Consider the following 55,641-nt stretch of genomic DNA (forward strand, 5'->3'; position numbering starts at 1 on the left):
CTCCAAGGATGTGGACCACATGACCCGCTTTGCCCGGGTCATTGAGACCACCATCTACGTAAAGAACAGCGCCACCAAGGCCGGTGTTGGCATTGGCGGCGAGGGCCACTGCACCATGACCATTGCCGGCCCCACCGGCGAGGGCATTACCTGCGCAAAGAGCTTCTGCCGCCGCCGCCGCTGCATGCTGGCCGAGGGCGGGCTGCGCATCATCTGAGTTTTTGAAGGACGAAACCATCACATACAATTTTTTCAGTGTTCTGACAGGAGGAACAACTTATGAAAGCTCTGGGTTTTATCGAGACGAAGGGTCTGGTTGGCAACATCGACGCTACCGATGCAATGCTGAAGGCTGCTGACGTTGAGTTCATTGGTTCCGACACCATCGGTGCCGGTCTGACCACCGTGATCGTTACCGGCGAGGTGGGCGCTGTCAAGGCTGCTACCGAGGCTGGCGAAGAGGCTGCTTCCCGCGTGGGTGAGCTGTTCTGCGTCAACGTCATTGCACGCCCCCACGCAGATCTGGCCCGCATCATGCCCGCCAAGGGCCCCGCTACCGGCAAGTCCGGCCTGCCCGCAGGCGAGCAGGTGCCGCTGGATGCCGCTCTGGGCATGATCGAGACCAACGGCCTGACCGCTTCCATCGAGGCAGCCGATGCCATGCTGAAGAGCGCAGATGTCTCTCTGGTGGGTCAGGAGAAGATCGGCGCAGGCCTTGTTACCGTGTTCGTGCAGGGCGACGTTGGCGCTGTGAAGGCTGCTGTTGAGGCAGGCCAGACCGCTGCTTCCCGCATTGGCGAAGTGGTCAGCGCACTGGTCATTCCCCGCCCGCACGCAAGCGTGTCCGAGTGCATGCCTGAGCTGCGCTGAGAACTGCGCTGACGCTGCATAAGAAAGGAGCGCTGTGCCTTGGTTTACCATGACATCAGTCAGGAACAGCTGCTGCTCCTGATCACGCAGGCCGTGCAGGCAGAGCTGCAAAAGCGCAGCCGTCAGGTGCCGGTAGGCATCTCGGTGCGGCACATCCACCTTACCCGCGATGATGTGGACACGCTGTTCGGCTATGGCTACCAGCTCACCCCCAAAAAGGCGCTGAGCCAGCCCGGCCAGTTTGCCTGCGAGGAATGTCTGGACATCATCGGCCCCAAGGGTGAACTGAAGCATGTCCGCATCCTTGGCCCGGAGCGCAGTGCCACTCAGATCGAGCTGGCGCAGACCGACTGCCGCAACATCGGCATCAAAGCGCCGGTGCGCTCCAGCGGGGATACAAAGGGTACGCCGGGCGTGACCCTGCGCGGCCCCAATGGCACCCTGACCGTGCCGGAGGGTGTGATGATCGCCGACCGCCACATCCATATGACCCCTGCACAGGCAGCTGCCTTCGGCCTTGCCGACGGCGACCGCGTGCAGGTAAAGATCGACGGCCCCAAGCCGGGCGTGATGGGCGGGGTGCTGATCCGCGCAAACGACAAATGTGCACTGGATTTTCACATCGACACGGACGATGGCAATGCCTTCCTGCTCAAGCAGGGACAGCTGGTCACCGTACTGGGCAAAGAGGAGTAAGCTATGATTTTAGGGATCGTCAAGGGGACCGTTGTCGCCACCCGCAAAATGCCGGAGCTTGTAGGCTATAAGTTCCTGCTGGTGGAGCCGGTGTTCGGCTCCAAAAAGGATACCATCGTGGCGGGCGACAACATCGGCGCGGGTGTAGGCGAGATGGTTCTGGTCACCACCGACGAGACCACCCAGCATGGTCTGGACCATCCGTCGCCCATTGATGCTTTCATCGTGGGCATCGTGGACAATCCTCCCACCCTGAGTAAGTAACACCCTGCAAGTTTTGCCGCAGAGAGGGGCTTCCTCCCGGCGGGATCGTGAGGCTTAAACAATGAAAATTATTATCATCGGCAGCATTGCCGCCGGGGTTTCGGCCGCCGCCAGACTTGCCGCCGCCCAGCGCGGAGCGCAGATCACCGTCTACGAAAAAGGCGGCTTCTACTCCTGCGGCACCGGCGGCCTGCCCCATTACCTGTGCGAGGATCTGGACAGCCTGAACAAGGCCATTCAGGCCAAGGAGACTGAGCTGAACGCGCAGGGCATTACCGCACATCTGCGCCATGAGGTGCGCGGCATCGACGCAGCCGCCCGCAAGGTGACGGTATGTGATCTTGCCACCGGACGCGTGTTTGAAGACCACTACGACAAGCTGGTGCTGGCCACCGGTTCTTCCAACCGTGTGCCGCAGGTGCCCGGCAGTGACCGCGTGGGCGTGCAGACCCTCAAGACCGTGGAAGATCTGATCTTCCTCAAGGAGTTCGTCCGCACCCCCTATGTGCGGGACATCGTGATCCTGGGCGGCAGCTGGGCCGGTTTGGAGATCGCAAAGTCCTTCCTCAAGCTGGGCCGCAATGTGCGTATCATTGAAAAAGAGCAGCAGCTTTTGCCCCAGTTTGACCCTGAGGTGAGCAAGCTGATCCAGAAGGAGCTGGAAGCGCAGGGCGTGCAGTTCAATCTGGGCGAGCAGGTGCGCTCCTTCCCGGGCCGCACCTTCGTGGAGCAGGTGCAGACCAACCGCGGCACCTACCCCTGTGACCTTTGCGTGGTAGCCATCGGCGTTACCCCCAACACCGGCCTGCTGGCCGGTACCGGGGCGCAGCTGGCACCCAATGGCGCTGTGCTGATTGGTGCCGACCTTGCCACCAGTGTGCCCAATATCTATGCCGTGGGCGACTGCGCGGCCTGCCGCGACGGCTCTCTGCGCACCAGCAGCCTGAAGGTGGCGGATCTGGAGATCGCCCGCACCGGCCTGACCGAGACCGAGGCCCGCAAGGCCGGTCTGCGGGTCAAGAGTGCAATGGCCACCGGCACCGACCGTCCGGGCATCTGCCCGAATCCCCACCGCATCACCATCAAGCTGGTGTATGAGGCCAATACCCGTCAGGTGCTGGGTGCGCAGGCATGGGGAGAAAAGAATGTTTCGGCCCGCATCAACGCCATTGCCGTTGCCATCCGCGCCGGCATGACCGTGGAAGCACTGGGTCAGGTGGATTTCGTCTATTCCTCCTCGTCCTGTTCCATTTGGGACCCGGTGCAGATCGTCTGCGGTCAGGCACAGTAAGCGGAGGGTGAACACATGGCAGAACGCATCAACGCCGTCAAGACCAGCTTTTTTGGCAAGGGTGCCATCCGTCTTCTGGGACCGGAGCTTCAGAAGATGGGCATCCGCCGTGCTTTGCTGGTGACAGACCGCTTTCTCTATGATTCCGGTGCCGCTGCCCGGGTCGGTCAGGTACTGTCCGATGCCGGTGTGGAGTACGCCGTGTACTACAATGTGCAGCCCAACCCCACCGTACAGGTGGTGAACGACTGCATTGCCGCAGCCCGCACCCTGCAGGTGCAGCTGCTGGTGGCTCTGGGCGGCGGCAGCGCCATCGATACCGCTAAGGCAGCCAGCATCGTGGTGGCCTGCGGCGGTACCGTGGAGCAGTACGAGGGCGAGAACAAGTCCTCCAAGCCCGGCCTGCCCATCGTGGCGGTGAACACCACCGCCGGTACCGGCAGCGAGTGCACCTCCTTCTACATCGTCACCGACCCTGTCCGCCACAGTAAAATGGCCATGGTGGACCCCAACTGCATGGTCGGCATCGCGGTGAACGACACCGACTTCATGTCCTCCATGCCGCCCAAGCTCACCGCAGCCACCGGCATGGACGCGCTGACCCACGCCATCGAGGCGGCGCTTTCCAAAAACGCCAACCCGCTCACGGACAAGGATGCCTACTGGGCCATGCAGGCAATCGTGCAGAACCTGCCCCGGGCCGTTGCCAACGGTCAGGATGAAGCCGCCCGCACCATGATGGCCTACGCCGAAAATGTGGCAGGCATGGCTTTCTCCAACGCGGGCCTTGGCATGGTGCATGCGATGGCACACGCGCTGGGAGGACACTACAACCTGCCCCACGGTGTGTGCAATGCGGTGCTGCTGCCCTACGTGCTGGCCTTCAACAGCCGCAGCCCGGTGTGTCGGGAGCGGTTCATGACCATTGCCGCTGCCATGGGCCTGCAGGGCACTTTTACCCCGGACACCGCCGCACCGGCAGTGATCCAGTTCGTCCGTCAGCTCAGTGCAGGGGTGGGCATCCCCGCAAACCTTGCGCAGCTGAACAAGGTGGACCCCACCGATTTTGCCGCGCTGGCAGAGCTTGCGCTGCACGACACCTGCATGTCTACCAACCAGATCACCCCCACCCGCGACGAGGTGGTGGCGGTGTATACCGCCGCATTCCGCGGATGAACTTTGAGACCTCCTCCATTTTCTCCATACCCAAACAAAGCCGCCGCTCTCCCTCTGCAAGGGAATGCGGCGGCTTTGTGCTGTAAAAAAGGGGTGGTAGGATTGTTTTCAAAGAGGATTCTGTTATAATAAAATGAAAATGCGGTGCAGAAGTAAGAGGAGAAAACGATGGAAACAAGTGAAAAACAGGCGTACATGCTTATGGCACATCAGTGCAATGAGATGTTTTGGACTTTGCTTCGGATGCTGGATGCACCGTGGAATGATATTTTCATCCATATGGACAGCAAGAATGAAAACTACCAGCCAGAAACCGTTGAACGATATGTAAAATATGCCAAGGTTTTTCACGCACAAAGAACGAGCGCTGTTTGGGGTAGTATTACTTTAGTAAAGGCAGAGTTTGTATTGCTCAAGGCAGCGGTAGATCACGGCCCATACCAACATTACCACCTGATCTCCGGTGCGGATCTGCCGATTCAGCCACCGGAAGATATCCGCGCATTCTTTGAGGCAAACCCGGACAGGGAATTTGTTCATTTCGACCCGCACCCATTCAGCCCGTTCAATGATGAGCGCGTTTATTACCGGCACTTTTTCCAGAATATCGATCTGCGCCGCCATCCGGTGCTCGGCGTGATCAATGGAATCCTGCTGTCGGGCCAGAAGCTGCTGAGAATAAAGCGCAATCAGGACGTTCACTTCACAAAGGGCAGTCAATGGTTCAGCTGCACGGATGGCTTTGCACGGTATCTGCTGACAAAAGAAGAGTGGATCCTGCAGGTGCTGGACAAGACCTTTTGCTCGGACGAGTTCTTTGTGCAGACACTGATCGTGCAGTCGCCGTATCAGGATAAGATCTATCAGGGGCCGGGTGATACCAGTGCCCGTGCCATCGATTGGGACAGAGGCAATCCGTGGGTCTGGAAATACGCTGATCTGGAACAGCTGAAAGCATCGCCCTGCATGTTTGCCAGAAAATTTGATATCGAAAAAGAACCGGAGCTTGTGCATGAAATAGAACGCCTGTATGCACCTCATATATAAAAACAGTGCCGGACAGTTTTCAGGCTGTCCGGCACTGTTTTTTACGGTTCATTCTTTTTCGCCAGATCCTTGGTGTACAGGGCACGGGTGGCGTTGAGCACAGCCAGCACCATCACGCCCACATCGGCAAAGATGGCGGTCCACATGCTGGCCATGCCGATCGCGCCCAGCACAAGGCAGGCAAACTTGATGGCCAGTGCAAACACGATGTTCTGGTACACGATGCGTAATGTGCGGCGGGCAATGCGCATGGCCAGTGCGATCTTGGCGGGGTCGTCGTCCATCAGCACCACGTCAGCGGCCTCAATGGCAGCGTCAGAGCCAAGAGCGCCCATTGCAATGCCCACATCGGCACGGGACAGCACCGGGGCATCGTTGATGCCGTCGCCCACAAAGGCAAGGTTCTCTTTGGGCCGCTTTGCGGCGAGCAGCGTTTCGATCTGGTCTACCTTGTCGCCCGGCAGCAGGCCCGCATGGTATTCATCCAGCCCAAGCTCTGCGGAAACGGCCTTTGCAACCGGCTCGGCATCGCCGGTCAGCATCACGGTCTTGCGCACACCGGCATCCTTCAGGCCCCGGATGGCCTGTGCACTGTGGGGCTTTACCACATCGGCGATCAGCAGATAACCGGCGTACATGCCCTCGATGGCCACATGCACGATGGTGCCGGTCTCGCTGACGGCGGGAGCCTTCAGGCCCAGCTTTTCCATCAGGCGGGCGTTGCCGGCAGCAACGGTCCTGCCGTCCACCTTGGCGGTCACGCCGTGGCCGCCAAGCTCCTGCACATCGGTGACACGGTTCGGATCGATCTCCCTGCCGTAAGCGGCCTTGATGCTGAGGGAGATGGGGTGCTTGGACCAGCTCTCGGCCAGCGCGGCAGCTTCCACCAGCTGCTCCTCGCTGGTGCCCTCTGCGGGGTGGATGCCGGTCACTTTAAAGGTGCCCTGGGTCAGGGTGCCGGTCTTGTCGAACACAACGATGCCGGTGCGGGCCAGCTCTTCCAGATAGGTGGAACCCTTGACCAGAATGCCGCAGGCAGATGCACCGCCGATGCCGCCGAAGAAGCTCAGGGGAATGCTGATGACCAGTGCGCAGGGGCAGCTGATAACAAGGAAGGTCAGGGCACGGTAGACCCAGTCGCCAAAGCGGGCGGGCTGGCCCATGAACAGCAGCACGATGGGCGGGATAAAGGCCAGAGCCAGTGCGCCATAGCACACGGCGGGGGTGTACACGCGGGCAAAACGGGTGATGAAGTTCTCGGCGCGGGCTTTCTTCATGCTGGAATTTTCCACCAGATCGAGAATTTTGGAAACGGTGGATTCGCCGAATTCCTTGGTGGTCTTTACCTTCAGCAGGCCGGTCATGTTCACGCAGCCGCTGATGACCTCGTCGCCGGTCTGCACATCGCGGGGCAGGCTCTCGCCGGTCAGGGCGGCGGTGTTCAGGGCAGAAGCGCCCTCCACGATCACGCCGTCGATGGGCACGCGCTCACCGGGCTGGACCACGATCACGGTGCCGATCTCCACATCGTCCGGGTCCACCTGCTCCAGCCTGCCGTCCTCACCCTCAATGTTGGCGTAGTCCGGGCGGATGTCCATCAGGCTGGAAATGCTCTGCCGGCTCTTGCCCACGGCCACGCTCTGGAACAGCTCGCCGATCTGGTAGAAGATGATAACGGCACAGCCCTCCACGTAGTCGCCCAGTGCAAATGCACCCACAGTGGCAACGGCCATCAGAAAGCACTCGTCAAAGGGCTGACGGTTCTTGATGCCAAGCAGTGCCTTGCGCAGCACGTCCCAGCCGACCACCAGATACGGGATGCAGTACAGTACCAGCTCCACCGGCGTGGGGAACTGGGGCAAAAGCTTGAGGATGAGCACCAAAATCAGCGCAATGATGATGCGCTGCAGGTTCTTTTTCTGCTTTTTGTTCATACAAAACTCTCCTTTTGTGGGATCCATGGGCCGCATCACGCTGCGGCGGGCGGGGATTTCAACAATTTTTCCCCATAAAAATGGATATTCCACGGTTTTACCCGTGTTTTCCACACAGTTTTTCAGGCGTAAAAGCGCTTTTCCACGTTTATTTTACGCCTTTTCCGCAAATGGTGTTGAAAACTGAGTGGAAACTGTTGAAAACTGTCTGATTTTTCAACAGAAAAAGTTATTGCACAACACAATCGCACACAAAGAAAAAAGCATCTGCACATTCGTTTGAGCTCTCAGAAAATCTACGAATTCTTGCTGCAGATGCTTTTTTCTTTAGCGGGCTCGCCCTCTCAGTCAAATCCTTTGGATTTGCCAGCTCTCCCAAAGGGAGAGCCCTTGGCAGTCCACGCAAACTTCATCTCTTTGCCAAGGCCTCTCCCTTTGAGGAAAGACTTCCCCCGGCCGGGGGAAGATGTCGCGTAGCGACAAAAGGGGGAGTGTGTCACCGTAGGTGACGGAGAGGGCGAGGCTGTTGATCGTGTGCAGCAACCTGACGCGCATCAGATGTCAAAGATCTCGCAGTCGTCCTCCACCTTCTTGCAGGCGGCCAGAACGTTCACCATAGTGTCGTGGGGGTCTGCACCTTCAGAGAACTCCACCTTCATCTTCTGGGTCATAAAGCTGACGGTAGCACTTGCCACGCCTGCAACGGTGTTGGCAGCGTCTTCCATCTTCTGAGCGCAGTTTGCGCAGTCCACTTCGATCTTGTAGCTCTTCTTCATAAGTAATACCAGCCTTTCGTTATTCTTCGATATGATCCATCCCCATGGAGAGGATGCTGCGCACATGGTCATCGTCCAGTGCGTAGTAAACGGTTTTGCCCTCGCGCCGGAACCGCACGAGCTTGGAATCCTTGAGCACCCGCAGCTGATGGCTCACCGCCGACTGGCTCAGCTGCACGGCGTTTGCAATGTCCTGCACGCACAGCTCGTTGTCGTGCAGTGCATACAGGATCTTGATGCGGGTGGAGTCGCCGAACACCCGGAACAGGTCGGCCAGCTCGTACAGCACCTCGTCGTCCGGCATATCCAAGGCTTCCGGCTGCGGCGCGGGCATTGCTTCCTTTATTTCCGCCATGTTGACATCTCCCTTCGTTGTGGATTCACATGAACGCTTGTTCATGTGTTCATAGTAGCACGCGGAATGCTCCTTGTCAAGGCTTTTTTAAAGATTTTCAGCGTCTGCTCTAAATTGATGAAATTTGCCTTAAAACGCAGAAAATTTGCGTTTTTGAATCGCAATAAGGATGCGGATTGGAGGGAAGGCGAAAACAAAAAAGAGGTCGCCGCATGGTCAGTGTCCTCGCCTTTTCCGTCACCTTCGGTGCCACCTCTCCCAAAGAGAGAGGACTTGGCAGCCCGTTTGCGCAAAAAGAAAAAGAGAAATTCACAAAAAAGTGCAAAATAGGGTGCGTTCTGGTGCAAAATGTGGTATCTTATAAAGGTGTTCAAAAATAAAATGCGCCATACGGCGCGCAAAAGGAGAGGAAAGTATATGACATTGGAAACCGGTATCCGCGGGGAACAGAGCGTGCTCGTCACCGCAGCCAATACCGCAAAGACCATGGGCAGCGGCACGCTGGAGGTGTTTGCCACCCCGGCACTGGTGGCGCTGGCGGAAAAGACCTGCTGGATGAGCGTGGCCGATGCGCTGGACGAGGGCAGCGGCTCGGTGGGCACAAAGCTTGAGCTGGAGCACACTGCCCCCACCCCTGTGGGCATGACCGTTATCTGCGAGAGCGAGCTGGTGGCTGTGGAAGGCCGCAAGCTCACCTTCAAGGTGGCCCTGCACGACGAAAAAGGCCCTGTAGGCGGCGGCACCCACGAGCGCTTTGTGGTGAACGACGCAAAGTTCGCCGCCAAGGCGGAGGCAAAGAAGGGCTAAAAGGCAAACGGGCTCGCCCTCTCAGTCACCTTCGGTGCCAGCTCTCCCAAGGGGAGAGCCCTTGGCAAAACTGGGAACTTTACCGTACTGCCAAAGGCTCCCACTTTGAGGAAAGACTTCCCCCGGCCGGGACAGATTCTCCCCGGCCGGGGAGAAATGTCACCGTAGGTGACAAAGAGAGGAACGGATGCCGCATAAGCGGCAAAAGGGGGAATCTGTCGAGCGTATGCGAGACTGAGAGGGCGAGGACGCTGACCGAAGAAAACTATTCTTCATCCGCTTGCTCTGTTTGCTCCAATCGTATCGGCGGCGGGTCAGCTTCCAGCAGGTGCTGCTCGGCACGCTTCTGCGCGTCCTGCAAGAGCTGGGTGGCCTGCACGCTGGCCCGGAACAGCTCAAAATACATCGCTTTATAGTCCGGCGCGGCGCACACCTCCCTTTGCATTCGATGGGGATAGTTTTTCCTGCGCAAAGAGGGGTATGCATCCCCGGAAATTTGAAAAAAGAGGAATCCGTTATGAAAAATAAGAACCTTTCATGGTTCGCAGCTCTGCTGGTGTTTGCCCTGCTGCTGTGGTGCACAGCGGCAACGCCCGGCAAGATCGCGGACCCGTCCACCTATACCTGTGCGGTGTACAGCACCATCTTTTCGCTGCTGCCGCCGGTGATCGCCATTGTGCTGGCGCTGAACACCAAGGAGGTGTACACCTCCCTGCTGGTGGGCATCGCATCCGGTGCACTGCTGTATGCCAACGGCAATCTGGAGCTGGCCATCAACACCCTGTTCTTCAACGAAGACGGCGGCATGGTCGCCAAGCTCTCGGACAGCAGCAACGTGGGCATTTTGGTGTTCCTTGTCATGCTGGGCATCCTTGTGGCCCTGATGAACAAGGCCGGCGGCTCTGCCGCCTTTGGCCGCTGGGCCTCCACCCACATCCACTCCCGGGCCGGTGCGCAGTTTGCCACCCTGCTGCTGGGCGTGATGATCTTTGTGGACGACTACTTCAACTGCCTGACCGTGGGCTCTGTCATGCGCCCGGTCACCGACCGGCAGAAGGTGTCCCGCGCAAAGCTGGCCTACCTGATCGATGCCACCGCAGCACCCGTGTGCATCATTGCACCCGTGTCCAGCTGGGCAGCTGCGGTCACTTCCAGCGTGCCCGAAGGCTCCGGCATCAATGGCTTTACCATGTTCCTGCGCACCATTCCTTATAACTACTATGCCCTGCTCACCATCGTGATGAGCCTGTTCCTCATCTTCACCGGCACGGACTTTGGCTCCATGAAGCTCAACGAGGACAACGCCAGAAACGGCGACCTGTTTACCACCGCCGACCGTCCCTACGGCAACGATGTGGACGATGGCACCGATACCTGCGGCCATGTTGCAGACCTGATCGCCCCGGTGCTGGTGCTGATCGCGGCCTGCATCTTCGGCATGATCTACACCGGCGGCTTCTTTGAGGGCGTGGACTTCGTTACCGCCTTTGCGGACTGCAACGCTTCTGCAGGTCTGGTGCTGGGCAGCAGCATTGCCCTGCTGTTCACCTTTGTGTTCTACCGCGTGCGCAATGTGATGACCTTTCAAGACTTTGCCGCCTGCATTCCCGAGGGCTTCAAGGCCATGGTCAGCCCCATGCTGATCCTCTCCCTCGCATGGACCCTGTCCGGCATGACCGGCCTGCTGGGCGCAAAATATTACGTTGCCAACCTGCTGAGTGGCTCTGCTGCAGCGCTGCAGTACATGCTGCCGGTCATCATCTTCCTTGTGGCGGTGTTCCTTGCCTTTGCCACCGGCACGAGCTGGGGCACCTTCTCCATCCTCATCCCCATCGTGTGCCATGCCTTCCCGGAGGGCGAGATGCTGGTCATTTCCATTGCAGCCTGCCTGTCCGGTGCCGTCTGCGGCGACCACTGCTCCCCCATCTCGGACACCACCATCATGGCATCCGCCGGTGCCCACTGCAGCCATGTGAACCATGTGTCCACCCAGCTGCCCTACGCCATTACGGCGGCTTCCTGCGCGGCAGTGTGCTATGTCATCACAGGCATTGCACAGGCTTTTCTGGGTGCCAACGGCAGCCTGTTCACCTCGCTGATCCTGCTGGCCGTTGCCATTGCCGTAGAGCTGGTGGTGCTCAGCGTGATCCGTGTGCGCACGAACAAAAAGGCAGCAAAATAAATTCCTGCCAAAATTTCAGCTGTTTCGCTTTGCGCCGCGGCCAAAACGTGGTATTTTTAAATAAAATGAACTATCGGAGGCACACGACCTATGCTGGAACAGGCATTTCAGGACGTATACACCAAATTCAAGCTGCATTTCTACCAGAATGTTTTTCAGCGTTTTGCCACCCGCGAAGCCACGCTGACCACGGTGGAGTCCTTCTGCATGGAGGGCATCATGGCTATGGGCGAACCCACCATTGCGGAGTTTTCCCGCATGATGCAGATCTCCACCCCCAACGCGGCGTATAAGATCGGCAGTCTGGTGAAGAAGGGCTATGTGGAAAAGATCCAGTCCACCACCGACCGGCGTGAGTACCACCTGCGCCCCACCCAGAAGTATATCGACTACTACAACATCAGCTATTCCTATCTGAGCACCGTGATCGAGCGGGTGCGCAAGCGCTTCCCGGAAGAGGACGTGGACAAGCTGGAGCAGATGCTCACCATCATCAGCGATGAGCTGATGCCGGAGCTGGACCTGATGAACAAGACCCGGCAGCGGCTGTCGGAATAAAAAATGCGCCCGGGAGTATCCCGGGCGCATTTTTGGTAGGGCGGCTTTACAGCACCATAAACAGGGTGCCGGCGGTGATCAGGGCACAGCCCACCAGATTTTTGGCGGTAAAGGGTTCCTTCAGGATCACAAAGGCCAAAGCCAGGGTGATCACCACGCTGAGCTTGTCCACCGGAACCACCTTGGAGGCGGCCCCGATCTGCAAAGCGTGGTAATAGCACAGCCAGCTGGCCCCGGTGGCCAGGCCGGAAAGGATCAAAAACAGCCAGCTGTGGCGAGAGATATCCCCCACGCCGCCCTGGGTCCCGGTGAGGAACACCATGCCCCAGCTCATGACCAGCACCACCACCGTGCGGATGGCGGTGGCCAGGGTGGAGTTGACCCCCTGGATGCCGATCTTGGCCAGGATGGAGGTAAGGGCCGCAAACACGGCACTGCCCAGTGCAAACACGAACCACACAGTAAGATGCGCCTCCCTTTTTGTCTAGTGTAACACCGCAGCCCTCCCGGCGCAAGGGTGCACAGGCAAAACCGCCGGGCAAGCACTGGCCTGCCCGGCGGCTTTATCCTCAGTGATAGAAGGTGTCAAAGTTCACCTGACGGTAGAACCGCTGCTGCAGCTGGTCAAAGCTTTCGCAGTTCTGCGCCAGCAGCCACATGCTTTTGGTCACTACGGCCTCGATGGTCATATCGTGGGCTTCCAGAAAACGGAAGCGGTTCTTCACCCGCTTGCCCACCTCGTAAACGCCCACGTCGCTGCCCTCGTAGGTGACCTGCGTGGTCATGATGAGCACCTTATGGGTGGTCTCGTAGTCGCCCAGGCCTTCGGCAAAGGCATCCATCAGCTGCTGCGGAATGCCGCCCACGCCGAAGCTTTCCACGATGACGCAGTCGTACAGGCGGAAGATCTCCGGGATGAGCGCCGGGGACATGCCCGGGGTCAGCTTGAGCAGGAACACCTTCGGGTCCAGCACACGGCTGAACTCCACCGGGCCGGTGGGCCACGGCGAGGAAATGTACCGCACCAGCCGGTCACCCTGCACCAGCGCCAGCTCCGGGAAGTTGACTGAGGCAAAGGCATCGTAGCTGATGGTCTTGTTCTTCTTGGCACGAGTGCCCGCAATGACGTGCCCGCCAAACACCACCATTACGCCCCGGCTGCCCGGGTCGATGGCGCAGACCACGCTGTCCCGCAGATTTTTCTTGGCATCCGTGATCTCGTTGGAGATGGGCTGCTGTGCGCCGGTGAGGATGATGGGCTTATCCGCGTTCTGAATCAGGTAGGAGAGCGCCGCCGCAGAGTAGGCCAGCGTATCCGTGCCGTGGCAGATGATAAAACCATCGTATAAAGCGTAGTTTTCCTGGATAGCGCGTGCCATCATGAGCCAGTGCTCCTGCCCGAGGTCGGTGCTGTCAATGCTGCACAGCGCCAGCGTTTCCGGGCAGCACAGTTCTTTCAATTCCGGCAGATGGGCAAGCAGCTCCTCGCTGGTAAGCACGGGCTTTAACCCCTGCTGAGTGCGTACGCTGGCAATGGTGCCGCCGGTGGTGATGAAAAGGAGACGTTGCTTGGTCATAAAATAAGCCTCCGTGGCAGAAAATTCAGATAACTGAAACAGTATAACATACTCTTTTCCGCTTGAAAAGCGGCCAGCCGCCGCAAAGCGCAATTTTTGCGACCCGGTCATAGAAGTTTGGGGGAATTTGGTGTATACTAAAGAAAATGATAAAAGGAGAATGTTATGCCCAATATTGTCATCATCGGTTCCGGCCCGGCGGGCGTATCCGCCGCGCTGTACGCTGTCCGCGCCGGTGTGGATACCACGGTGCTCACCAAAGGCCCCGGTGCGCTGGACCGCGCCGAAAAAATTGAAAACTACTACGGCTTTGCCCAGCCCGTTTCCGGGGCGGAGCTGGAACGCCGCAGCATCGAGAATGCAAAGCGCCTTGGTGTGAGATTCGTCACAGCCGAAGCCGTGGGCCTGACCTATACGGATAAACTCACCGTAGAAACAGTGGATAAAAATTACCCGGCGGACGCTGTGATCCTTGCCACGGGCGCATCCCGGGCGGTGCCGCGCATTCCGGGCCTTGCCGGGCTGGAGGGGCACGGCGTGAGCTATTGTGCCGCCTGCGATGCCTTTTTCTACCGTGGAAAGGATGTGGCGGTGCTGGGCAGCGGCGAGTACGCCCTGCACGAGGTGCAGGCTCTGCTGCCGGTGGTGCACAGCGTCACCCTGCTGACCAACGGCGCACCGCTGACGGCGGACTTCCCGCCGGAGGTCACAGTCTATCCGCAGGCCGTGGAGACTGTTCTGGGCGAAACCGTTGTCACCGGCGTGCAGCTGTCTGGCGGTGTGCAGCTGCCTGTCAGCGGTGTATTTGTGGCACTGGGCGTAGCGGGCAGCACCGCACTGGCCAGGAAAATCGGCGCAGAGGTGGACGGGAACCGCATCGTGGTGGACGAAAAAATGCAGACCACCGTGCCCGGCCTGTATGCGGCGGGCGACTGCACCGGGGGCCTTCTGCAGATGGCAAAGGCCGTGTATGAGGGCGCGCAGGCGGGCACTGAAGCCGCTAAGGCCCTGCGGAAAGGATGAAAAGCAATGTCGGAAACAACAAAGGAACACCGCGATTGTCTGGCCAAAGGTTTTCCCTTCTGGAACGACCTGACACCCGACGAACAGGACATGCTCTGCCGCTATACCCGTCCGGTGCACTACGCAAAGGGCGCTCGGGTGCACAGCCCGCTGGAAAGCTGCGTGGGCATCCTGCTGCTGCGCTCGGGCCAGCTGCGGGCCTACCTGCTCTCGGAGGACGGGCGGGACGTGACGCTCTACCGCCTGTTCGGCGGGGAGGTGTGCATCCTGTCGGCATCCTGCGTGATGGACTCGGTGAACATCGACCTGTATATTGATGCCGAAGAGGACACCGAGGCCTACTGCATCAGCGCGGGCGTTTTCCGCAGGCTGATGCAGCAGAACGTGCATGTGCGCTGCTACGCCTACCAGATGACGGCGGAGCGCTTTTCCGACAGCATGTGGACCATGCAGCAGGTGCTGTTCATGAGCGCAGACCGCAGGCTTGCCATTTTTCTTACCGATGAGCTGGCCAAGACCGGCGGTGATGAGGTACGCATGACCCACGACCAGATGGCAAAATACATGGGGTCTGCCCGCGAGGTGGTGAGCCGGATGCTGAAATACTTTGCGCAGGAGGGCTGGGTGCGGCTGTTCCGGGGCGGCGTGCAAGTGCTGGACAGGAAAAAGCTGCAGCAGCTGGCAAGAGGAGAATAACAAAAAAGGGGCGATGTGAACATCACATCGTCCCTTTTTGGGTCATAGGTTATCCTTTGCAGCCCTGTTCTTCCCAGTCGCCAAAGTCGCTGGCTTCGGCGATCTTGGTGGGATCGAATTTTCCGCTCTCGTCTTTGGGAGCAACGGCGGGGCCTGCTTCCACAGGGTTCGGGTTGGGAGCTTCCGGGGCGAACACCGGCTTCTCGCCGCCCTCTGCGGGTGCCGCCGGGGCAGAGGCTTCTTCGGCGGGCTGGGCAGCAGCTGCCGCTTCTTCGGCAGGAGCTTCCGGCGCAGCTTCTTCTGCAGCCTTTTCGTTGGCAGCATCGGAGGCTTTGGTTTCCGCTTCGGCGTAGGCTTCGGCAGTCTTGGCGGCTTCCTCAGCGTTCTGCTCGGCGTCCTCCGGGAACTCTACTTCCTCCACATGGAGCGGGTCTTTCTGGTTCAGGATCTTGTCCAGTGCCACAATGGCAGCACCGGTAACGGCCACAGCAGCGGCCGTGCCAAGGATACGAAACAGTGTTTTCATGCCGGGACCTCCTTGAAAGATCAGATCAAGAGAATGTTACCACATCGTTCAGCGGCTTTTCGGCAGGCTCCACCGAAATGGCGGTGAGCACCGGGCCTTTGCCGCGGTAGATGTTGTGGAACTTGTAGCCTACCTTTGCGGTCACCCGCACCCATGCGCGCTGCTCCAGCGCCTTGTAGCCATCGTAGCTGCAGGGAAAGCCAACGAACTGGATGTCCTGCACACAGCAGGTCATGGCGAAACGGCCCGGCACGAAGCTGTTCTTGCCGGCACGGTTGGTCTGACACACCTGTGCAAGGAATTTGACCGTTTTTCCGGTATACTTCTGGGGCTCGTCCTGACAGTCCATGTACCAGATGCCGAAATCGTCATCCGGAATGTCGATGATATCCGCGTTGATATCAAAGGGCAGCGGGTCGGGGATGTCGTCATAGGCCACGCTGCCGTCGGCAAACTCGTAAGCGATATCGCACTTGCGGGAAGCCTGACGCACCAGCTTGTGCAGCTCCTGACGGGCGGCATCGTTGTTCACGGCCTCAGCGCGGTTGAACACGATCAGCTCACTGCGGGCGATCTTGTCCAGCAGCAGGCTGCGCATGGAGTTGTCGCGGGCGTAGGTCAGGGCGGTGGTGCCGTCGGCGGTGGCGATGCACTGGTACACGATCCAGCTTTCGGGCAGAGCCTCGGCCAGATCCTGCAGCAGCCACATGCCGTTGTACTCAATGACCACACGGCCTGCGCCGGATTCCTTTTCCAGCTTGAGCAGATTCTGCGGGTTCAGCTCGGCCTTGTCCTCCAGCACCTTGACGGTCACACCGGGAAAGGCGAACTTCTTCTCGTTGTACTCTTCTTCGCCCTCTTCGCAGATCAACAGCAGGGTCTTGTCGCCGGAGTCAAAGTTGGGGTCTTCAAAGGTCTCCTGAATGAATTTGGTCTTGCCGCTTTCCAGAAAGCCCACAAACAGGTAGACCGGGATTTCTTTTGCCATAGGAATGGTTTCTCCTTAAAAAATCATTATCCAATCAGGCTCCCTCTCTGAGGGAGCTGGCAAACCCGTTAGGGTTTGACTGAAGGAGCTCAGCAGCCGAACAGCTCTGCAATGGCCTTTTCGTTCAGCTTGGAGCCGATCACGACCAGCTTGCCGCCCACATCTGCACCGCGGGCACGCACTTCCCATTCGCCGGGCACATAGTCGAACTCCAGCCAGCCGTCTGCGCCGCCGTTCACGATGCCCTTGCTGCGCAGGATCATGCCGTAATTGCCGGTATCCAGCTCGGTGAGGGCGTGCTCCACTTCTGCCTTGGTGAACTTGCGGGCCGTCTCAACGCCCCAGCTGGTGAACACCTCGTCGGCATCGTGGTCATGATGATGGTGATGGCCGCAGCAGCAGTGGCCGTCATGGTCGTGATGATGCTCGTGCTCGTCCTCATCATCGTCATCATCGTGGTCGTGATGATGGCCGCAGCAGCAGTGGTCGTCATGATCGTGGTGATGATGGTGCTCATGCTCATGCTCATCGTGGTCATCATCTTCATCGTGATCGTGGTGATGTTCGTCCTCGTCGTCATCATCATCGTGGTCGTGATGATGGCCGCAGCTGCACACACCGTTCTCGTCATCGTGGTGATGATGGTGGTGGTGCTCTTCTTCCTCGTCCTCGTGGGCGTGCTTCTCATTGGCCTTTGCAGCCATGGCGATCAGCTCTGCCTTGAAGTCGTCCTTGGTGGACATGGCCTTCAGGATCTGCTCACCGGTCAGCTCGTCCCATGCGGTGGTCACGATGGTAGCGGTGGGGTTCTTCTCGCGCAGCATGGCGACCGCAGCGGCGATCTTCTCTTCGCTGGCGGTCTGGGTGCGGCTGAGCAGGATGCAGCTTGCGTGGCTGATCTGGTCGTCGTAGAACTCGCCGAAGTTCTTCATATACATCTTCACCTTGTTCACATCGGCCACGGTGACAAAGCTGTTCAGCTGCACATCCAGATGCTCGGCCACGCCTTCCACAGCGCGGGTCACATCGGAGAGCTTGCCCACGCCGGAGGGCTCGATGACGATGCGGTCAGGATGGTACTGCTCCACCACCTGCTGCAGGGCGGTGCGGAAGTCGCCCACCAGAGAGCAGCAGATGCAGCCGGCGTTCAGCTCGTTGATCTGGATGCCGCTTTCCTTCAAAAAGCCGCCGTCAATGCCGATCTCGCCGAACTCGTTCTCGATCAGCACCACCTGCTGGCCGGCAAAGGCCTCTTTGATGAGCTTTTTGATCAGGGTAGTTTTACCGGCACCAAGGAAGCCGGAGAAAATATCGATTTTGGTCATGATTCAATTGCCTCTTTCTTTGAATAGCACACAGAGCCGCAGAGTGCTGGCTCAAAAAACTTACACTCCTATTATAACAAGGCTGTCAATGGGAAAACCGCCTTTTTCAAGAAAAAATTGTAACTTTTTTTGCAAATTGGCAGTTTGCCCCCTCAGACACGGCTTTGACGCAGGCGATGACGGAAGGGGTGCGGCTTCGCAGGGCAGCGGGCTCGCCCTCTCCGTCATTGCTGACGCAATGCCACCTCTCCCAAAGGGAGAGGCTCTGGCGAAACCGCACACTTTGCAGTTCAACCGGAAACGATACCGCCATGCCAAGGGCTCTCCCTTTGGGAGAGCTGTCACCGCAGGTGACTGAGAGGGCGAGGATGCTACCCGCAGAGCGCATTCCAAACCGTCCCGCCCCTGCATTGCAATCTTTTTCCCGGAATGATACAATAAGGCCAAACAGAAATGCACCGCTGCCGGGCTTTCCGGTGAGAGAAAAGGAAGCAAATCATATGAGCATGAATACCGTTCCCGAGCGCCTTGCCGCGCTGCGTGCCGCCATGGCTGCAAACGGCGTGGCCGTTTATCTGATCCCTGTGGGTGATCCCCACGCCAGCGAATACCTGCCCTGCCATTACACCAGCCTGACCTGGTTCTCCGGGTTCCACGGCGAGAACTCCAACTTCGTGGTCACCCGCACCGAGAGCGCCCTGTGGGCCGACGGCCGTTATTTTGTGCAGGCCGAGAAGGAAATTGCGGGTACCGAGATCAAGCTGCAGCGCATGGGGGAACCCGGCGTGCCCACCGTGGAGGAATACTGCGCAAATGCCCTGAATGAGGGCGAAGCACTGGGCCTGTGCGGCCTGACCGCCAGCACGGCCCTCGTGAACGACCTGAAAAAGGCACTGGAAAAGAAGGGTGCTTCCATCAAGACCCTGAACCTTGAGGACGAGCTGTGGACGGAGGGCCGCCCTGCCCTGCCGGATACCCCAGCGTGGATCCTGCCGAAGGAATATGCGGGCTTCTCCCCGGCGGAAAAGCTGGATCAGCTGCGCAGCAAGCTCAAGGAGCTGGGCTGTACCGCTCAGTTTGTGGGCAAGCTGGATCATCTGGCATGGCTTTTGAACCTGCGCGCCATGGACATTGAGTGCACTCCCTATGCCATGGCCTACTGCTATGTGACCCCCAGCCGCGCGGTACTCTTCATCAACACGGCCCGCGTCACCCCGGAGGCAAAGGCAGAGCTGGAAGCCAACGGCATCACGCTGGCGGAGTACGACGATGTGCTGAAGTTCCTCGCTGCTGAGACGGAACCCCAGACCGTGCTGGCCGAGTGCGCCACGGTGAACTACGCCGTGTATCAGGTGCTGGAGCAAAACCCTGCCCTCACCGTGAAGGACGGCACCGACCCGCTGCTGATGATGAAGGGCGTGAAGAACGAAACGGAGCTTGCCCACACAAAGCAGGCCCATATCCGGGACGCTGTGGCCATGGTGCGGTTCCAGATCGAGCTGGAAAGCCGCCTTGCTGCCGGTGAGACCCTGACCGAGCTGACGGTGGATGAAATTCTGCACAAGTACCGCAGTGCGGACGATAAATTCCTTGTGGAAAGCTTTGGCACCATTGCGGCCTACGGCGGCAACGCAGCCATGATGCACTACCACGCCACCCCGGAAGATCACGCTGTGCTGGAAAAGAAGGGCTTTCTGCTGGTGGACAGCGGTGCCACCTACATGGACGGCACCACCGACATCACCCGCACCTACCCGCTTGGCCCGCTGACCGAGGATGAAAAGCGCTTCTACACATGGACTCTGCAGAGCCACATCGACCTTGCCAAGGCCGTCTGGCTGGATTACTGCGAGTGTAAGATGATCGACACCATTGCCCGGGAACCGCTGTGGCGGCACCTCATCAACTACCGCTGCGGCACCGGTCACAGCGTCAGCTTTGTGGGCAACGTGCACGAAGGCCCCCACGCCCTGAACGGCCGCAACACCACCCTGATGCGCCCCGGCATGGTGGTCACCGACGAGCCGGGCGTTTACGAGACCGACCTCGTGGGCATCCGCATCGAGAACGAGCTGGTGTGCGTGCACAGGGCCGATAACCAGTACGGTACCTTCCTTGGTTTTGAACCGCTGATGTTCGTACCCATTGCCACCTCTCCCATCCTGCCCGGTGTGCTGGATAAGGACGAGATCGCATGGCTGAACGATTACCACCGTCAGGTGTTTGCAAAGCTGGCACCGCACCTGAACGACGAAGAACGCAGCTGGCTGGCGGAGAAGTGTGCCGCCATCGGCTGCTGAGAAAGCACAAAAAACACCCGGAGCCGTGCAGGAGCCAGAGCGGCTCTCGGCGGCAGCCGGGTGCTTTTTATAGGGTCACAGCTTGCAGCAGTGCGTCTGTGGGGTGTCCAGCGGCGGAAGAGTGAACTCGTTTTCGCCAAAGGGCGAACGCAGGATGGCCGCCCGCGTTTCCGGGTAGATGCCAAGTTCGGTGTAGATGTCCCGGTACAGGAGCATCACCCGCCGCCGCAGCGAAAGGATGTCGGCGGTGGTCACTCTGGAGTGGGAGACGCTCTGGCTGTTCTGCAGGTAGTAATAGCCGATGTCCGGGATGGAAACGGCGGTGCGCACATAGCGCAGATATTCGGTGTTGAACAGCTGATCCTCCGCAAACAATTCTTTGCGGAAATGGAGGCTGTGCTTCCGCAGGAGGTCACGGCGGTAGAGTTTGTTGCAGGGGCTGCCATAGTAGAAGGTGTTCGGCTTCTGGATCAGATGCTTTGCGTACTCCTGTCCGGTGTACACCCCGGCAGGCAGATAGCCATAGGCCCGGGTGCGGGGCGGATTGCGCTGGAGCACATGCTGCAGCGCCTTTTCCCATGGGCGGATGCGCTCCACATAGTTTTCCGGGTACACCATCCAGAAGGGCGCGATCACAAGATCGGCGGTGTGGGCCTCGGCGGAGGAGACCAGCTTTTCCGTAAAATCGGGGGCCAGCCAGTCGTCGCTGTCCACAAACTGGATGTATTTGCCGTGGGCCAGCGCAATGCCCTGATTGCGGGTATCCGCTGCGCCGGTGTTGGTTTTATCCACCAGTGCAATGCGGTGGTCGCTGGCGGCAAGGGCGCGGCAAACGGCAAGGGTGTCGTCGGTGGAGCCATCGTTTAGCAGCAGGATCTCAATGCTCTTATAAGTCTGGGCGCAAATGCTTTTGACACAGCGGGCAATGCACCCGGCAGTGTTGTACATGGGCACGATGATGCTTACAAGGGGAAATTCCATAGGTTCTCCTTTTCTCAGATGCGGCTGTGGGTGCGGGCAAATGCGTCGGAAAGCTTCTGCACCGGGCCGTTGGGCAGAGGGCTTTCAAACAGGCTCAGATAGATGCCGTGCAGCCGCAGGCGGAATTTATCGTACACGCCCAGCTGGATACACATTTCCTTGTAGGTGTGGTACATCCGGCTGCGGTGGCGCAGCATGTCCGCCGCGCTCACCTGCGTATGGCATACGCTCTGCGGGTTCTGGATGTAGCAGTAGGCGGCTTCGTTGATGGCGGCAAACCGCTGTGCCACCTGCAGATACCGGGTGTTGAACAGCTGGTCCTCGGCGTATACCACATGCTCGAACCGGATGTGCGCCATCTGGATGAGATCCCGGCGGTAGAGCTTGTTCCAGAGCACGCCGTAGTAAAAGGCAGCGGCATTGCCGGTGAGCTGCCACAGGTAATCCACCTTGTTGTACACCCCGGCGGGCAGCAGGCTGTACTCCCGGGTGTCATAGCCGCCATCCTTGCGGGGCACCATCATCCGGTAGGGAGCCAGCACAAGGTCGGCATGGCTGCGCTGCATAGCAGCCACCAGGTTTGCGGTGCAGCCCGGCAGCAGGTGATCGTCGCTGTCCGCAAACTGGATGTATTCGCCGTGGGCAAGGGCAAGGCCGCAGCTGCGGGTGTCTGCTGCGCCGGTGTTGGGCTTGTCCACCACACGGATGCGGCTGTCGGCGGCAGCAAGCTTCCGGCAGACAGCAAGGGTGTCGTCGGTGGAGCCGTCGTTCAGCAGAAGGATCTCAAGCTCCGGGTAGCTCTGGGATGTGATGCTCTCCACACAGCGGGAGATGAAGCCCGCCGCGTTATAGGCGGGCACGATAACGCTGACAAGCGGCTGCGGCATGGCGGGTCCCTCCGTTTTTTCTTTTTTCGATGCAGCAAAGTTTTATTTATCATACTCCAGCCCTGCGCAAAAATCAAGGCGGGCGGCTGGCAGAAAGGAGGATGTGAAATGGTATTTCACATTGCGGTATGCAGCCCGGACGCGGCCTTGCGCAGCGGGCTGGAACGCCAGTGCATGGAATATTTTGCCCGGCGGCAGGATGCGTGCATCGTGCAGCAGCTGCCGGATGCAGATGCGCTGCTGCGCCGGGACACCGAGGGAGAACGGTTTGACCTGTATCTCATCGAGCTGGGCGCTGTAGCGGCCCCGGCAGGGCTTTCGGCGGCTGCGGAGCTGCGCCGCCGGGGCCGCAGGGCTCCGCTGGCCTTTGCGGCCCGCACACCGGCCCACGCCTACAGCGCTTTCCGGGTGGATGCCATGCAGTATCTGCTTCTGCCGGTACACCAGCAGGAGCTTTCGGCCCTGCTTGCCCGCGCCACCGAGCCGGAGTACGGCCCGGCAATGACCGTTGCCACCGCCGAAGGCATGCGGGCGCTGGCCTATGCGCAGATCGAATATCTGGAGTGCACCCACCATGTGGTGCACTTCCATCTGCTCAGCGGCGAGGATGTGGTGTCCCTTTCGCTGCGGGTGTCCTTTGCCGAGGTAGCAAAGCCGCTGCTGGAAGACGGGCGTTTTTTGCAGCCGCACCGCTCCTATGTGGTCAATCTGGCGGCGGCACAGCTGCTGACGGCGGGCGAGCTGCAGATGTGCAGCGGTGCGCGCATCCCCATCCCGCGCGGACGGGAGGGTGCAGTGCGCGAAGCCTTCCGCAGCTGGATCGACCGGTAAAATGGTAAACAAAAAAAGAGCCGCTTTCACGGCTCTTTTTTTCGTGCCCGGAGATCAGGCATCGGGTTCGGTTTTGTGTTTCTTTTCCTTGTCGGAAGCATCCAGAACACCAAAGCCCCAGCGGTTGGCCATGTCCATGATGATCTTCTGGGGAGAACCGGAGGGATAGGCGTTCTCGGAGAACGCGGTCAGGAATTTATACAGCTGCGGCTGCACCTGATCGTACAGGCCCAGCTTTGTGTACAGCTCCTTGTAATAGCGGAACACCTGCAGTTTGTTCTGCACGATGGAAGCCAGATTGATCTGGGTGTGGCAGATGCTCTGGGGGTTCTGCACATAGTGGTAGCCCGCTTTGGAAATGGATACGAAAACATTGGCGTACAAAATGTATTCCAGATTGAAAACCAGATCTTCGGCCCAGCGCACCTCGCTGGTGAACTGCAGATGATGGTCTGCCAGAATATCCCGGCGGTAGAGCTTGTTCCACAGCACGCTGTAGAAGAAGGATGCGGGCTTCTCCATCAGGCGCAGGGCAAAGGTATCGCGGTCGTAGATGCCCTCGGGCAGGAAGCCGTATTCACGGATATCATCGGGCTTTTTCTCGGCATCGATGCCAAGGTTCTCCTGCAGGTTTTCCAGTGCCTGCGTGGCCTTGGAAGAGTTGGCGGGAATCACCATCCAGTAAGGTGCAATGACCAGATCGGCGTTGTTCGCTTCGGCAGCAGTCACCAGCCGCTCGGTAAAATCAGGGTCGAGATAATCGTCGCTGTCCACAAACTGCACATACTTGCCCTTTGCAAGGGACATGCCGCAGTTGCGGGTCTCCGACACACCGGAATTGGATTTGTCCACCAGAACGATGCGGGGGTCCTTTTCACGGAATTGCTCACAGATGGAAAAGCTTTCGTCCCGGGACCCGTCGTTGACCAGAATGACCTCGATATCCTTCCATGTCTGGGCACAAATGCTCTCCAGACAGCGGGCAACACTATTCTGCACGTTGTACACAGGCACGATAATGCTGACGAGTGGGTTGTTCATGACGGAAGGTCTCCTCTTTACGGATATTATACCTTTATATTGAAAATCACAGAGTGTATTCTCACAAATAAGGACACTTCCCCCTTGGGGCAGTCCTATTTATAATATCATACTCTTCTTGCGAACAAAATGCAAGAGCAAAGAAGGATCAGATAAAGAAAAGAACCGCACGCTGCGGCCCTTTTTTATTACACACGTGTCCAGTCCAGCACATCCCACCGGGGCACGAACTGGCTGCAGATGCGGCGCATCTCCGGCTCGTCAGCGGCAGAGGTGCGGTCTGCGATGCCAATGACGTAATACCCGGCCTTGTGGGCGGTGGCGGCGGCGTATACGGCATCCTCGCACACGGCGCAGGCGGCGGGGTCTGCACCGCCCAGACGGCTCATGCACTCAAAGAACACCTCCGGGCGGCTTTTGTGCAGCACGCCCTGCGCTTCCACGATGAAGGAGAAATACTGCGCGATGCCCAGCCGGGTAAGCACGGTGCGGCACTGTTCGGCCCAGGTGTTGGAGCAGATGCACATGCGTGCGCCCTCGGCCTGCAGCTTTGCCAGCATCGTGCGCACGCCGGGTTTCAGCTCCACGGTCTCGTACAATTCGGCGATCACCTCGCGCATCACGGAAAAATAGCTTTCCTCGGTCAGCGGCAGGCCGTACTCCCGGATCAGATACTGTGCGCCCTCCTGCATTCCCATGTTCAGCAGTGTGGCGCGCAGATCCCCCCGCGGGGTGCGGCCATAGCGGCGCAGCAGTGCGTCGGGGGCACCCTCCCACACCACGGTCATGCTGTCGGTCAGGGTGCCGTCCATATCAAAGATCCATTGCTTGCAGTGCATGAGAATGCCTCCTTTTGAGATCCTGACAAGTATACCATGTTTCTTTGCCGGGAGAAAGGCATCAATTTACAAAAAACGGAAGAAATTTCTCTGGAAATATGCTATAATCTGAACAAAACCGGAAACGATCAAAGGAGGCGGATGCAATGGATGAACGCAGTGCTCCGTGCAAAGCTCTGGTGCTGGCGGGCGGCGGAGCCAGGGGCAGCTATCAGGTGGGTGTGTGGCGCGCGCTGATGGAGCTGGACTGGCACCCGCAGATCATTACCGGCACCAGCGTTGGCAGCCTGAACGGTGCCATGTTCGTGCTGGACCAGTACGAGACGGCCCGCGATATGTGGCTGGCCATCCGCAGCAAGGATGTGATGGAGCTGCCGGAGGAGGATGCCGACCTTTCGGCCCTGCACCAGTTCCTGCGCAGCGTGGTGAAAGCCGGCGGCATGGATGTGACCCCGCTGGAAGAGATCGTGGAGCGGGTTCTGGACGAGGATGCCCTGCGCGCGGCTCCCATCCGCTTCGGCCTTGTCACGGTGGAGCAGCGGGGCTTAAAGTCCCGGGAGCTGACGCTGGACGAGATCCCGGCAGGAAAGGTCAAGGACTACCTGATGGCCTCCGCTGCCTGCTTCCCGGCGCTGCGTGCGCGGGACATCGACGGGGTCAAGTTTCTGGATGGCGGCTACAGCGACAACATGCCCACCGGTCTTGCCAAACGCATGGGCGCGGATGAACTGGTGTGCGTCGATCTGGAAGGCGTGGGCATCACCCGCCCCAACCTCACCGGCCTGCCCACCGTGATGGTGCGCAGCTACTGGGAGCTGGGCGATATCCTGCACTTTGACCCCGACACCGCCCGCCGCAACATCGAGCTGGGCTACTATGATACCCGCCGCGCTATGGGATATCTGCGGGGGTGTGCCTATGCTGTCTCCTGTGATGCCCAGAGCTGCGCGGACGCTGCTGCGTTCCACGCAAAATTTGAGAGGGTGCAAAAGGCCGTGCGGGAGAAATACCCGGTCACCCTGACGGCGGATGCGGCCCTGCTGCTGGCCAAGATGAAGGATGCCGACCTTGCCCCGCTGGAAGCCGCTGCGGAAGATGCCGGTGTGGACCCGGCCCATTACTACACCACCCATACTTTGTGCGATGCATTCCTTGCAAAGTGCGATCAGGCACGGATGCAGAGCTTTGCACCGCTGTTTGAGGGCAGTGCCGATGCGGCGCGGGCCGCACTGGCCGCGCTGCTGCCCAATACCTTTCTGCAGGCGCTGGTCTGGCGCACCCTGACCACGCCGGAAGCCGAGCTTTTGCCGGAGGTGACCGAACATGAAAGTGTATAAAGGTTCCTGCGCTTCTCCCGGCCTTGTGCTGGGGCAGGTGAGCCGTCTGGAGCACCATGTGGAGACCACGACCGTGGGTCCCTTTAAACCGTCCCGGGAGCTGCAGCTGCTCACCGATGCCATCCGCACGGCGCAGGACGAGCTGGAATCCATGGCAGACCGTGCCGCACCCAGCGAGCAGGCCATCTTCCAGTTCCAGAGCATGATGCTGGACGACGAGGGCATGATGAACGAGGTGCGCTTCTGCATCAATGCAGGCATTGGCGCGGCAGCGGCCATGAATCAGGTGGGCCAACGCTACGCCGACCAGCTGGCCAACATGAAGGATAACCCCTACATGCAGCTGCGCAGTGTGGATATCCTCGACGCAAGCCGCCGGGTCATCAACATCATCACCAACCGCCCCCGCATGTGGCTGGCGCTGGATCACCCGGTGATCCTTGCGGCAGAGCGGCTGATGCCCACCGACCTGTTCAGCGTGCCCTCCGGCATGATCCTTGGCATCATCACGGCAGAGGGCAGCGGCCAGAGCCACGCGGCCATCATTGCCCGGGCAATGAATATCCCGGGCATCGTGCAGGTGGGCCGGGATTTTCTGGACGACTGCGACGGCCGCACCGTGATTTTGGACGCCACCGGGGGCCAGTGCACGCTGGACCCGGACGCTGCCGCCCGCCAGCAGGCCGAGACCCGCATCTGCGAGCTGCAGCGGGAGAACAAAGAGATGGGGCAGCTGTATGCTCTGCCCAACAGGACAAAGGACGGCCATCCCTTTGAACTGCTGGCCAACTGCTTTGGGCCGGAGGACATCGACACGGCCATGCAGTCCGGCGCACAGGGCGTGGGCCTGCTGCGCACCGGCTACATGATGCTGCCGGGCCGCATTCTGGACGAGCAGGAGCAGTATTTCTTCTACTGCTCCTGTCTTGCTGCCGCCAAGGGCTGCCCGGTAACGGTGCGCACCTTCGACTTTGGCTCAGACCGCACCATTTCCGACGCCTATCAGGGCCTGCAGTCTTCCAAGCTTGGCCTGCGGGGCATCCGCAACAGTCTGCGCCAGCCCCACCAGTTCGAGACGCAGCTCTGTGCGCTGCTGCGCGCCGCCGCCCGCGGCCCACTGCGGGTGATGTTCCCCATGGTGACGAATGTGGAGGACTGGGACGCAGCCATGCGTGTGGTGGAGCGCTGCCGCGAGCACCTGCGGGAGCGCGGCGTGGCGTTCAACGAAGATACAAAGTTCGGCGTGATGCTCAGCGTACCCGCTGCCTGCCTGACCGCTGAGGAATTTGTAGAGCACGGGGTCGATTTTCTTGTGGTCGGCACCAACGACCTGACCCAGTACACCCACGCGGCAGACCGGGAGCTTGCCAGCGCCGAGCACTACTACCGTCCGGCCAGCAATGCCATGAAAAAGCTCATCACTATGGTGATGGATGCCGCAAAGGTGCGCAATGTGCCGGTGACCATCTGCGGCCTTGCCGTAGGCAACCCGGCCAACACGGTGCAGTATTTGCAGCTGGGCCTGCGCAGCTTCTCGGTCAGCCCGCAGAACCTGCTCAACGTTAAAAAGGCTCTGCTGGAAAGCTGATAGAAAAACAAAGGGGACTGCATCGCAGTCCCCTTTGTTTTTGTAAATGTTATTCCAGATTTCCGGTCAGGGTCATCACGGCGGAAAGCACCGCCAGCGGGGCGGTCTCGCACCGCAGGATGCGGGGGCCAAGGCCCACCGTTCTGGCTCCGGCCTTTGCGGCCATCTCGGCTTCCTCGGCGGCAAAGCCGCCCTCGGCTCCGGTCACGATGGCGATTTTCAGCTTTTCACCATCGGCGGGCTTTGCTGCGGCCAGCAGGTCGCGCAGGGGCGCGCCGCCGCACTCGTAGCAGAACAGTACAAGGTCATACTGGTCAAAGGTGCGGCACACGGCACCAAAGTTTGCCAGCGGCAGGGCCACATCCGGCAGAATGCCCCGGCCGCACTGCTTGGCGGCTTCCACCGCAATGCGGTTGTAGCGCTCGTTCTTCTGTTCCTCTTTTTTGGGGGCCGCCACGCAGTACCGGCTGAAGAAGGACACGATGTGGGCTGCGCCCAGCTCCACGCCGTGCTTGATGATCTGTTCCAGTTTGTCCTGTTTGGGATAGCCCGCCAGCAGGGTGACTTCCACGCTGGGTTCGGCGGCGCTGGGATAGCCCGGCTCCACCGAAAATTCTACGCACTCATCCCCGAAGCCGGTGATGGTGGCGGTGTATTCCACGGCATTGCCGTCGCATAGAATGACAGTATCGCCCAGCCTTGCGCGCATCACGCGGGCAAGGTGGTGGGCATCCGCTCCACGTAGGGTGGCGGTGCCATCAGAGATCTCGGTGGTAAAATAACGGTGCGGCATTTTATCAATCCTTTTACATCTTATAGCTCGCCCTTCGGGAGAGCTGGCGCGTCAGCGCCTGAGAGGGTTCTCCTTACGCCTTCTTACAGACGATGCACTCCCAGCCGCGCTTTTCCTTGACTTCCACGACGGCGAGACCGGCCTTTTCCAGTCCGGCGATCACCTCGTCCTTGCGGCTGTCGATGATGCCGCTGGCGATGAAGATGGCACCTTCGGCCATCAGGCCGGGCACAGCCGATGCCAGACTGAGAATGGCGTTGGCCACGATGTTGGCGGTGATGATGTCGTATTTGCCGCTGGCCTTATCGGAAAGGTCGCCCACCAGCACGGTCAGCTTGTCCTGCACGCCGTTCAACGCGGCGTTCTCGCCTGCGGTGCGTACGGCCACAGGGTCGATGTCCACGCCCTCGGCCACAGCAGCGCCCAGCTTCAGCGCCGCAATGGCAAGGATGCCGCTGCCGGTGCCGATGTCCAGCACCCGCTCGCCGCCGGTCACCCGCTCGTCCAGCGCTTCCATGCACAGGCTGGTGGTCTCGTGGCCGCCGGTGCCGAAGGCAAGGCCCGGGTCAAGGATCAGCTTCACCCGGTCAGTGTCGTACTGCTGCCACGAGGGCACCACCGCCAGCCGTTTGCCGATCTCCATAGGGTGGTAATACTTGCGCCAGCCGTTCTGCCAGTCCTCCTGCTCTACGCCCTCGGTCTCCACGGTGTAGGCGATGTTTGCAGCTTCCATGCGGGCAGCAATGAGGGCCAGCGTTTCCACGGGGGAAGCGCCCGGCTCCAGATACATATGGATGATAACGGTATCGCGGGGCTTGTCCAGCAGCTCCTGTTCGATCAGGTCCACATGGGCGATCTCGGCCACCTGCTGCTCGATGTCGCTGTAGTCTTCGATATAGATGCCGCCCTCGGCGATCATGGTGGCAACGGCTTCGGCGTTGTCGGCATCGGCCTTGGCCACGGTCAGGCGGATATCAGTCCATTCCATAATGCTGTCTCCTTTTATTTTGCATCCTCGCCCTCTCCGTCATTGCTTGCGCAATGCCACCTCCCCCAAAGTGGGAGGCCTTGGCAGTCCATGCAAAGTTTGCGGTTTTGCCAAGGGCTCTCCCTTTGGGAGAGCTGGACGCGAAGCGGCCTGAGAGGGCGCATGTTCTTTATAATAGTATAGTACCCGATTCGGCTGTGGGATGCAAGCCTTTGGGCAAAATGTACGTAAAAAGAAAAGAATTTTCAACACAAAGACGACTCTTGCGCGGAAAAAACAAAAATTATCGACTGAAAAACTGCCAAATGAGGACTTTTGATGCATTTTGATAGAAAAAAGGCGAAAGGGACTTTCTTTTTTTGCAAAAGTATGTTAATATTTTATTACGGAATTATGGACGGCCTGCAACCAGAGGCGTCTGTAAACACAAACATTTCTTAAGGAGGAATGTGCTTTATGATGAAGTATCTCCAGAAACTGGGCAAAGCTTTGATGCTTCCCGTCGCGGTCCTGCCGATCTGCGGCATCCTGATGGGTCTTGGTTATGCCCTTGCTCCGGGCGTTATGGGCGTTCCCGGTGCAGCAACTTCCGGCGCAGCTTATACCGTTGGCTTCCTGCTGGTCAAGGCAGGCGGCGCTCTGATCGATAACATGGCATGGCTGTTTGCCATTGGTGCTGCTGTCGGCCTTGCTGACAACGACGGCACCGCAGGTCTGGCCGGTCTGGTCAGCTTCCTGATGATGCAGCAGCTGCTGAACCCCGGTGTGGTCGGCATGGTCCGTCATCTGGAAGAAGGCACTGCTACCTACATCGCCTTCCAGAAGGTCGCCGGCAACTCCTTCATCGGCATTCTGGCCGCTATTGTGGGCGCTGCCTGCTACAACAAGTTCAAGGATATCCAGCTGCCTGACTGGCTGGCATTCTTCTCCGGCAAGCGCTTCGTTGCAATCGCAACCGGTCTGATCTCCATTCTGGTGTCCGTTGTTCTGCTGTTCGTCTGGCCGCTGATCTTCGGTGCACTGGTCGCAATCGGCAACGGCATCGCAGGCATGGGCGGCATCGGCGCTGGCATCTACGCCTTCCTGAACCGTCTGCTCATCCCCACCGGCCTGCACCACGCTCTGAACAACGTGTTCTGGTTCGACACCATCGGTCTGGGCGACCTGTCCCACTTCTGGGCTGGCGAGACCTCTGCTGATGTGGGCTGGAGCCTTGGCATGTACATGTCCGGCTTCTTCCCCTGCATGATGTTCGGTATTGCCGGTGCTGCTCTGGCTATGGTCAAGACCGCTAAGAACAAGAAGGCTGCCATCGGTCTGGTCGTTTCCGCTGCCATCTGCGCATTCGTCTGCGGCGTTACCGAGCCCTTCGAGTTCGGCTTCATGTTCCTGTGCTTCCCGCTGTACGTTGTGTACTCCGCTCTGTACGGCATCTTCACCATCATCACCTACTACTCCGGTTTCCGTGCCGGCTTCTGCTTCTCCGCAGGTGCTACCGACCTGGTGTTCTCTGCTTCCCTGCCCGCAGCTGCCAAGACCTGGATGATCATTCCTCTGGGCATCGCAGCCTTCGTGGTGTTCTACGCAGTGTTCTACTTTGCCATCACCAAGTATGACCTGAAGACCCCCGGCCGTGAGGACGAGGACGACGAAGAGGCCGAGAAGAAGGTCGTTCTGGCAAACAACAACTACACCGAAGTCGCTTCCGCTGTTCTGGCTGCTGTCGGCGGCAAGGAGAACGTGAAGGAAGTTGGTTACTGCGCAACCCGTCTGCGCTTTGAGGTCAAGGATAACGCCAAGGTGGACGAGAAGGCTGTCAAGGCCGCTGGTGCTGCCGGTGTCATCCGCCCCAGCAAGAACGCTTGCCAGGTGATCATCGGCACCAAGGTCCAGTTCGTGTACGACGAGCTGAAGAAGATGCTGTAACGCATACAGCATTCTGAACGGAGTTTGTGCGGGAGACTGGTTGATCCCGTATTCCCATAAAAGCCGCCGGGAGAAGGGCAGAGCCTTCCGCTCCCGGCGGCTTTTTGCGTTCCCGCGCGGAGTGTGCTATACTGGTACAAAAGGCAGATGCGGGAGGAAAAACCATGAGCAAAGTGTACAGCTGGCGAAAACTGAACGAAAAAGAACTGACGAGGGTCTATCTGGACGAAATGCGGCGGGACTTTCCGCCCACGGAGCTCAAGCCCCTGAGCATGATCCTGAACAGCGAAGCGGACGGCACCGCCCACACATGGGGCGTGTTCGACGGCGAAACACTGGCGGCGTACCTGCTCATGGTGCGCCCGGCAGGCAGCAGGGTGAGCCAGCTGGATTACTTTGCCGTGCTGCCGGAATACCGTGCTGCAGGGCTGGGCGCGCAGCTGCTGGCCGACCTGCCGCAGCATGAGCGCGGTGCGCAGGCCATCCTCATTGAGGCCGAATGCCCGGATAAGGCGGAGGACGAAGCTATGGCTGTGCGGCGGCTGGGCTTTTACGCCCGGTGCGGCGCGCGGGACACCGGATTCACCGAGCACCTGTTCGATGCATGGTTCCGCATTCTGGTGCTGGACTGCCCGGGTGCCGGTACCTTTGCGGACCGGCAGGCCGTGGATGCACTGGTGGACTGCTACCGCCGTACCATCAGCGAGACCGAGTGGCAGAAGTACGTGCAGTTCTACTGCCCGGACGGAACAAAATACTGCTGAGCAGAAGGCGCTCTGTGCAAATTATGTGTACAGAGCGCCTTTTTGTCATATTTTTGTTGACAGACTCCCAAAAAGTGGTACGCTAAAAGCACAGCAAAATGCTTTTAGAGGAGGGCAATATTATGGCAGAAAAAATGACCCGGCGTACCTTTATGAAGGGCGCAGCAGCTGCGGCTGCAGCAATCTCTTTGTCCGGCGTGCTGGTCGGCTGCGGCGGTGGAAGTGCTGCGGCCGATGAGGTGAAGCTGGGCGCATATACGGTGAAACTGTACAGTGCGAATACACATGCAGAAGTACAGGGCACCGGCGGCTCTTCGTATAAGATCACGGCAAAGGCAGATATTACATTTGATAAGAATGCGGGAGGCACATTCCAGGAACTGCCCTGTAAAGGAATGTTTACGGGTAAGATCGACACGGTTTCTCTGAATACAGACAAACCGACCGGCAGCCTTAAGATGTCGAATTTTGCAGGCCTGAATTGGTTTATGAGCAAGGCGACCGTCGAGGTCGAAATGACGATCCCGACAGAGGAAGCCTATAAGAAGATCGCCGCCGGAACCCCGGTGGAGGTAACGGTCAAGCTCAACAATGTAGAGGGAAAGCTGTATATCGTACAAAAGGATCAAACGTTCCTTGTGCTGAATACAGACCCGACGTCCGCAGATTGATTCTGAACACGGATCATATTAGACGACGATCAAAACGGAAGGTGCTCCCTATGGAGCACCTTCTTTTTTTGTCACTTTGCCCAGCCAGAAAATGGCATTTTCGGCATATTTATCCTGTTTGTAAAATTTGAGTACAGGCTTTTCATGCCGGCTTTACGCAGGCTTGACACAGCCGCCGGAGCCTGTGCAAAAGCTTTACCTTCATTTTGCGCGTACATGGTCGCAGCGCACACGGCGGTGCGGTACAATAAGGCCGTTCCCAAGGAAAACACATCAAAACAAGAAAACATCGGCCGAAAATGCATTTCGGCATTTATTGGAGGAAAAGGGTTATGAAAAAGATCACCCGTCGTTCGTTTATCACTGTCTGCGGCGCTGCTGCTGCAGCTATGGCTCTGACCGCCTGCGGCGGCGCAGCCTCTTCCACTGTGGCATCCTCTGCTGCGGAGTCCACCTCTTCTTCTGCCGCTGCTGAGACCGCTGCAGGCACCCTGTCCGGCAATGTGGCTACCGGCGGTTCTACCTCTATGAAGAACGTCATCGCTGCCCTGACCGAGGGCTTTGCCGAGGTGGAGCCGGGTGTCACCGTCAGCTACGACCCCACCGGTTCCGGCGCAGGCATCACCGGTGCTACCGATAAGACGCTGGACATCGGCCTGTCCTCCCGCGCCCTGAAGGACGACGAGAAGAACGACGTGGACGGCACCACCGTGGCTCTGGACGGCATCGCCATCGTTGTCAACAAGGCCAGCAAGGTGGCAGACCTGACCGTAGAACAGCTGAAGCAGATGTTCACCGGCGAGATCACCAACTGGAAGGATGTGGGCGGCGACGACGGCGAGATCGTTCTGGTGGGCCGCGAGGCCGGTTCCGGCACCCGCGATGGCTTTGAGAGCATCGTGGACGTGAAGGACGGCTGCAAGTACGCACAGGAGCTGACCGCTACCGGCGCAGTCATCAGCGCTGTGGAGGCCAACCCTCTGGCTGTCGGCTACGCTTCCCTGTCCGCTGTGGGCGACACCGTTGCCATGGTCACCGTGGAGGGTGTGGAGTGCAGCGAGGATACCGTCAAGGACGGCAGCTACAAGATCCAGCGTCCCTTCGTGTTCGTCACCAACAAGAGCGTGGCCCTGTCTGAGCAGGCACAGGCCTTTGTGGACTTTGCCACCAGCAAGGACGCTGCCGACCTCATCCGCACCGCAGGCGCTGTGCCGGTGAACGAGTAACGGTTAGCGGGCTCGCCCTCTCAGGCCGCTTCGCGTCCAGCTCTCCCAAAGGGAGAGCCCTTGGCAAAACCGCAAACTTTGCGTGGACTGCCAAAGCCTCCCCCTTTGAGGAAAGACTTCCCCCGTTCCGGGGGAAGATGTCGCGCAGCGACAAAAAGGGGAATGTGGCACGGCGTAAGCCGTGACGGAGAGGGCGAGGCCGTTCACAAAATACCCTGCCGCGTCGGGCTGCCGTTTCTGCGGGCCGACGCGGCTTTTATAAAGGATTTCAGCTATGAACAAAAAATCCTATCTGAGCCGGGTGCGGCTGCCCCGCACCCCCGCCGAATGGCTGGAAGCGGTGATGAACTTCATCTTCTTCCTGTGCGGTATGCTGGCTGTGGGCTGCGTGGTGCTCATCTCGGTGTACATGGTGGTCTCCGGCGTGCCGGCCATCCACAAGATCGGCCTGTTCCAATTCCTGTTCGGCACAAAGTGGGCCTCCACGGCGGCCCAGCCGCTGTTCGGCATCCTGCCCTTTATCCTTTCCAGCATCTACGGCACGCTGGGCGCTGCCATCATCGGTGTGCCCATCGGCCTGCTGACGGCGGTGTTCCTCTCCAAGGCCGCCGACCCCAAGCTGCGCACCGTGGTGGTCACCGCCATCGAGCTGCTGTCCGGCATCCCCAGCGTGGTGTTCGGCCTGCTGGGCATGCAGGTGCTGGTGCCCGCCGTGGCAAAGACCTTCGGTAAGGCTTCCGGTGCCTGCCTGCTGAGCGCAATCGTGGTGCTTTCCATCATGATTTTGCCCAGCATTGTGTCCGTGTCGGTCACGGCACTGAACGCCGTGCCGCCGGAGTATGAGCAGGGCAGTCTGGCACTGGGTGCCACCGACACCGAAACATGGTTCAAGATCAGCATTCCGGCAGCCAAAAGCGGCATTGCCGCAGGCGTTGTGCTGGGCATCGGCCGTGCCATCGGCGAGGCCATGGCGGTGATGATGGTGGCAGGCAACAGCCCCAACATGCCGGACAGTCCCTTCCGCAGCGTCACCTTCCTGACCACTGCCATCGCCAAGGAGATGAGCTATGCCGGCGGTCTGCAGCGGCAGGCGCTGTTCAGCATTGCGCTGGTGCTGTTCGTCTTTATCATGGTCATCAATGTTGTGCTGAACGTTGTGCTGAAGGGAGGAAGCCTGGATGAATAAGGGCCTTTCGCCTTCCCGTCAGATGTGGAACCGGGTGATGACCGCACTGGTCTGGGCCAGCGCCGTTCTGGTGATGGTTCTGGTGGCCGGTATCATCGGCATGGTGCTGGTGCGGGGCATCCCCCACATCAGCTGGAAGTTCCTTTCTACCACTGCCAGTGTGCTGAAAAAGACCGACGGCATCCTGCCTGCCATCCTCAACACACTGTATGTCATTGCGCTGACATTACTGATCGTACTGCCTCTGGGCGTGGGCGCGGCGGTCTACCTGACCGAGTATGCCTCCAACCGGCGGCTCATCGAGGTCATCGAGTTCACCAACGAAACGCTGGCGGGCATCCCCAGCATCATCTACGGTCTGGTGGGCATGCTGGTGTTCAGTCAGGCACTGGGCTTCCAGACCTGTCTGCTGTCCGGTTCACTCACGCTGGTGGTTATGAACCTGCCCACCATCATCCGAACCACGCAGGAATCCCTCAAGACGGTGCCGCAGGGCTACCGGGAGGGTGCCATGGGCTTGGGTGCAGGCAAGTGGCACATCATCCGCACCATCGTGCTGCCCTGCAGCATCGACGGCATCGTGACCGGCTGCATTCTGGCTGTGGGCCGCATCGTGGGCGAAAGTGCCGCCCTGCTCTTCACCGCCGGTGCCGCAGAGGTCATTGCCAAGAGCGTGGCCAAAGCCTACACCTCCAACGGTGCCACCCTGTCGGTGCTGCTGTACCTGCGTGCCTTTGAGGACGGCGATTTCGCTTCCGCATGGGGCATCGGTGCGGTGCTGCTGGTGCTGGTGCTGGCCATCAACCTTGCGGCGCGGCTGGCAAAGACCGGGCTGAAACAGAAACAGTAAAAGAGAAGAAACCCTCTCAGTCATTGCTGCGCAATGCCAGCTCCCCCGAGGGGGGAGCTCTTGCGGAGTGAGCCGAAAGTGGAAAAAGCTCCCCCTTCGGGGGAGCTGGCACGCCATCAGGCGTGACTGAGAGGGTTGTTCCAATTCAACAATGAGGTACTCTATGGAAAACACGAATGTGCCGGTGATATCGGCAAAAGACCTGAACCTCTGGTACGGCGACTTCAAGGCGCTGAAAGGCATCTCGCTGGACGTGGGCGAGCGGGAGATCACCGCTCTCATCGGCCCTTCCGGCTGCGGCAAATCCACCTTTTTAAAGACCCTCAACCGCATGAACGACCTTGTGCCGAATGTGCGCATCGAGGGCGATGTGCGGCTCAAGGGCGAGGATATCTTTGCCCGGGAAATGCAGCTTACCGACCTGCGCCGCCGGGTGGGCATGGTGTTCCAGAAGGCCAATCCCTTCCCCATGAGCATTTACGACAATATCACCTACGGCCCCAAGCTGCACGGCGTGCGCAATAAGGCTGAGCTGGACGAGCTGGTGGAAAGCAGCCTGCGGGGCGCGGCCCTGTGGGACGAGGTGAAGGACCGCTTGAAAAAGAGCGCGCTGGGCCTTTCCGGCGGACAGCAGCAGCGTCTGTGCATCGCACGCGCACTGGCGGTGAAGCCCGAAGTGCTGCTGATGGATGAGCCCACCAGCGCATTGGACCCCGGCTCCACCATGAAGGTGGAGGAGCTGATGAGTGAGCTGAAGAAGAACTACACGGTGGTCATCGTTACCCACAACATGCAGCAGGCGGCCCGCATCAGCGACCGCACCGCCTTCTTCCTGCTGGGCGAGCTGGTGGAAGTGGGCCCCACGGCGCAGATCTTCAGCGCACCGCAGGATAAACGCACCGAGGACTACATTTCCGGTCGGTTCGGTTAAAGGAGGAAACAGCTATGAGTATCCGTAAACAGTACGACACCGATCTGGAATCGCTGAAAAATTCGCTGACCGAAATGGGCCGCAACTCTGCCGATGCCGTGGAGAACGCTCTGGAAGCGCTCTGCGTTGCTGATGCCGATGCAGCTGCGGCCATCGTGAAGGGGGATGCCCGCATCAACAATATGGAGCGGGATATCGAGCACCGCTGCATGACGTTGCTGCTGCGTCAGCAGCCGGTGGCAGGCGATCTGCGCCGCATCTCCACTGCCATGAAGGTGGTCACGGATATTGAGCGCATCGGCGACCATGCCGCCGACATCGCCGAGATCATCCCCCACCTTGTTACCGTCCGCAAAGAGGGCGACCCGGCGGTAAGTCAGGCCATTGTCATGGGCAAAAAGGCCCACCAGATGATCCTGGATGCCCTCGATGCCCTGACGGCAGAGGACGAAAATGCCGCCCGCAGGGTGATTGCCGCAGACGACGAGGTGGATTACGACTTCAATGCCATCAAGCATCAGCTGGCGCAGGAGATCGCCGAAGATCCCGGCAAGGTGGATGCAGCGCTGGACCTGCTGATGGTCATTAAGTATCTGGAGCGCATCGGCGACCACGCCGTGAATGTGGCCGAGTGGGTGCAGTTCGTGCGCACCGGCCGCTATAAGGACGAGAGCATGTTCTGAGCATTTCCCTTCCTCATTTTTGAGGGTTCGTGTTTTCTTTATTTCTCCTGAAAAAGGCCGTTTCTGCCCGGTGCGGAAGCGGTCTTTTTCTGTAAGACGAAACTCGTGGACGAAAAATAATAAAAGTTTTTTAGCTTTCTGCAATATTCCGGCAGGCCGGTTCGTATCAGAAGTGTAAGGGCCGGCAAAGGGCCTGCGATCTCTGTGCGGCGGGTGTCCGGCTTCCCCCAGTCCCCGCCCGCCGCACCTTTATGGAGGAAGATCAAAATGACACAGATGAAGCATTTTCCGCTGGAAGCACGCAGCGAGACGGTCAGCCGCGAAGCACTGGTGCAGGCGGCACTCAAAGAGATCACCCAGAATTACCGCGAAGCAAGCCTTTCCAACGTGGCACGGGAGTACGGCGTTTCGCTGGCATATGTCAGCGAGTGCGTGCGTGCCCAGACCGGACGCACCTATAAGGAATTGCTGCAAAAGCACCGTATGGAGACCGCTGCCCGCCTGCTGCGCCGCAGCGACATGAACATCCAGCAGATCATTTCTCTGGTGGGCTACGAGAACACCAGCTATTTCTACCGCCTGTTCCACGAGCGGTATGGTCTCAGCCCGCGGGAATACCGGCTGGTGCGCACCGGCCATGGCCGCGCCAGCGCATAAGGTACTTGCTCTAAAAGCAGGGACTGCTGCACATCGTTTTAGCCGAAAGTGCAGCAGCCCCTGCTTTTTGCCGTTTTGGAGCAGTTTAAGGTACTTTGGTGCGGGAACTGGATTTTTATGGTAATTTGTAGTACAATAAGAACAATTCTCAAAGTGCTGTGCCGAACCGAGCGCAGCACAGAAAAGACGAGGTGGAATGGAATGTTTCGTGGAGCAGTGAGAGGTGATCTTGCGCAGATCCTGAAGATCTATGCCCATGCCCGTGCCGCAATGAAGGAATCCGGCAACCCGACCCAATGGGGGGATGATTTCCCGCCGCAGGAACTGCTGGAGGAGGATATCGACTCGAACCGGTTGTTCCTCTATGTGGTCAACGGACAGATCGAGGCCGTATTTGCATTTATTCTGGGGGCAGACCCCACCTATGCCGCCATTGAGGACGGCCAGTGGCTGGACGATACCCTGCCCTATGGCACGGTGCACCGTCTGGCATCGGCCGGAAAGCACAAGGGCGTGGCATCGGCAGTGCTGGACTGGAGCATGGAGCACTGCCAGAGCCTGCGTGCCGACACCCACGCCGACAACAAGATCATGCAGCATCTGCTGGAAAAGAACGGCTTTACCCGCTGCGGCATCATCCATGTGGCAGACGGCTCGCCCCGCTTTGCCTACCAGAAGCTTGCCCCCACCCAGCCGCTGGAAGCATAAAAATACAAAAACCTCTGGAGCTGTTGCACTGGATTTTATCCTTGCGCAACAGCCCCTTTTATTTTTCCTGAAAAGCAAACCTGTCCTTGCTACAAATACAGATTGACAGAAAAACCCCATGGGCACCGACCTGAATGCAAATTTGTGAACGAAAAATGTCTGAAAATGCTTTCATTTCTCTGCCGTATGTGCTATAATAACACCCGTCCTTGTGTAAGAGACAGGAAGCTGTGCGCCATTGGCGTACAATAGGAAAGAGGAGTGTCTATATGAAAACGTTGAATAAGGCAGTTGCCCGCTACAACGGCATCAGCCTGATCGTTCGCATTCTGATCGGTCTGATCATCGGTGCGGTGCTGGCTCTGGTGGCCCCCGGTGCAGGCTGGGTGGGTGAACTGGGCAGCCTGTTCGTTGGCGCACTGAAGGGCATCGCCCCGGTGCTGGTGTTCGTGATTGTGGCAAGTGCTCTGGCACAGGGTTCTTCCAAGCTGGACCGCCGCTTCGGCACGGTCATCTGGCTGTACATGCTCACCACCTTTCTGGCTGCTGCCATCGCAGTGGTGACTAGCTTTATGTTCCCGGTCACGGTCGTGCTGGCAGACGCTGCCCAGTCGGACGTGGTGCCGCAGGGTCTGGGCGAAGTGATGGGCACTCTGCTCACCAACTTTGTGGCAAACCCCGTCAGTGCCATCATGAGCGGCAACTACATCGGCATCCTGTTCTGGGCCTGCATGTTCGGCGTGGCCATGAAGAAGATCGGCTCTGACACCACCAAGACCTTTATGGCAAACACCGCCGATGCGGTCTCCCAGATCGTGCGCTGGATTATCAATCTGGCACCCTTCGGCATCATGGGTCTGGTCTACACCAATGTTTCCGGCAACGGCCTTGCCATCTTTACCCAGTACGGCAAGCTGCTGGCCCTGCTGGTGGGCACCATGCTGTTCATGGCCCTCATCGTCTCCCCCCTCATCATGTTCCTCTATCTGGGCTGCAACCCCTATCCGCTGGTGTTCCGCTGCCTGCGTGAGTCCGGCCTGACCGCCTTCTTCACCCGCAGCTCCGCCGCCAACATCCCCGTGAACATGGCCCTGTGCGAAAAGCTGGGTCTGGACAAGGATATGTACTCCGTCTCCATCCCGCTGGGTGCTACCATCAACATGGACGGTGCCGCCATCACCATCACCATCATGACGCTGGCTGCTGCTAACACCTTGGGCATTCAGGTGTCTCTGCCTGCAGCCATCGTGCTGAGCGCCATGAGCGCTCTGGGGGCCTGCGGTGCTTCCGGCGTGGCCGGCGGTTCCCTGCTGCTGATCCCCATGGCCTGCTCCCTGTTCGGCATCTCCAACGATGTCGCCATGCAGATGGTGGGCGTCGGCTTCATCATCGGCGTGGTGCAGGACTCTGTTGAGACTGCCCTGAACTCTGCCGGTGACGTGGAGTTCGCTGCTACGGCAGAGTACCATCAGTGGCGCAAGCAGGGCAAGCCCCTGCCGGAGTTCCTGAGCGGCAAGAAGAATTAAAAGAGCAAAAAAATGGCTGGCATCCTGCGATGCCAGCCATTTTTTGTCAGTCGATGACCTTTGCCTTCTGCAAAGCCACCAAAATCAGCGGGATGAGCACCAACTGAGCCACGATGCCCGGCACGGCGGTGAGCAGCGCACCGGACAAAAACGCGCTGAACGGGAAGCTGGAACCGGTCAGGCCGGCCAGCACAAAGCGTACCGCACCCCAGACCAAACGGCCTGCCACCATGGCGGTGACAAGAGAAGCGTACATCATGGGCACGGTGTGCTTCACCTTGTGCCAGAGCACGCCGGACACAAGGCCGTAAGCGGCCAGCTCAAAGGCCATGGCAATGGCGATGGGGAACATCGGCGGCATGCCGAACAGCACCGACCGCACCAGCGGAGCAATGAAGCCCACGGAAAGGCCCCATGGACCGCCCAGCACAAAGCCGCACAGCAGAATGGGAAAATGCATCGGGCACAGCATGTTGCCCACCTGCGGCACATGGCCGGTGATCATGGGCAGCACAAAGGCCAGTGCAAGGAACAGTGCAGCCAGCACGAGGCTGCGGGTGGTGGAATGGGGGTTCGTTTTCATAAAAAGCTTCCTCCTTTGGCCAGACAAAAAAGGGGTCTGCCCGGCTTACAAGCCAACGGCAGACCCCTTCGTGGTGTCTATAGCAGCAAAAATAAGATGGCAGAACGCAAAGGCCCCCTGTGGGTTTTGCTCTGCACCGCTGCGTAAGCGCAGCGGTGGATAAAATGCTCCATCAGGATGGAGAACACGGGCTTCTGTCCGCACACCCGGCTTCGTGCCGGAATCTGTGAAAAATATAGCAGATGCCTCTGGCTTTGTCAAGATACGGCAAAAAGCCTGCAATTTGACCAAAAAGCGGCAAATTTCCATGAATATTTCCCCGTGTGTGTACATTTTGCATGAAGAAGCTTGACCTTTTTGCATAGAATAGCTAATATAAACTTGAAAAAGAGCGCGCTGCGGGCAGCAGGACTGCACCGGCGCTGACGAAAGGCTTTTTTGAACATGTGCAAATCTGAGGTTCATACGGGAGGACCATCATGACAAATGCAGAAAAACTTACTCTGGCCAAGCACGCCTGCCACATCCGCATGGGCGTGATCGAGGGCACGCACAGCGCAAAGTGCGGCCATCCGGGCGGCAGTCTGGATATCGCCGAGCTGCTGAGCTACCTCTATTTCGTGGAAATGAACATCGACCCGAAGGATCCCAAGATGGCCGACCGCGACCGTCTGGTGCTGTCCAAGGGCCATGCTGCACCGGCACTGTATGCAGCGCTGGCAGAGCGCGGCTATTTCCCGGTGGAAGACCTCAAGACCCTGCGTAAGATCGGCAGCTATCTGCAGGGCCACCCCAACATGAACGAGACCCCGGGCGTGGATATGTCCACCGGCAGTCTGGGTCAGGGCGTGTCTGCCGCCTGCGGCATGGCACTGGGTGCCAAGCACGCTGGTAAGCCCATCAACGTCTACACCATCCTGGGCGACGGCGAGGTGGAAGAGGGCGAGTGCTGGGAAGCCTTCATGTTTGCCGCACACTACGGCCTTTCCAACCTGTGCGTTGTGCTGGACCGCAACCACCTGCAGATCGACGGCACCACCGAGACCGTGATGAACAGCGCCCCGCTGGAAGAGAAGCTGAAGGCCTTCAACTTCAATGTTGTCACCATCGACGGCCACGACTACGACCAGATCGAAGCCGCCATGCAGGCGTTCCATGCAGAGACTGTAAAGCCCACCTGCATCATCATGGACACCACAAAGGGCAAGGGCGTTTCTTATATGACCAACTCTGTGGACTGGCACGGCAAGGGCCCCAACGATGACGAGTACAAGATCGCAATTGAGGAACTGAACGCCGCATACGCCGCGCTGGAGCAGGAGGAAAACTAAGATGGCAGATGTGAAAAAGATCGCTACCCGTGAAAGCTACGGCAACACCCTGAAGGAGCTGGCCGCAGAGGGCCACGAGGATCTGGTGGTGCTGGACGCAGACCTTGCCGCTGCCACCAAGACCGGCATGTTCCGCAAGGCTTACCCGGATCGTCATTTTGACTGCGGCATTGCCGAGGAAAACATGATGGGCGTGGCTGCGGGCCTGTCCACCATGGGCTACGTACCCTTTGTTTCCAGCTTTGCCATGTTCGCCGCCGGCCGCGCCTTCGAGCAGGTGCGCAACTCCATTGGCTATCCCCACCTGAACGTGAAGATCGGTGCCACCCACGGCGGCATCTCGGTGGGCGAGGACGGCGCTTCCCATCAGTGCTGCGAGGACTTTGCCCTCATGCGCAGCATCCCCGGCATGACCGTGATCTGCCCCGCCGACGATGTGGAGGCCCGCGCCGCTGTGCGTGCTGCCTACGCAATGGAAGGCCCCGTCTACCTGCGCTTTGGCCGTTTGGCTGTGCCTGTGTTCCACGATGCCGAGAACTATCACTTCGAGATCGGCAAGGGTGAGCAGATCACTGAGGGCGGCGACATTGCCATCATCGCCACCGGCCTGATGGTCAACGAAGCCCGCATTGCCGCGGAACAGCTGGCTGCCGAGGGCATCCATGCCCGGGTCATCAACATCCACACCATCAAGCCTCTGGACGAGGAGATCGTCCTCAAGGCTGCAAAGGAATGCGGCAAGGTCATCACCGCCGAGGAGCACAACGTCATCGGCGGTCTGGGCGAGGCCGTCTGCGCCGTGCTGAGCGAAAAGCTGCCCACCCCTGTGCGCCGTGTGGGCGTGCAGGACAAGTTTGGCTGCTCCGGCCCTGCATGGGACCTGTTGCGTGAGTACGGTCTGGATGCCGCTACCATCTGCAAGACTGCCCACGAAATGCTGGGCAAATAAAGCTGCCGGAATCTCACAAAAGCTGAAGGGGCTGCTGCACGTTTGTTCAAAACGATGTGCAGCAGCCCCTTTTTGCGCCCCAATGTGACCCGGTTACGGAAAAGCCCTGGCGTTTTGGGTATACTGATGCCATAAGAACAACCACGAACGAACCCTTTCAGGAGGTAGAAATATGGCAGTTGTTACGATCACGAAAGAAAATTTTGAGCAGGAGGTGCTGCAGAGCGCAAAGCCTGTGCTGCTGGACTTCTGGGCCAGCTGGTGCGGCCCCTGCCGCATGCTCAGCCCCGTTGTGGACGAGGTAGCTGAGGAGCGCACCGATGTGAAGGTGGGCAAGGTGAATGTGGACGAGCAGCCGGAGCTGGCCGGGGAGTTCGGCGTCATGAGCATCCCCACTCTGCTGGTGTTTGAGCAGGGCAAGCTGGTGCGTCAGGCCGTGGGTGCCCGCCCGAAGGCCAGTGTGCTGGAGCTGCTTGGGTAAATATGCGTGCTGAAAAGGAGCTGTTGCGCCATGCGACGGCTCCTTTTTTCTTTTCCCTGTACAAACGCACAGAAAAATCGTATCATTGAGTTGGAAACACCGTCACTTTCCTACTTTACAACTTTACCGAGATAAAGTAAAATAAACTCAAGTAAGAAATGGGGGAACCGACAATGGAATTCAGCATTGCAAACCTGCAGCCCAAGGAGCGCGCCTCCTTTGCGCTGCGAGCCTTGTACGAAGCGGCGGGCTGCCGCAAGTATCATATGGGCCGGTTTGAGGAGTACGGCCTGTATCAGGAGAACCGCAGTTTTTTGTCGTCCGAACAGGTCATTACCTTTACCGATCTGGACGGCCGTCTGCTGGCCCTCAAGCCGGACGTGACCCTCTCCATTGCCAAGACGGCGCAGCCCGCCCCCGGCGAGACCCTGCGCTACTACTATCACGAGAACGTCTACCGCCCTTCCGCCGAGAGCCACACCTTTAAAGAGATCAGCCAGATGGGCCTTGAGATGCTGGGCGCGGTGGGCGAAGCACAGGTGCAGCAGGCGGTGTGTCTGGCGGCGCGGTCGCTGGATGCGCTGGGGGCCGAGTGGGTGCTGGAAGTGAGCCACATGGGCTACCTGTTCGGCCTGTTCGACGCGCTGGGCGTGCCGGATGCCGCCCGCGCAAAGCTGCTGGAAAAGCTGCGGGAGAAAAACGCCCACGAGCTGCGGGCTGCAGCCGGAGCCGCCGGTCTTGCCGATGCCGCCGATACCCTGTGCAGCGTGCTGAACCTCTGCGGCAGCTATGCCGATACCCTTGCAAAGGTTGCTGCCCTGTGCCGCAACGACGCCATGCGCGCGGCGGTGGCCGAGCTGGAAGCGCTGGCTGTGCCGCTGGAAAAGGCGGGCGGCGTGATCCGGCTGGACATGACGCTGGCCGGTGAGATGGAATACTACAACGGCCTTGTGTTTCAGGGCTACCTGAAAGCCCTGCCCCGCCCCCTGCTCAAGGGCGGCCGCTACGACCTGCTGATGCAGAAGTTCACCCCCGGTGCCGGTGCCATCGGCTTTGCGGTCTATCTGGACGAGCTGGACCGCCTGAGCGCCCCGCTGCCGCCGGTGCAGAAGAACAGCACCGACAGGGTGATGCTGAACGTGGCTCTGCCCAAGGGCCGTCTGGGCGATAAGGTGTATCACCTGCTGGCGGGCATCGGCTACGGCTGCCCGGAGGACTACAACGCCACCCGCAAGCTGGTGGTGGAAAACCCGGAGGCCGGCATCCGCTACTTCCTCGTCAAGCCCAGCGACGTTGCCATCTATGTGGAGCACGGTGCCGCCGATGTGGGCATCGTGGGCAAGGACATCCTCACAGAGGCTTCTGCCGATGTGTATGAGCTGCTGGACACCGGCCTTGGCAAATGCCGCATGTGCGTTGCCGCCCCGGCCGATTACCAAGACGACCCCAGCCGCCCGGTGCGGGTGGCCACCAAATTCGTCAACATTGCAAAGAGCTACTACGCATCCATGGGGCGGGACATCGATATCATCAAGCTGAACGGCTCCATTGAGCTGGCCCCCATTCTGGGCCTTTCGGACGTCATCGTGGATATCGTGGAGACCGGCACCACCCTGCGGGAGAACGGCCTGAAGGTGGTCACCGAGTTCATGCCCATCTCGGCCCGGTTCATTGCCAACAAGGCCAGCTACCAGTTCAAGCACGCCGAAATGGACACCATGCTGGAAAAGCTGCGGGCGGAACTGCAGAACAAGGAGGAAGCAAAATGATCAAGCTGTATAACTTTGACGAGCTGAAGCCCGAAGAGATTCTGAACCGCGACATCCGCGCGGAAAAGAACGTGGAGGATGTGGTGGACGGCATCATTGCCGATGTGCGCGCCCGGGGCGACGATGCCCTGAAGGATTATGCGCTGAAATTTGACGGCGCGAAGATCGATGCCCTGCAGGTGACGCAGGAGGAAATCGACGAAGCCTTTGCGGGCATGGACCCCTACTTCCTCGAAACGCTGCGCGAAGCCGCTGCCAACATCGAGAGCTTCCACCGCCAGCAGGTGCACAAGAATTTTGTGGTGAACGACAAGCCCGGCATCGTGCTTGGCCAGAAATATACCCCCATTGAAAAGGCCGGTGTCTATGTGCCCGGCGGCACGGCGGCCTATCCCTCCACCGTGCTCATGGACGTGATCCCGGCAAAGGTGGCAGGCGTATCCGAGATCGTCATGACCACCCCCGCCGGAAAGGACGGCAGGGTGAACCCGGTCATCCTTGCCGCCGCTGCCACCGCAGGCGTGACCAGGATCTTCAAGACCGGCGGCGCACAGGCTGTGGCGGCTCTCGCCTACGGCACCCAGAGCATCCCTGCGGTGGATAAGATCGTTGGCCCCGGCAACATCTACGTTGCCACCGCCAAGCGCAAGGTGTTCGGCAAGGTGGGCATCGATATGATCGCAGGCCCCAGCGAAATTCTGGTGCTGGCCGACGGCGGCTGTAACCCCGCATGGGTGGCGGCGGACCTGCTGAGTCAGGCCGAGCACGACAAACTGGCAAGCCCGGTCCTCGTCACCGACAGCCCGGAGCTGGCCAAGGCCGTGCAGGCGGAGCTGGAGGTGCAGATCCCTCAGCTGCCCCGTGCCGCCATCGCCCGCGCCAGCGTGGACGACAACGGCAAGATCATCCTCTGCACCGACCTGCACAAGGCCATTGAAGCCTGCAACATCATTGCACCGGAACATCTGGAAGTGTGCGTGGAGGACCCCTTCGGCGTGCTGAACGAGATCAAAAACGCAGGCAGCATTTTCCTTGGCCGCAACGTGCCGGAAGCGCTGGGCGATTACTTTGCAGGCCCCAACCACACTCTGCCCACCAGCGGCACCGCCCGCTTCTCAAGCCCCTTGGGCGTAGACGACTTTGTAAAAAAGTCCAGCTTCCTCTACTACACCCGGGAAGCGCTGGGCGAAGTAGCCCCCCGCATCGCCGATTTTGCCGAGCGCGAGGGCCTGCACGCCCACGCCCGCAGCGTGACCATCCGGTATGAAAAGTGAGGATTTGAACCATGAGTAAATTCCTTTCTCCCACGCTGGCCGCTGTCACCCCCTACACCCCGGGTGAGCAGCCGCAGGATCAGCAGTACATCAAACTGAACACCAACGAAAGCCCCTATCTGCCCTCCCCGGCGGTGATCGCTGCCGTGAGCGAGCACGAGGTGGAAAAGCTGCGCCTTTACTCCGACCCCGCCTGTGCCGACCTGCTCAAGGCGGCCGCAGCCCACTTCGGTTTGCAGCCGGAGCAGATCATGCCCGGCAACGGCAGCGACGAGAACCTCTTCTTTGCGCTGCGTGCCTTCTGCGACGCAGACCACCCGCTGGCCTATGCCGACATCACCTACGGCTGCTACGGCGTGTGGTGCGGACTGATGCACATTCCCAGCCACATCATCCCGCTGAAAGAGGATTTCACCCTTGACCCGAAGGACTACTACGGCCTGAACCAGACCATCGTTCTTGCAAACCCCAACGCCCCCACCGGTATTGCACTGCCCCGGGCGGAAATTGAGGGCATCTTAAAGGCAAACCCGAACAATGTGGTCATCGTGGACGAGGCCTATGTGGACTTTGGCGGCGAGAGCTGCGTGCCCCTCATCGACCAGTACGAGAACCTGCTGGTGGTGCAGACTTTTTCCAAGTCCCGGCAGCTGGCCGGTGCGCGTCTGGGTCTTGCCATGGGCAATGCAAAGCTCATTGCCGACCTGAACCGGGTCAAGTTCAGCCTGAACCCCTACAACATCAACCGCCTGACCCTGAAGGCCGGGCAGGCTGCGCTGGAAGATACCGCTTATTTTGACAGGACCCGCGCCGCCATCGTGGACACCCGCGCATGGACAAAACAACAGCTGGAACAGCGCGGATTTGCCGTGCTGGACAGCCGCTCCAACTTCCTGTTTGCAAGTACCAACAGGAAAGACGGCGGAACACTCTACAAAGAGTTGAAGAAAAATGGCATTCTGGTGCGCCATTTTGACGCGCCCCGCATCCAGAACTGGCTGCGCATCACCATTGGCACGCCGGAACAGATGCAGACGCTTATGGAAACGCTGGATAAGATCATGGAGGAATGAACCATGCCGAACCGAATGATCTCGCTGGAACGCAACACCAATGAGACCCAGATCGACCTTACCCTTGATCTGGACGGCACCGGCCGCTACGAGGTGGACACCGGGTGCGGCTTTCTGAACCACATGCTGGAGCTGTTCGCCCGCCATGGCCGTTTTGACTTAGTGCTCACCTGCCACGGCGATGTGCAGGTGGACTACCACCACACCACCGAGGATGTGGGCATTGCACTGGGTCAGGCCTTTGCACGGGCGCTGGGCGATATGCGCGGTATCCAGCGCTACGGCAGCTTTTATCTGCCCATGGATGAAGCGCTGATCCTGTGCGCCGTCGATCTTTCGGGCCGCTGCACTCTGAATTGGGACGTCCATTGCAGCACCGAAAAGGTGGGCGATTTTGACGTGGAGTGTGCTAAGGAATTCTGGCTGGGCTTTGCCCGCAGCGTGCCCGCCACGATCCACTTTGTACAATTTGCGGGAGAAAATACACACCACATCCTCGAGGCCTGCTTCAAGGGCGCAGGCCATGCACTGGGCGCGGCCGTGAAGATTGACGAAGCCCACAAGGACGAAATTCCTTCCACGAAAGGACTGCTGGTATGATCGCAATTATCGATTATGGCGTGGGCAACCTGTTCAGCCTGAAGTCCAGCCTGAAACAGCTGGGACTGGAAGCCGTTGTGACTGCGGATGCGGACACCATCCGCAAAGCCGACCGGCTCATCCTGCCGGGCGTGGGCGCTTTTGCCGATGCCATGGCAAAGCTGGAGGCAACGGGTCTTGTGCCGGTCATCAAAGAAGAAGCCGAAAAGAAGCCGCTGCTGGGCATCTGCCTTGGCATGCAGCTGCTGTTTGAAAAGAGCTACGAGTACGGTGAGCACGAAGGCCTCGGCTTTGTGAAGGGCGAGGTCTGCCCGCTGGAGCCAGACCTTGCGGACAAAACGCTCAAGGTGCCGCAGATCGGCTGGAACGCCTTGCACATTGTAAAGGACGACCCGCTGTTCAAGTACATCCGTGAGGGAGAATACGTCTATTACGTCCACAGCTACTACGGCAAGAACTGTACGGAGAGTACACTGGCTGTGAGCGACTATTCCATTCCCGTCACCGGCGCGGTGCGGGCAGGCAGGGTGTACGGCACCCAGTTCCATCCGGAAAAGAGCGGCGATACCGGACTACGAATTTTGAAGGCATTTGCGGAATTGTAAGGAGAAAAATTATGCAGCTTTTTCCAGCCATTGACCTGCGGGGCGGCAAGGTGGTGCGCCTGACGCAGGGCGACTACAGCCGCATGACCGTCTACGGCGAGGACCCCTGTGCACAGGCGCGGGAGTTCCTTGCAGCGGGGGCCAAAAATCTGCACGTCGTCGATCTGGACGGCGCAAAGGACGGCACCCTTTCCAACTACGATACCATTGCCGCGCTGGCAAAACAGGGCGGCTTATACATTGAGGTGGGCGGCGGCATCCGTACCGAGGAGCGCATTGAAACATATCTTTCCCTCGGCGTGGGCCGCTGCATCCTTGGCAGCGTGGCGGTGACGGATTTTGCCTTTACCGCCCGGATGCTGAAAAAATACGGCGATAAAATTGCCGTGGGTGTGGACGCAAAGGACGGCTATGTGGCCATCCATGGCTGGAAGGAAGTGAGCGCCGAGCCGGGCGTGGACTTCTGCAAGCGGCTGGCAGATGCCGGATGCACCGCCATCATCTACACGGACATTGCCTGCGACGGTGCCATGAGGGGCACCAATCTGGGCCTGTACCGCACGCTTGCCAAAGAGGTGCCCGGCGTGGCCTTTACGGCCAGCGGCGGCATCTCGTCCGAAGCAGAGCTTCTGGAACTGAAAAAAATGGGCACTGCCGCTGCCATTTTAGGCAAGAGCCTGTACACCGGCGCACTGGACCTTGCGCGCTGCGTGCAGCTGGTACAGGAGTGAACGGAGGGGAAACGACATGATCACCAAACGCATTATTCCCTGCCTTGATGTGCGCAATGGCCGCGTGGTCAAGGGCACGAACTTTGAAGGCATCCGGGATGTGGCCGACCCGGTGGAAATGGCCCGCATGTACAACGCTGCCGGTGCCGACGAGCTGGTGTTCTACGATATCACCGCCAGCTTCGAGGGGCGGGCACTGTTCACGGATATCCTGACCCGCGTCGCCAGCGAAATTTTTATCCCGCTCACGGTGGGCGGCGGCATCAATACGCTGGAAGACTTCGACCGGGTGCTCAAGTGCGGTGCGGATAAGGTCAGCGTCAACTCGGGCGCACTCAAAAACCCTGACCTCATCCCGGCGGCAGCACAGCGCTACGGCAATCAGTGCGTGGTGCTCTCTGCCGATGTGAAGCGGGTGGACGGCCAGTTCCGGGTGTTCGCCAAGGGCGGGCGCGAGGACACCGGCCGGGATGCACTGGACTGGATCAGCTGGTGCGTGGACCACGGCGCGGGCGAGATCTGCCTGAACAGCATCGATACCGACGGCGTGCGCAGCGGCTTCGACCTTGAGATGCTGGATGCAGTTGCGGCGCGGGTGAATGTACCCATCATTGCCAGCGGCGGCGCAGGCAAAAAGGAAGACTTTCTGGAGCTGTTCCACCACAAGGGCATCGACGCAGGCCTTGCGGCGGGCATCTTCCACCAGAAGCTGCTGACCATCCGCGACCTGAAAGAATACCTCAACGCAAACGGCGTGGAGATGCGGCTGTAACGCCGGGGTGTTTCTCCCCGGCGCGGGGAAAAGCCGTAACGCGAAACTGGATTTCCGCAAAAACAACCCGCAAACTCTTGCGTTTGCGCACCGAATACGCTAAACTAGTAATATCCCCATCCGGGGAGGGAGAACCGTTATGAATCTGAAATTTGATGAAAAGGGCCTGATCCCTGCCATCGTGCAGGACCACTACACCAAAGAGGTGCTCACCCTCGCATACATGAACGCCGAGACGCTGGCGCTCACCATTGCCGAGGGCCGCACTGTGTTCTGGAGCCGCAGCCGTCAGGAGATCTGGCGTAAGGGCGAGACCAGCGGCAATGTGCAGCGGGTGGTGTCCATCACCGCCGACTGCGATGCCGATGCACTGGTGGTGGAAGTGGTCAAATCCGGCCCCGCCTGCCACACCGGCGCCGAGAGCTGCTTTTTCAACGAAGTATACGTCTCGCCGGAGCTGAAGCAGTTCAGCTGGCAGGGCCTGTACCAGCTCATCAAGGGCCGCAAGGATAGCCCCAAGGAGGGCAGCTACACCACCTACCTGTTCGAGAAGGGCAAGGAGAAGATCCTGAAAAAGGTGGGTGAAGAGTGCACCGAGGTCATCATTGCGGGCGAAAAAGAGGATAAGGAAGAGACCGTTTACGAGATCAGCGATCTTGCCTACCATGTTCTGGTGCTGATGGTCAGCGCCGGCATCACGGTGGAAGATGTGACCCGTGAACTGGAAAAACGTCACGTCATTGACCACAAGGTCAAACAGGAAAGGATGCAGTGAATTAACGATGGCAGATTATAAGAAGTCCAGTGTCCATTGCCACTCCACCATGTGCGATGGCAAAAATACCTTGCAGGATATGGCAAGTGCTGCATGTGCGCAGGGCTTGACCACGCTGGGCTTCACCGGCCATAGCTACACCCAGCGCGACCGCGAATACTGCATGAGCCCCAGCCGCACCGCCCAGTACAAGGCCACCATTGCAAAGCTCAAGACTGAGTACAAGGGCAAGGTGGATATCCTGTGCGGCATCGAGTGGGATATCCTGAGCGAGGATAAGCGCACCGGCTACGATTACTGGATCGGCAGCGCACACCACCTGTACGGCAAGAACACCGGCAAGTATTACGAGATCGATTTCCGCCCGCAGGACCTGTGGGACTGCATCAACGATGATTTTGACGCAGACCCCCTTGCCGCTGTGGAAGCCTACTTTGCCGAGGTGGAAAAGGTTGCTGCCCTCAAGCCGGATATTCTGGCCCACATCGACCTCATCAAGAAGCTGAATGCCAACGGTGAGTTCTTCGACGAAGAGTCGCCCCGCTACAAGGCCGCTGCCCTCAAGGCACTGCAGGCCGCAAAGGCAAACGACTGCCTGCTGGAAGTGAACACCGGCAGCGTGTACCGCGGCTACCGCAAGGACTTCTACCCCGGCCCGTGGCTGCTGGGCGAGTGGCAGAAGATGGGCGGCAAGGTCATCATCACTTCTGATTCTCATGATATCAACAGCCTGACCTACGGCTTTGACGAAGCTGCCGCCGCCATCAAGGCTGCAGGCTTTACCAGCGTGCAGGTGCTTACCGGCAGCGGCTTCGAGACGCAGGAACTGTAAGAGCGCTATTTTATTGCCAGCATCCTCGCCCTCTCAGTCATCGCTGACGCGATGCCAGCTCCCCCAAAGTGGGAGCCTTTGGCAGTCCACGCAAAGTGCATCGTTATGCCAAGGCCTCTCCCTTTGGGAGAGGTGGCACCGAAGGTGACGGAGAGGGCGAGCCAGCAAAAGATAAATCATCTGCAATGCCTTTTCCTGTTTTTTATAAATCGGGAGGGGATTGCAGATGTTTTGTTTTGTGTACAGATATCTTAAAAGTTATAATTTTGGAGGATCCCTATGACCCACGCGCAGCCCCAAAAGAAAAGCTTCTTCAACATGAACGTAGACCTGATGCACGGGCCTATTTTAAAAAGCCTGCTGCTGTTCATGCTGCCCATTCTGGTTTCCAACCTGTTCCAGCAGCTCTACAACACGGTGGATACCATGATCGTGGGCAATGTGCTGGGCGATACAGCCCTTGCCGCCATTGGCTCCTGCGGCTCGATCTACGAGCTTTTAGTCGGCTTTGGCATCGGTATCGGCAATGGCCTTGCCATCGTTGCAGCGCGCTCCTACGGCGCGCAGGACGAAGACCTGCTCAAGCGCACGGTGGTGGGGTCGGTCGTCATTGGCCTGATCGCCTCGCTGGTCATTACAACGGCAGGCTTTTTCGGCCTGCATGCCCTGCTGCAGCTGCTGGATACCCCGGCAGAAATTCTGGAAGATGCCTACAGCTACATCATCGTGATCGACCTTGGCGTTGTGGTCATGTTTATGTATAACCTGTGCGCAGGCCTGCTGCGCGCCATTGGCAACAGCGTAATGCCGCTGGTGTTCCTGCTCATCAGCTCGGTGCTGAACGTGGGGCTGGACCTGTGGTTCATTGCCGGGGTTGGCATGGGCGTGCGGGGCGCAGCGGTGGCAACGGTCATTGCACAGGGCATCTCGGTGGGGCTGTGCGTTCTGTACGTGCTGGCAAGGGTGTGCATCCTCATCCCGGAGAAAAAGCATTTCGCCGTGGGCAGTCATCTCTACTGGGAGCTGTTCAGCCAGAGCATCTCCATGGGCCTGATGAGCAGCATCGTGTCTGCGGGTTCGGTGGTGCTGCAGTACGGCATCAACGGGCTTGGCACCCTGACCATTGCGGGGCACACCGCTGCCCGCAAGCTGTTTGCCTTTACGGATATGCCGCTCATCTCCATGGCGAACGCCGGTTCCACCTTCGTTTCCCAGAACCGCGGCGCAAACCAGCCCGACCGTGTGCGCAGGGGAATGCGGCAGATGTATCTGTACTCGGTGGTGGTGATGGTCGCCGCCGTGGTGCTGATGAGCTTTGGCGCGGAATGGATGGTGCAGCTCATCTCCGGCTCTTCGGAACCCATCGTGCTGGAAAACGGTGCGCGGTACCTGCTGTGGAACGCACCGTTCTATGCCGTTCTGGGGGTGCTGCTGTGCACCCGCTACGCGCTGCAGAGCCTTGGCCAAAAGGTGCTGCCGCTGTTCTCCAGCGTGATCGAGCTGGTGGGCAAGGTGATCTTTGTGCTGGTGTTCATCCCGAAATTCCAGTACAATGCGGTCATCCTGTGCGAGCCCATCATCTGGTTCTTCATGACGGCATATCTGGTGGCGGTGTACCTGCACGAGCCCTTTGTGTTCCCGAAAAAATAACCCTCTCAGTTATCGCTGTGCGATGCCAGCTCTCCCGAAAGGGAGAACTTTTTGCATTTTACGAGAAGCACAAAGAAAGCTCCCCCTTTCGGGGGAGCTGGATGCGAACAAAGTGAGCAGACTGAAAGGGGTTACAGCGCCGAATAGCCAAAGCTGTTCACCAGCGCATCGATGTGCTGGCCGGCCTTGCACAGGGGGCAGTCGCGGCTGTCAAAGCTGGCGTAGTCCGGCAGGCTGGCGGGGTCAAAGATGGAGGTGACTTCATAGCCCATGCACTCATGGGTGGTGGCAAAAATAGCGGAAAGGCCTGCCACGGTGCCGCCGTAGTAGTTCACGGCCTCCACAGCGGCCTGCACGGTGTAGCCGGTGGTGATGGAAGCGGCCAGAATGAGCACATGCTTGCCCTTGACCATGGGGGCCAGATTGTCGCGCAGGATGATCTGGCTGCCGGTGGTGTACTCCGGGGTGATCACATAAATGGTCTGGTGGGCGTTCATGTTGGCAAAGCCGTCCTTGGTCAGCTCGTTGGCAAGGCAGGTGCCGATCACCTGCGTGCCGTCCAGACAGAGCACGGTGTCCACAATGGTGCTGTGCTGGTAAGCGGCCACCAGCTCCTTTGCCACGGCCTTGGCCTCGGAAAGGCGGGACTTCTGGGTGGTGACATCGATGTAATAGTTGATATGGCTGTGGCTGGTAGCAAAGTGGCCCTTTGCTACGCGCAGGAACAGGTTACTTTTTTTGGTGGGAAGCTTTACCATATTGATCATCGAAACAGCACTCCTTTTCAGGTTTTCCGGGTTGCCCCTCAAATACAAAAAGCACCGCATCGCTGCGATGCTCCTGCACATTTTTATAACCCTATTGTACCGGAAAAGAAACCTGTGCACAAGGCATAAATCCACTAAAAAACTTTGTACATTTTACATGATATCGCCCAAAACTTGGATACAAATGGCCCGCATACGCAAAAAGACCCGCACCCTGCGGGTGCGGGCCTTAGACATAATATAAAATCAAGCGGTAGGGATACTATCCTTGATGGCATCGGTGATATCCCAAGTGCCGTAGATATCATTGTAGGAATCATTGGGTTCACCAGTAGCGGCATGCTTGGGAGTATACAGCACAGCTACTTTGGTAGCGCCGGAGAGATCCAGATTGAGAGTCAGAGTGGCCTCGGTGACGCTGTCCTTGCTAGCTTTGGGGTTAGCGGTATCGCCCAGACTGGGCTTAGGAGAGGTATTATAATAATAGTGCTTCGTGCCCTCAGCAGTCGTAACATCGACCTGGAAATGGCTGTCAGTAATCTCCAGCAGTTCGATCTTGGTGACGATCTTGAAGTTGCAGGTCAGGGTCTTGGTATTAGGATCATAACGCGGTTCTTTGCCAGCACTGTTCAGCACAGTGGCTTC

At 59.0% G+C, this 55,641-nt stretch carries 59 protein-coding genes and 2 pseudogenes (2 of these 61 running past the window's edge); 42 read left to right on the top strand and 19 right to left on the bottom strand.

The genetic code is table 11. The features are described 5' to 3' along the window. The 8 genes and pseudogenes from DWV57_RS03450 to DWV57_RS03480 all read left to right on the top strand — a co-directional run. Window positions 1-217: the 3' end of an aldehyde dehydrogenase family protein gene (locus tag DWV57_RS03450; RefSeq protein WP_097781116.1), read on the top strand. 1,229 nt of this gene lie to the left of the window's left edge; the window shows 217 of its 1,446 coding nt (coding positions 1,230-1,446); its start codon lies beyond the left edge, outside the window; it ends in the stop codon at window positions 215-217. Between the two features lie 62 nt (window positions 218-279). After that, window positions 280-543: pseudogene (locus tag DWV57_RS14650) on the top strand (BMC domain-containing protein); the annotation flags it as partial. Between the two features lie 72 nt (window positions 544-615). Next, window positions 616-870: pseudogene (locus DWV57_RS14655) on the top strand (BMC domain-containing protein); the annotation flags it as partial. A 39-nt stretch (window positions 871-909) separates the two neighbouring features. Beyond that, entirely contained in the window at window positions 910-1,566 is a 657-nt protein-coding gene (locus DWV57_RS03460; RefSeq protein WP_207666235.1) for a phosphate propanoyltransferase, read from the top strand. A 3-nt stretch (window positions 1,567-1,569) separates the two neighbouring features. Next, window positions 1,570-1,830 (top strand): EutN/CcmL family microcompartment protein, encoded by a 261-nt coding sequence (locus DWV57_RS03465; protein WP_005939597.1) that lies wholly within the window; start codon window positions 1,570-1,572, stop codon window positions 1,828-1,830. A 61-nt stretch (window positions 1,831-1,891) separates the two neighbouring features. Continuing rightward, window positions 1,892-3,121: an FAD-dependent oxidoreductase gene (locus DWV57_RS03470; protein WP_005939599.1), complete on the top strand. Its 1,230-nt coding sequence runs from the start codon at window positions 1,892-1,894 to the stop codon at window positions 3,119-3,121. A gap of 15 nt (window positions 3,122-3,136) precedes the next feature. Beyond that, a complete protein-coding gene (locus tag DWV57_RS03475; RefSeq protein ID WP_120019966.1) occupies window positions 3,137-4,297 on the top strand; it encodes an iron-containing alcohol dehydrogenase in 1,161 nt (386 codons plus the stop codon). Between the two features lie 168 nt (window positions 4,298-4,465). Next, complete coding sequence (locus DWV57_RS03480) at window positions 4,466-5,344, top strand: beta-1,6-N-acetylglucosaminyltransferase (protein ID WP_120019967.1); 879 nt, start codon at window positions 4,466-4,468, stop codon at window positions 5,342-5,344. Window positions 5,345-5,385: 41 nt separating this feature from the next. On the opposite strand, the gene DWV57_RS03485 is transcribed toward DWV57_RS03480, so the two are convergent. From DWV57_RS03485 to DWV57_RS03500, 3 genes are all read right to left on the bottom strand, one after another. Continuing rightward, window positions 5,386-7,278, bottom strand: coding sequence for a heavy metal translocating P-type ATPase (locus DWV57_RS03485; RefSeq protein WP_120019968.1), 1,893 nt, complete (start codon window positions 7,276-7,278; stop codon window positions 5,386-5,388). Window positions 7,279-7,832: 554 nt separating this feature from the next. Next, the gene (locus DWV57_RS03495; RefSeq protein ID WP_097774536.1) at window positions 7,833-8,054 is read right to left on the bottom strand and encodes a cation transporter; all 222 of its coding nucleotides are present in this window, start codon (window positions 8,052-8,054) and stop codon (window positions 7,833-7,835) included. A gap of 19 nt (window positions 8,055-8,073) precedes the next feature. Beyond that, window positions 8,074-8,409 (bottom strand): metalloregulator ArsR/SmtB family transcription factor, encoded by a 336-nt coding sequence (locus DWV57_RS03500; RefSeq protein ID WP_044953513.1) that lies wholly within the window; start codon window positions 8,407-8,409, stop codon window positions 8,074-8,076. A gap of 212 nt (window positions 8,410-8,621) precedes the next feature. Between DWV57_RS03500 and DWV57_RS14420 the strand changes: the two genes are divergently transcribed. Then, window positions 8,622-8,789, top strand: a complete 168-nt coding sequence (locus tag DWV57_RS14420; RefSeq protein ID WP_165853653.1) for a hypothetical protein — start codon at window positions 8,622-8,624, stop codon at window positions 8,787-8,789. A 37-nt stretch (window positions 8,790-8,826) separates the two neighbouring features. Continuing rightward, window positions 8,827-9,216, top strand: coding sequence for a hotdog domain-containing protein (locus DWV57_RS03505; RefSeq protein WP_120019970.1), 390 nt, complete (start codon window positions 8,827-8,829; stop codon window positions 9,214-9,216). Window positions 9,217-9,481: 265 nt separating this feature from the next. On the opposite strand, the gene DWV57_RS03510 is transcribed toward DWV57_RS03505, so the two are convergent. Further along, on the bottom strand, window positions 9,482-9,688 hold the full coding sequence (locus DWV57_RS03510) for a hypothetical protein (protein ID WP_133303632.1): 207 nt from the start codon (window positions 9,686-9,688) through the stop codon (window positions 9,482-9,484). Between the two features lie 45 nt (window positions 9,689-9,733). Between DWV57_RS03510 and DWV57_RS03515 the strand changes: the two genes are divergently transcribed. Beyond that, window positions 9,734-11,398 carry a Na+/H+ antiporter NhaC family protein gene (locus DWV57_RS03515; protein ID WP_120019972.1) on the top strand — a complete coding sequence of 555 codons (1,665 nt, stop codon included), beginning with the start codon at window positions 9,734-9,736 and terminating at the stop codon, window positions 11,396-11,398. A gap of 90 nt (window positions 11,399-11,488) precedes the next feature. Beyond that, window positions 11,489-11,956 (top strand): MarR family transcriptional regulator, encoded by a 468-nt coding sequence (locus DWV57_RS03520; protein ID WP_097776882.1) that lies wholly within the window; start codon window positions 11,489-11,491, stop codon window positions 11,954-11,956. 46 nt (window positions 11,957-12,002) lie between these two features. On the opposite strand, the gene DWV57_RS03525 is transcribed toward DWV57_RS03520, so the two are convergent. Both DWV57_RS03525 and DWV57_RS03530 read right to left on the bottom strand, forming a co-directional pair. Continuing rightward, on the bottom strand, window positions 12,003-12,416 hold the full coding sequence (locus tag DWV57_RS03525; protein ID WP_097776883.1) for an EamA family transporter: 414 nt from the start codon (window positions 12,414-12,416) through the stop codon (window positions 12,003-12,005). 109 nt (window positions 12,417-12,525) lie between these two features. After that, the gene (locus tag DWV57_RS03530) at window positions 12,526-13,533 is read right to left on the bottom strand and encodes an asparaginase (protein WP_120019973.1); all 1,008 of its coding nucleotides are present in this window, start codon (window positions 13,531-13,533) and stop codon (window positions 12,526-12,528) included. Window positions 13,534-13,698: 165 nt separating this feature from the next. Here DWV57_RS03530 and DWV57_RS03535 point away from each other — a divergent pair, with 165 nt between their 5' ends. After that, window positions 13,699-14,556: an NAD(P)/FAD-dependent oxidoreductase gene (locus DWV57_RS03535; RefSeq protein WP_120019974.1), complete on the top strand. Its 858-nt coding sequence runs from the start codon at window positions 13,699-13,701 to the stop codon at window positions 14,554-14,556. Between the two features lie 6 nt (window positions 14,557-14,562). Further along, a complete protein-coding gene (locus DWV57_RS03540) occupies window positions 14,563-15,252 on the top strand; it encodes a Crp/Fnr family transcriptional regulator (protein WP_005943776.1) in 690 nt (229 codons plus the stop codon). A gap of 49 nt (window positions 15,253-15,301) precedes the next feature. Here DWV57_RS03540 and DWV57_RS03545 read toward each other — a convergent pair whose 3' ends face one another. From DWV57_RS03545 to DWV57_RS03555, 3 genes are all read right to left on the bottom strand, one after another. Continuing rightward, window positions 15,302-15,778, bottom strand: a complete 477-nt coding sequence (locus DWV57_RS03545) for a hypothetical protein (RefSeq protein ID WP_120019975.1) — start codon at window positions 15,776-15,778, stop codon at window positions 15,302-15,304. 25 nt (window positions 15,779-15,803) lie between these two features. After that, window positions 15,804-16,766, bottom strand: a complete 963-nt coding sequence (locus DWV57_RS03550; RefSeq protein ID WP_097774543.1) for a GTP-binding protein — start codon at window positions 16,764-16,766, stop codon at window positions 15,804-15,806. Between the two features lie 89 nt (window positions 16,767-16,855). After that, window positions 16,856-18,091, bottom strand: a complete 1,236-nt coding sequence (locus tag DWV57_RS03555; protein ID WP_120019976.1) for a CobW family GTP-binding protein — start codon at window positions 18,089-18,091, stop codon at window positions 16,856-16,858. A gap of 500 nt (window positions 18,092-18,591) precedes the next feature. Between DWV57_RS03555 and DWV57_RS03565 the strand changes: the two genes are divergently transcribed. Beyond that, window positions 18,592-20,391 carry an aminopeptidase P family protein gene (locus DWV57_RS03565; protein WP_120019978.1) on the top strand — a complete coding sequence of 600 codons (1,800 nt, stop codon included), beginning with the start codon at window positions 18,592-18,594 and terminating at the stop codon, window positions 20,389-20,391. A gap of 75 nt (window positions 20,392-20,466) precedes the next feature. Here DWV57_RS03565 and DWV57_RS03570 read toward each other — a convergent pair whose 3' ends face one another. Continuing rightward, on the bottom strand, window positions 20,467-21,372 hold the full coding sequence (locus DWV57_RS03570) for a glycosyltransferase family 2 protein (RefSeq protein ID WP_120019979.1): 906 nt from the start codon (window positions 21,370-21,372) through the stop codon (window positions 20,467-20,469). Between the two features lie 14 nt (window positions 21,373-21,386). Beyond that, window positions 21,387-22,259, bottom strand: coding sequence for a glycosyltransferase (locus DWV57_RS03575; protein WP_097776890.1), 873 nt, complete (start codon window positions 22,257-22,259; stop codon window positions 21,387-21,389). Window positions 22,260-22,367: 108 nt separating this feature from the next. Between DWV57_RS03575 and DWV57_RS03580 the strand changes: the two genes are divergently transcribed. Continuing rightward, the gene (locus tag DWV57_RS03580) at window positions 22,368-23,090 is read left to right on the top strand and encodes a LytTR family transcriptional regulator DNA-binding domain-containing protein (RefSeq protein ID WP_118527571.1); all 723 of its coding nucleotides are present in this window, start codon (window positions 22,368-22,370) and stop codon (window positions 23,088-23,090) included. Between the two features lie 54 nt (window positions 23,091-23,144). On the opposite strand, the gene DWV57_RS03585 is transcribed toward DWV57_RS03580, so the two are convergent. Next, entirely contained in the window at window positions 23,145-24,131 is a 987-nt protein-coding gene (locus DWV57_RS03585) for a glycosyltransferase (protein WP_097776892.1), read from the bottom strand. A 188-nt stretch (window positions 24,132-24,319) separates the two neighbouring features. Continuing rightward, complete coding sequence (locus DWV57_RS03590) at window positions 24,320-24,970, bottom strand: HAD family phosphatase (RefSeq protein WP_120019980.1); 651 nt, start codon at window positions 24,968-24,970, stop codon at window positions 24,320-24,322. A gap of 146 nt (window positions 24,971-25,116) precedes the next feature. On the opposite strand from DWV57_RS03590, the gene DWV57_RS03595 reads away from it, so the two are divergent. Together DWV57_RS03595 and DWV57_RS03600 are read left to right on the top strand one after the other, a co-directional pair. Then, a complete protein-coding gene (locus tag DWV57_RS03595) occupies window positions 25,117-26,307 on the top strand; it encodes a patatin-like phospholipase family protein (protein WP_120019981.1) in 1,191 nt (396 codons plus the stop codon). Further along, window positions 26,294-27,895, top strand: coding sequence for a putative PEP-binding protein (locus DWV57_RS03600; RefSeq protein ID WP_120019982.1), 1,602 nt, complete (start codon window positions 26,294-26,296; stop codon window positions 27,893-27,895). The genes DWV57_RS03595 and DWV57_RS03600 overlap by 14 nt, the downstream gene beginning before the upstream one ends. 49 nt (window positions 27,896-27,944) lie before the next feature. Here DWV57_RS03600 and DWV57_RS03605 read toward each other — a convergent pair whose 3' ends face one another. Both DWV57_RS03605 and prmA read right to left on the bottom strand, forming a co-directional pair. Continuing rightward, entirely contained in the window at window positions 27,945-28,688 is a 744-nt protein-coding gene (locus DWV57_RS03605) for an RsmE family RNA methyltransferase (protein ID WP_120019983.1), read from the bottom strand. Between the two features lie 73 nt (window positions 28,689-28,761). Continuing rightward, entirely contained in the window at window positions 28,762-29,676 is a 915-nt protein-coding gene (gene prmA / locus DWV57_RS03610) for a 50S ribosomal protein L11 methyltransferase (RefSeq protein WP_120019984.1), read from the bottom strand. Between the two features lie 456 nt (window positions 29,677-30,132). Here prmA and DWV57_RS03620 point away from each other — a divergent pair, with 456 nt between their 5' ends. From DWV57_RS03620 to sstT, 11 genes are all read left to right on the top strand, one after another. After that, entirely contained in the window at window positions 30,133-31,602 is a 1,470-nt protein-coding gene (locus tag DWV57_RS03620; RefSeq protein WP_120019985.1) for a PTS transporter subunit EIIC, read from the top strand. Between the two features lie 164 nt (window positions 31,603-31,766). Further along, window positions 31,767-32,366: a GNAT family N-acetyltransferase gene (locus DWV57_RS03625; RefSeq protein ID WP_120019986.1), complete on the top strand. Its 600-nt coding sequence runs from the start codon at window positions 31,767-31,769 to the stop codon at window positions 32,364-32,366. 122 nt (window positions 32,367-32,488) lie between these two features. Further along, window positions 32,489-33,037 (top strand): twin-arginine translocation signal domain-containing protein, encoded by a 549-nt coding sequence (locus DWV57_RS03630; RefSeq protein WP_165853654.1) that lies wholly within the window; start codon window positions 32,489-32,491, stop codon window positions 33,035-33,037. A 332-nt stretch (window positions 33,038-33,369) separates the two neighbouring features. Further along, the gene (locus DWV57_RS03635; protein WP_097776898.1) at window positions 33,370-34,263 is read left to right on the top strand and encodes a phosphate ABC transporter substrate-binding protein; all 894 of its coding nucleotides are present in this window, start codon (window positions 33,370-33,372) and stop codon (window positions 34,261-34,263) included. A 274-nt stretch (window positions 34,264-34,537) separates the two neighbouring features. Further along, window positions 34,538-35,449: a phosphate ABC transporter permease subunit PstC gene (gene pstC / locus DWV57_RS03640; RefSeq protein ID WP_120019988.1), complete on the top strand. Its 912-nt coding sequence runs from the start codon at window positions 34,538-34,540 to the stop codon at window positions 35,447-35,449. Continuing rightward, window positions 35,442-36,299, top strand: a complete 858-nt coding sequence (gene pstA / locus DWV57_RS03645) for a phosphate ABC transporter permease PstA (protein WP_120019989.1) — start codon at window positions 35,442-35,444, stop codon at window positions 36,297-36,299. Before pstC ends, pstA begins: the two co-directional genes overlap by 8 nt. A 163-nt stretch (window positions 36,300-36,462) precedes the next feature. Further along, window positions 36,463-37,230 carry a phosphate ABC transporter ATP-binding protein PstB gene (gene pstB / locus DWV57_RS03650; protein ID WP_005943706.1) on the top strand — a complete coding sequence of 256 codons (768 nt, stop codon included), beginning with the start codon at window positions 36,463-36,465 and terminating at the stop codon, window positions 37,228-37,230. 14 nt (window positions 37,231-37,244) lie between these two features. Next, window positions 37,245-37,913 (top strand): phosphate signaling complex protein PhoU, encoded by a 669-nt coding sequence (gene phoU / locus DWV57_RS03655; RefSeq protein WP_118527593.1) that lies wholly within the window; start codon window positions 37,245-37,247, stop codon window positions 37,911-37,913. Window positions 37,914-38,180: 267 nt separating this feature from the next. Next, window positions 38,181-38,570 carry a helix-turn-helix transcriptional regulator gene (locus DWV57_RS03660; protein ID WP_118527595.1) on the top strand — a complete coding sequence of 130 codons (390 nt, stop codon included), beginning with the start codon at window positions 38,181-38,183 and terminating at the stop codon, window positions 38,568-38,570. 201 nt (window positions 38,571-38,771) lie between these two features. Further along, on the top strand, window positions 38,772-39,278 hold the full coding sequence (locus DWV57_RS03665) for a GNAT family protein (protein ID WP_118527597.1): 507 nt from the start codon (window positions 38,772-38,774) through the stop codon (window positions 39,276-39,278). Between the two features lie 278 nt (window positions 39,279-39,556). Further along, window positions 39,557-40,804 carry a serine/threonine transporter SstT gene (gene sstT, locus DWV57_RS03670; RefSeq protein WP_347562372.1) on the top strand — a complete coding sequence of 416 codons (1,248 nt, stop codon included), beginning with the start codon at window positions 39,557-39,559 and terminating at the stop codon, window positions 40,802-40,804. A gap of 46 nt (window positions 40,805-40,850) precedes the next feature. On the opposite strand, the gene DWV57_RS03675 is transcribed toward sstT, so the two are convergent. Then, window positions 40,851-41,387: an ECF transporter S component gene (locus DWV57_RS03675; RefSeq protein WP_120019991.1), complete on the bottom strand. Its 537-nt coding sequence runs from the start codon at window positions 41,385-41,387 to the stop codon at window positions 40,851-40,853. Window positions 41,388-41,432: 45 nt separating this feature from the next. Next, entirely contained in the window at window positions 41,433-41,852 is a 420-nt protein-coding gene (locus DWV57_RS14330; RefSeq protein WP_133303633.1) for a hypothetical protein, read from the bottom strand. A gap of 14 nt (window positions 41,853-41,866) precedes the next feature. Between DWV57_RS14330 and DWV57_RS03680 the strand changes: the two genes are divergently transcribed. The 13 genes from DWV57_RS03680 (at window position 41,867) to DWV57_RS03745 (ending at window position 54,229) form a co-directional block, all read left to right on the top strand. Further along, the gene (locus DWV57_RS03680; protein ID WP_120019992.1) at window positions 41,867-42,718 is read left to right on the top strand and encodes a transketolase; all 852 of its coding nucleotides are present in this window, start codon (window positions 41,867-41,869) and stop codon (window positions 42,716-42,718) included. 1 nt (window position 42,719) lies between these two features. Beyond that, window positions 42,720-43,667 carry a transketolase family protein gene (locus tag DWV57_RS03685; RefSeq protein ID WP_120019993.1) on the top strand — a complete coding sequence of 316 codons (948 nt, stop codon included), beginning with the start codon at window positions 42,720-42,722 and terminating at the stop codon, window positions 43,665-43,667. A gap of 172 nt (window positions 43,668-43,839) precedes the next feature. Further along, window positions 43,840-44,148, top strand: a complete 309-nt coding sequence (trxA, locus tag DWV57_RS03690) for a thioredoxin (RefSeq protein ID WP_097776904.1) — start codon at window positions 43,840-43,842, stop codon at window positions 44,146-44,148. A gap of 173 nt (window positions 44,149-44,321) precedes the next feature. Further along, window positions 44,322-45,917 (top strand): ATP phosphoribosyltransferase, encoded by a 1,596-nt coding sequence (hisG, locus tag DWV57_RS03695; RefSeq protein WP_120019994.1) that lies wholly within the window; start codon window positions 44,322-44,324, stop codon window positions 45,915-45,917. Further along, window positions 45,914-47,191 (top strand): histidinol dehydrogenase, encoded by a 1,278-nt coding sequence (gene hisD, locus DWV57_RS03700; protein WP_118527609.1) that lies wholly within the window; start codon window positions 45,914-45,916, stop codon window positions 47,189-47,191. Before hisG ends, hisD begins: the two co-directional genes overlap by 4 nt. 11 nt (window positions 47,192-47,202) lie before the next feature. After that, complete coding sequence (gene hisC, locus DWV57_RS03705; RefSeq protein WP_120019995.1) at window positions 47,203-48,264, top strand: histidinol-phosphate transaminase; 1,062 nt, start codon at window positions 47,203-47,205, stop codon at window positions 48,262-48,264. A 3-nt stretch (window positions 48,265-48,267) separates the two neighbouring features. Further along, on the top strand, window positions 48,268-48,864 hold the full coding sequence (gene hisB, locus DWV57_RS03710; protein ID WP_120019996.1) for an imidazoleglycerol-phosphate dehydratase HisB: 597 nt from the start codon (window positions 48,268-48,270) through the stop codon (window positions 48,862-48,864). Next, entirely contained in the window at window positions 48,861-49,469 is a 609-nt protein-coding gene (hisH, locus tag DWV57_RS03715; protein WP_120019997.1) for an imidazole glycerol phosphate synthase subunit HisH, read from the top strand. Before hisB ends, hisH begins: the two co-directional genes overlap by 4 nt. Before the next feature lie 11 nt (window positions 49,470-49,480). Continuing rightward, a complete protein-coding gene (gene hisA, locus DWV57_RS03720) occupies window positions 49,481-50,200 on the top strand; it encodes a 1-(5-phosphoribosyl)-5-[(5-phosphoribosylamino)methylideneamino]imidazole-4-carboxamide isomerase (RefSeq protein ID WP_097774582.1) in 720 nt (239 codons plus the stop codon). 16 nt (window positions 50,201-50,216) lie between these two features. After that, window positions 50,217-50,972, top strand: coding sequence for an imidazole glycerol phosphate synthase subunit HisF (gene hisF, locus DWV57_RS03725; protein WP_005943642.1), 756 nt, complete (start codon window positions 50,217-50,219; stop codon window positions 50,970-50,972). 139 nt (window positions 50,973-51,111) lie between these two features. Next, on the top strand, window positions 51,112-51,747 hold the full coding sequence (gene hisIE, locus DWV57_RS03730) for a bifunctional phosphoribosyl-AMP cyclohydrolase/phosphoribosyl-ATP diphosphatase HisIE (protein ID WP_005943640.1): 636 nt from the start codon (window positions 51,112-51,114) through the stop codon (window positions 51,745-51,747). Window positions 51,748-51,754: 7 nt separating this feature from the next. Continuing rightward, window positions 51,755-52,579: a histidinol-phosphatase HisJ family protein gene (locus DWV57_RS03735; protein ID WP_044953902.1), complete on the top strand. Its 825-nt coding sequence runs from the start codon at window positions 51,755-51,757 to the stop codon at window positions 52,577-52,579. A 279-nt stretch (window positions 52,580-52,858) separates the two neighbouring features. Then, the gene (locus DWV57_RS03745) at window positions 52,859-54,229 is read left to right on the top strand and encodes an MATE family efflux transporter (protein WP_120019998.1); all 1,371 of its coding nucleotides are present in this window, start codon (window positions 52,859-52,861) and stop codon (window positions 54,227-54,229) included. A gap of 131 nt (window positions 54,230-54,360) precedes the next feature. On the opposite strand, the gene DWV57_RS03750 is transcribed toward DWV57_RS03745, so the two are convergent. After that, the gene (locus tag DWV57_RS03750; RefSeq protein ID WP_118527625.1) at window positions 54,361-54,996 is read right to left on the bottom strand and encodes a phosphoribosyltransferase; all 636 of its coding nucleotides are present in this window, start codon (window positions 54,994-54,996) and stop codon (window positions 54,361-54,363) included. 246 nt (window positions 54,997-55,242) lie between these two features. Next, a protein-coding gene (locus tag DWV57_RS03755) for a twin-arginine translocation signal domain-containing protein (protein ID WP_120019999.1) crosses the window boundary here: on the bottom strand, window positions 55,243-55,641 show its 3' portion. 153 nt of this gene lie beyond the right edge of the window; only the last 399 of its 552 coding nucleotides appear in the window; its start codon lies beyond the right edge, outside the window; the stop codon is at window positions 55,243-55,245.

Source organism: Faecalibacterium sp. AF10-46, assembly GCF_003604105.1.
GTDB lineage: Bacteria > Bacillota > Clostridia > Oscillospirales > Ruminococcaceae > Faecalibacterium > Faecalibacterium taiwanense.

Coding starts and splice junctions, on each gene's coding strand:
- DWV57_RS03580 (WP_118527571.1), top strand. CDS start 22,368: ATGGTATTTCACATTGCGGTATGCAGCCCGGACGCGGCCTTGCGCAGC.
- DWV57_RS03555 (WP_120019976.1), bottom strand. CDS start 18,091: ATGACCAAAATCGATATTTTCTCCGGCTTCCTTGGTGCCGGTAAAACT.
- DWV57_RS03540 (WP_005943776.1), top strand. CDS start 14,563: ATGTCGGAAACAACAAAGGAACACCGCGATTGTCTGGCCAAAGGTTTT.
- hisH (WP_120019997.1), top strand. CDS start 48,861: ATGATCGCAATTATCGATTATGGCGTGGGCAACCTGTTCAGCCTGAAG.
- DWV57_RS03570 (WP_120019979.1), bottom strand. CDS start 21,372: ATGGAATTTCCCCTTGTAAGCATCATCGTGCCCATGTACAACACTGCC.
- DWV57_RS14420 (WP_165853653.1), top strand. CDS start 8,622: ATGGTCAGTGTCCTCGCCTTTTCCGTCACCTTCGGTGCCACCTCTCCC.
- DWV57_RS14330 (WP_133303633.1), bottom strand. CDS start 41,852: ATGAACCTCAGATTTGCACATGTTCAAAAAAGCCTTTCGTCAGCGCCG.
- hisF (WP_005943642.1), top strand. CDS start 50,217: ATGATCACCAAACGCATTATTCCCTGCCTTGATGTGCGCAATGGCCGC.
- prmA (WP_120019984.1), bottom strand. CDS start 29,676: ATGGAATGGACTGATATCCGCCTGACCGTGGCCAAGGCCGATGCCGAC.
- DWV57_RS03505 (WP_120019970.1), top strand. CDS start 8,827: ATGACATTGGAAACCGGTATCCGCGGGGAACAGAGCGTGCTCGTCACC.
- DWV57_RS03495 (WP_097774536.1), bottom strand. CDS start 8,054: ATGAAGAAGAGCTACAAGATCGAAGTGGACTGCGCAAACTGCGCTCAG.
- DWV57_RS03605 (WP_120019983.1), bottom strand. CDS start 28,688: ATGCCGCACCGTTATTTTACCACCGAGATCTCTGATGGCACCGCCACC.
- DWV57_RS03565 (WP_120019978.1), top strand. CDS start 18,592: ATGAGCATGAATACCGTTCCCGAGCGCCTTGCCGCGCTGCGTGCCGCC.
- DWV57_RS03465 (WP_005939597.1), top strand. CDS start 1,570: ATGATTTTAGGGATCGTCAAGGGGACCGTTGTCGCCACCCGCAAAATG.
- DWV57_RS03735 (WP_044953902.1), top strand. CDS start 51,755: ATGGCAGATTATAAGAAGTCCAGTGTCCATTGCCACTCCACCATGTGC.
- DWV57_RS03515 (WP_120019972.1), top strand. CDS start 9,734: ATGAAAAATAAGAACCTTTCATGGTTCGCAGCTCTGCTGGTGTTTGCC.
- DWV57_RS03550 (WP_097774543.1), bottom strand. CDS start 16,766: ATGGCAAAAGAAATCCCGGTCTACCTGTTTGTGGGCTTTCTGGAAAGC.
- pstB (WP_005943706.1), top strand. CDS start 36,463: ATGGAAAACACGAATGTGCCGGTGATATCGGCAAAAGACCTGAACCTC.
- DWV57_RS03500 (WP_044953513.1), bottom strand. CDS start 8,409: ATGGCGGAAATAAAGGAAGCAATGCCCGCGCCGCAGCCGGAAGCCTTG.
- DWV57_RS03480 (WP_120019967.1), top strand. CDS start 4,466: ATGGAAACAAGTGAAAAACAGGCGTACATGCTTATGGCACATCAGTGC.
- DWV57_RS03665 (WP_118527597.1), top strand. CDS start 38,772: ATGTTTCGTGGAGCAGTGAGAGGTGATCTTGCGCAGATCCTGAAGATC.
- trxA (WP_097776904.1), top strand. CDS start 43,840: ATGGCAGTTGTTACGATCACGAAAGAAAATTTTGAGCAGGAGGTGCTG.
- hisB (WP_120019996.1), top strand. CDS start 48,268: ATGCCGAACCGAATGATCTCGCTGGAACGCAACACCAATGAGACCCAG.
- DWV57_RS03530 (WP_120019973.1), bottom strand. CDS start 13,533: ATGACCAAGCAACGTCTCCTTTTCATCACCACCGGCGGCACCATTGCC.
- DWV57_RS03680 (WP_120019992.1), top strand. CDS start 41,867: ATGACAAATGCAGAAAAACTTACTCTGGCCAAGCACGCCTGCCACATC.
- DWV57_RS03620 (WP_120019985.1), top strand. CDS start 30,133: ATGATGAAGTATCTCCAGAAACTGGGCAAAGCTTTGATGCTTCCCGTC.
- DWV57_RS03545 (WP_120019975.1), bottom strand. CDS start 15,778: ATGAAAACACTGTTTCGTATCCTTGGCACGGCCGCTGCTGTGGCCGTT.
- hisIE (WP_005943640.1), top strand. CDS start 51,112: ATGAATCTGAAATTTGATGAAAAGGGCCTGATCCCTGCCATCGTGCAG.
- DWV57_RS03745 (WP_120019998.1), top strand. CDS start 52,859: ATGACCCACGCGCAGCCCCAAAAGAAAAGCTTCTTCAACATGAACGTA.
- DWV57_RS03635 (WP_097776898.1), top strand. CDS start 33,370: ATGAAAAAGATCACCCGTCGTTCGTTTATCACTGTCTGCGGCGCTGCT.
- phoU (WP_118527593.1), top strand. CDS start 37,245: ATGAGTATCCGTAAACAGTACGACACCGATCTGGAATCGCTGAAAAAT.
- DWV57_RS03625 (WP_120019986.1), top strand. CDS start 31,767: ATGAGCAAAGTGTACAGCTGGCGAAAACTGAACGAAAAAGAACTGACG.
- DWV57_RS03520 (WP_097776882.1), top strand. CDS start 11,489: ATGCTGGAACAGGCATTTCAGGACGTATACACCAAATTCAAGCTGCAT.
- DWV57_RS03675 (WP_120019991.1), bottom strand. CDS start 41,387: ATGAAAACGAACCCCCATTCCACCACCCGCAGCCTCGTGCTGGCTGCA.
- pstA (WP_120019989.1), top strand. CDS start 35,442: ATGAATAAGGGCCTTTCGCCTTCCCGTCAGATGTGGAACCGGGTGATG.
- DWV57_RS03750 (WP_118527625.1), bottom strand. CDS start 54,996: ATGATCAATATGGTAAAGCTTCCCACCAAAAAAAGTAACCTGTTCCTG.
- DWV57_RS03590 (WP_120019980.1), bottom strand. CDS start 24,970: ATGCACTGCAAGCAATGGATCTTTGATATGGACGGCACCCTGACCGAC.
- hisA (WP_097774582.1), top strand. CDS start 49,481: ATGCAGCTTTTTCCAGCCATTGACCTGCGGGGCGGCAAGGTGGTGCGC.
- pstC (WP_120019988.1), top strand. CDS start 34,538: ATGAACAAAAAATCCTATCTGAGCCGGGTGCGGCTGCCCCGCACCCCC.
- hisC (WP_120019995.1), top strand. CDS start 47,203: ATGAGTAAATTCCTTTCTCCCACGCTGGCCGCTGTCACCCCCTACACC.
- DWV57_RS03630 (WP_165853654.1), top strand. CDS start 32,489: ATGGCAGAAAAAATGACCCGGCGTACCTTTATGAAGGGCGCAGCAGCT.
- DWV57_RS03595 (WP_120019981.1), top strand. CDS start 25,117: ATGGATGAACGCAGTGCTCCGTGCAAAGCTCTGGTGCTGGCGGGCGGC.
- DWV57_RS03575 (WP_097776890.1), bottom strand. CDS start 22,259: ATGCCGCAGCCGCTTGTCAGCGTTATCGTGCCCGCCTATAACGCGGCG.
- hisG (WP_120019994.1), top strand. CDS start 44,322: ATGGAATTCAGCATTGCAAACCTGCAGCCCAAGGAGCGCGCCTCCTTT.
- DWV57_RS03660 (WP_118527595.1), top strand. CDS start 38,181: ATGACACAGATGAAGCATTTTCCGCTGGAAGCACGCAGCGAGACGGTC.
- DWV57_RS03600 (WP_120019982.1), top strand. CDS start 26,294: ATGAAAGTGTATAAAGGTTCCTGCGCTTCTCCCGGCCTTGTGCTGGGG.
- DWV57_RS03585 (WP_097776892.1), bottom strand. CDS start 24,131: ATGAACAACCCACTCGTCAGCATTATCGTGCCTGTGTACAACGTGCAG.
- DWV57_RS03685 (WP_120019993.1), top strand. CDS start 42,720: ATGGCAGATGTGAAAAAGATCGCTACCCGTGAAAGCTACGGCAACACC.
- DWV57_RS03535 (WP_120019974.1), top strand. CDS start 13,699: ATGCCCAATATTGTCATCATCGGTTCCGGCCCGGCGGGCGTATCCGCC.
- DWV57_RS03470 (WP_005939599.1), top strand. CDS start 1,892: ATGAAAATTATTATCATCGGCAGCATTGCCGCCGGGGTTTCGGCCGCC.
- DWV57_RS03485 (WP_120019968.1), bottom strand. CDS start 7,278: ATGAACAAAAAGCAGAAAAAGAACCTGCAGCGCATCATCATTGCGCTG.
- hisD (WP_118527609.1), top strand. CDS start 45,914: ATGATCAAGCTGTATAACTTTGACGAGCTGAAGCCCGAAGAGATTCTG.
- DWV57_RS03475 (WP_120019966.1), top strand. CDS start 3,137: ATGGCAGAACGCATCAACGCCGTCAAGACCAGCTTTTTTGGCAAGGGT.